Consider the following 57,671-nt stretch of genomic DNA (forward strand, 5'->3'; position numbering starts at 1 on the left):
TGGTTTAGATTCAAGCTGGGACCACCCTACAGTGAAGCGTAAAAACGTCGGAAAATGGGTCTTTACTGCTGTTATCGCTATCATTGCCATTATTGCTCTGCTAATCCTTGGCGTCATTCCATTCAATCCGGTAGCCGTAGCCAGCACAATGGTCTATGTGATCTCATCCTGTGTAATACTTTACTTTGCCTATTTGTTCCTGTTTGCCGGCTTAAGCAGTAGTGACCGCTCGCGCCTGCTGGTCTGTTTTATCCTGCTGATATCTGCTGCATTCTTCTGGTCTGCATACGAGCAAACGCCAACGTCATTCAACCTGTTCGCCAATGATTATACTAACCGTATAGTGATGGGGTTTGAGATCCCGACAGTATGGTTCCAATCAATTAATGCACTGTTTATTATCCTGCTAGCCCCCGTATTCAGTTGGTTCTGGCCCAGATTGGCAAAAAACAACATCAACCCGAGCAGTATCAGTAAATTCATTATTGGTATTCTGTTCGCTGCCGGTGGCTTTGGCGTGATGATTCTGGCTGCGCAAAATGTGCTGGCAACAGGTGAAACCGTTTCTCCTTTCTGGCTGGTATCAAGTTCTCTGTTTCTGACACTCGGCGAGCTGTGCCTTAGCCCAATTGGCCTTGCCACTGTGACGCTGCTGGCGCCATCCCGAATGCGTGGTCAGGTAATGGGCTTGTGGTTCTGCGCAAATGCACTGGGTAATCTGGCTGCTGGTCTGATTGGTGGGCATGTTCGAGCAGATCAACTGGACAGCCTGCCTGATCTGTTCTCCCGCGTCTCTCTGGCTCTGGTTATTTGTGCAGCAGTGCTGATGGTGTTAATTGTCCCCATTCGCCGCCTGCTTAATAATGCCGATAAATCAGAAGTGAAAACTCAATAATATCGATAGTCAGCATAAAGCCATCTTATGATTCAGATGGCTTTATGCTCTTAACAACAAATCCATCAGTGCACTGCCGTTATGATTGATGGCTTAACTATCTGTTTTACATTCAGTGATTCCGTCTGATATGCATGATTACGTACATCCCACAGTTCAACGGCATGCTGAATATTAAGCCAAAACTCAGCAGAATTCCCCAAGGCCGCAGCCAACTTAATTGCCATAGGAACAGTCAACGCGCCTTTATCATGCACAATTCTGCTTAACGTATTGCGATGAACGCCCATAGCTTCAGCCAATACATTAATTTCAATATTAAGAGGCTCCAGAAACTCACTCACCAATATGTCACCCACAGTTGCAGGACGACGTTTTGTATTTCTCATTATTTATTTCCCTCAGTTTAATAGTTATGAGGATCCAGATATGTATCAACTGCAATACCATCAATCCATTGAAAAATAAGCCTGTATTGCCTGTTTACTCTTATTGAGCACCATCCCCTTAAATAACCATTTAAATGTTCAAAATGGTTTCCCGGAGGGATTCTTAAATCGGCTTCTTTAACCGAAGCATCCAGAATTTGCAGTTTCCTGTATAAAGCGCTCTGTAGAGAAACAGGTATACATTTGTGTGGTAAATCTTGTTCATAAAACCTTTCTAACCACCTATCCCTGAATTCAATCGCCATAACATCCTCGTTGTCTGTATTTTACGCACAATATCGTTGTGCATCAAGTCATAAAATTCTGAAAATATCATTTTGTCTTACGCAGCCTGGCTGGTGTGCAGCCATAATGCTGACTAAATGCAAAGGTAAAAGCTGACTGGGAAGCATAGCCGGAAAGAAAAGCAATATCAGTCAAAGGTTTATAACTGTTAACCAATAAATTATAAGCAAGTTTCATCCGGCATGTTTTCAAATAAGCCATTGGGCTCATGCCAGTTGCAATAAAAAGTTTGCGGTGCAACGTGCTGGGAGATACCGCGCAAATATCGGCCATATCCACCACCGTCATTTTTTCATGCAAACGCCCGGCAAGCCCCTGATGTAATTTTGCTACCAGGGCTGAAGGCGAGCTGATTTGTGGTAACTGAGCCAGTAGTAAACGGGCAACATCGGCATGGCTAGCGGGTAGCTGTGGGTAATCGTGCAGCCATTTAATAAGAGCAAGGGCAGATGCAGGTAATGGTTGCCAGAAAGAATCACTATATAATTGCCCAAACAGTGCTGAAGGTAATTCCAACACTAATTGCTGATTTTCACCCTTAGCAGAAAAACTATGCTTCGCATCCGGTGGAATCATGGCAACATTTCCGAAATTAACAACACCTTGCTGCCCTTCTACATTTAATTCCAACTGCCCGTTATAGCCAAAAACAAACTGCCATAACCCCTGATGGCTATGGCTAATAGTTTCAGCTGAATACCGGCGTAAATGTAATGAAGGTAATTGATGAGACATATTTATTGTCGCTGATTAAAACACACTCCAATCATTCGACAACAAAATAGCGTTATTTACAACAACTTATGACCATTCGGGACAGGAAGAGTAAATTCTGCGATCACCACCGCACCATTTTCATCGACACTGCCGGTTAATAATACCTCTGATTTGACGCCCGCGATCCGCTTTGGTGGAAAATTACACACACAAAGAACCTGACGGCCGATTAATTGCTCAGGTGTGTAGTGTGCGGTTATCTGAGCGCTTGAATTTCTAACGCCCAGTTCACCGAGATCAATTTGTAATTTATAAGCAGGTTTGCTGGCTTTGGCATTCAATCCTGCCGAAATAATTGTGCCAACCCGCATGTCGACTTTTTCAAAATCAGCCCATTCGATCTGTTCCATGTCTTTCTCCACTCAGTATGAAATCATTATATTCACATGACCGTAGAGGAAATTCTTTCGAAAGGCTGTCAACAATTATCGACAAGCTGCTTTTTCCGGTAATTCATTCAATTTACTATTCAAATAGCGTTGAATAGTGATCATTTCCTATCAAAAAAGTTACCTCTGGTCATTCCCCCGTTCTGTTCAATTCGATTAGCTCGCTCAATATCCCGCAGGATTGAATCATTGAACCCATGGTTCAATCCTCCATTGACCCCATAATTAAATCGTTCATTATTCTGCCAATGTTCAGCATATCTTTTTGTTTCTTCAGCCTGTTTTCCCTGTTCCCATTTTTTCACCAGTTCATTATCCGCAGTAAGCTTATCCACATTCAAATGATTGGACTCAAGATTTTCTCTCTGCTTCATATATTCTGCCGATGGCTTATCGTCTGCCGGAATATCACTTTTATAATGGAAATTTAAAGCAAATGCCTGGAAAGAAATTGCAGATAAAATGACAAAAACGTAACGCGATCCTTTAATCATCATGTGATCCCTCATTAAAACCATAACTCCAAACAATTATTAAATAATTATTGTTAATAGGAATCAACAACATTTACGTATAAAAAGTCAGTTATCAATATCAGGTTTACATTTTATTTAAACTGGGATTTTTATACTAACCTGGTAGAAATTAACCCGCAGGTATCTGCGGGTTAATAATCATTAACATGTTCATCAGGAATACAAAATTATCATTTCACAATTAAATAGTGTTTCCTTGCCGATAAGCCAGAGCAACTGCCAAAGATTGCACTAAACACAACGTTGCAGACAGGGAACGAAATGCATCCACCTGCGCTTCTTTAACCACAAAACAGACATCACTGAAACTGGCAAGAGGGCTAATCTGACTATCAGTAATCACTATCTGTTTTGCCCCTGCCTTCGCCGCCCTCTCACTGATCATCAGCGTTTCTTCTGCATAAGGAGTAAAACTAATTGAAACGACAACATCTTCTTGCCCAATTAAGTTAATCTGCTCCCTGAACATCCCCCCCAAACCATTCACTAATAATGGACGGCATTCCAGATGACTCAATGCATAAGAAAGATAAACAGCCACACTGAAAGAACGGCGCAGCCCAATAATGTAGATATTCTTAGCCTGAGCCAATAAATCTACCGCGTTTTTTAAATCTTCAGGGGCTGTTCGGGTAGCCAGCTGTTGCATAGCCTGCACATTAGAACGGGCAAATTCCTGCAAAATATGTTGTGGATCTTCCAGCGGCTCCTGCTCACCATCCAATTCCCTGAATAATCTGGCTCTGTCTGTATAACTGGCAGTTTCTTCTACCATATGCACACGAAATAGCTGTTTCATTTCATTAAAGCCACTGAAATTAAACGCATTAGCGAAACGAATTAGTGTTGATGGAGGAACATCAGCTTCTCTGGCTATCACAGCAACAGTATCAAAAGCCACACTATTAGTATTATCCAGTACATATCGGGCTACTTGTTGCAAGCGTTTACTCAATTCACTATAGCGTGAACGAACTTGTTCTTGAAATTCACTCAAATTCAATGCTACAGACATAAATCCCCCATAAAATTTGTTGCCGGTAATTGTAATAGTTTTACCCTATAAGATGAATCATATTTCATTTTTATAGTTGGAAATGAAATAAATAATCTATTAATTACAATGATTTATTATTGTCATAATATTGATTAACAACTAATTAGTCACCTAATTACCTGTTATTCATAAACATTACTCCGATCACACTAATCGCTTATTGTTCCAGATGTGATTGAAAATGAAATAAATATTCCATATATCTATTACTAAGGTTTCTAATTCAGTACAAACATTAAAATCGGTAAGAGAGGCTCAGAATGGAACAAGTAAAGAATTATGTTAGCGGGCAACTCATCTCTAGTCACAGCCCTCGTTTTTCTCCTGTTTTCAATCCAGCAACGGGAAAACAGATACGTCAGGTAGCACTAAGCACAGCCGATGAAGTTGAACAGGCAATTGAAATTGCTCATCAGGCTTACCGCGGATGGTCTAAAATTTCACCGCTTAAACGCGCCCGTGTGATGTTCCAGTTCAAAACATTGCTGGAAGCCAATATAGACAAATTAGCGCGCTTGATTTCAGAAGAACATGGAAAAATCTACTCAGATGCCATCGGTGAACTAACCCGTGGCCTGGAAGTTGTTGAATTTGCCTGCGGCATTCCTCATTTGCAAAAAGGTGAACATTCCGCGAATACCGGAACAGGCGTCGATAGCCACTCATTGATGCAGCCTTTGGGTGTTTGCGCCGGTATTACCCCTTTCAACTTCCCGGCAATGGTTCCTATGTGGATGTTTCCCATCGCGCTGGCGACAGGGAACACTTTCGTATTGAAGCCTTCAGAAAAAGATCCGTCTGTTGCTGTTGAATTAGCTCTGCTGCTTAAACAAGCCGGTTTACCCGATGGTGTATTTAATGTTGTCAACGGTGATAAAGAGACAGTCGATGTCCTGCTGACTGATCCGAGAGTACAGGCCGTTAGCTTTGTAGGTTCTACCCCCATTGCCGAATACATCTATACGACCGCTTCTGCACATGGGAAACGCTGTCAGGCGCTGGGAGGGGCAAAAAACCACTGTATTCTTATGCCGGATGCTGATCTTGATATAACTTGTAACGCAATTATGGGCGCGGCTTTTGGAGCAGCAGGTGAACGTTGCATGGCACTGTCTGTTGTATTGGCGGTTGGGGATGAAACGGCTGATGCCCTGATTGCAAAACTGCATCAACAAATCAGCAAAATGTCTATCGGCCCCGGTATGATTGAAGGCAAAGAGAATGATATGGGCCCGGTTATCTCAGCCCAGCACAAAGACAAAATCTGTGACTATATCGCCAGTGGCGAAAAACAGGGGGCCAGCCTATTGATCGATGGCCGTCAACTCAACGTTCCCGGTTATGAAAATGGTTATTTTATCGGCCCGACGCTGTTTGATAACGTCACGCCAGAGATGAAAATATATCAGGAAGAGATTTTCGGCCCAGTCCTAGCCATTGTTCGTGTACCTGATTATGCCACCGCACTAACGTTAATTAATCACCATCAGTATGGTAACGGGACCGCCATATTCACCTGCGATGGAGAAACCGCCCGCCAATTCAGCGAAGATGTACAGGCCGGGATGGTCGGCATTAATGTCCCAATTCCGGTACCTATGGCATTCCACAGCTTTGGTGGCTGGAAACGTTCGATTTTTGGTCCACTTAACGTTCATGGCAATGATGGTGTTCGTTTCTACACTCGCATGAAAACAGTTACCAGCCGTTGGCCGGAAAGTATCAGGTTAGAACATCATTCCAGCAGTTTTATCATGCCAACGATGGAATAAAGTGGAGCTCGGTGAAATGAACAAATCAACAATGACAACCGCTCAGGCATTGGTGAAATTCCTGAATCAACAATATGTGGAAGTCGATGGTGAACAATACCCATTCATCAGAGGCGTTTTTACCATTTTCGGTCATGGTAATGTTGTCGGATTAGGGCAAGCACTGGAGCAAGATCCCGGTCACTTAATAGTTTACCAAGGATGCAATGAGCAAGGCATGGCTCATATCGCAACCGGCTTTGCTAAACAGAAAAAGCGCAAACAGATTTTCGCCGTGACCTCATCTGTCGGCCCTGGCTCCGCCAATATGGTAACGGCCGCCGCAACCGCCACAGCTAACCGGATCCCGTTGTTGCTATTACCCGGTGATCTATTCGCCTGCCGCCAGCCTGATCCGGTCTTACAGCAAGTTGAACAATTCCATGACTATACTATCAGCACAAATGACTGTTTCCGCCCTGTTTCCCGTTACTGGGATCGTATCTCCAGACCAGAACAACTTATGAGCGCGATGATTAATGCCATGCGGGTTCTGACCGATCCCGCTGATACAGGCGCTGTCACAATTTGTCTACCGCAAGATGTTCAAGGCGAAATTTGGGATTTTCCGGACTATTTCTTCCAAAAACGGCTTCATCGTATTGAACGCCGCCCGGCATCTGTCGCCATGATCAACGATGCGGCGACATTAATAAGCCGCAAGAAAAAACCCTTGTTAATCTGCGGCGGCGGCGTGCGCTATTCAGAAGCACATGAAGCTTTCCGTCAGTTCGCAGAAAACTTCAATATCCCTTTTGCTGAAACACAGGCAGGTAAAAGTGCTGTGGTTGCTGACCATCCACTTAATTGTGGTGGTTTAGGAGCAACAGGCTGTCTTGCAGCCAACCTGATAGCCAAAGAAGCCGATTTGATTATTGGTGTCGGCACCCGGTTTACTGATTTCACCACCGCATCCAAATCTCTGTTTCAGAATCCAGATGTTGAATTTCTCACTATCAACGTCGCGGAATTCGACGCCTGTAAACTGGATGCAGTGCCTGTCGTAGCAGATGTCCGAGCAGGATTAAATACTATTGCAGAGCAGCTTATTCAATCGGGTTATCGCAGTGGTTATCAGGATGAAATTTCTCAAGCACGGGAAATGTGGCGAAAAGAGTTAAATCGCCTGTTCGAAATTCAGTATCAGGCAGGTTTTACTCCAGAAATTCCCGGTCATCTTGATGATAAATTGGAAGAATACAGCCAGACATTACAAACCCGCCTGACACAAACCAGGGTATTGGGATTACTGGATAAACACCTTGAACCCGAAGCAATTATTGTTGGTGCGGCCGGTTCCCTACCCGGCGATTTACAGCGGATATGGCAACCTAAACAACCGGATACCTACCATCTTGAGTACGGCTATTCCTGTATGGGCTATGAGATAGCCGCAGCTATTGGCGCCAAACTCGCCTGCCCCGACCAACCCGTTTATGCCATAGCGGGTGATGGCTCTTATATGATGCTTCATTCGGAGTTGCAAACCGCGGTACAGGAAAATATCAAGATCACCGTATTGCTGTTTGATAACGCGGGATTCGGCTGTATCAACAACCTGCAAATGAACCAAGGGATGGGCAGCTTTGGCACAGAAAACCGTTACCGGAACCCAGAAAGTGGTTACATGGATGGAAAACTGATTAAAGTCGATTTTGCCAAAAATGCAGAAAGCTACGGCTGCAAAAGTTACAGCGCTCACGACGAACAGCAACTTTTTTACGCATTACAAGAAGCCAGAAAACAGACCGTACCCGTGTTGATAGATATTAAAGTGCTGCCTAAAACCATGACACATGGCTATGAATCATGGTGGCGAGTAGGAACGGCACAGGTAGCCGAGAATCCAGCTATAGAATCTGCATCAAAGAAAATGCAGGAGATGATTGCAACCAAAATACGTCAGTATTAAAAAAGTTGACGGCCTGCCGCCTGGCAGGCCACTTTTCCTAATGACTTCCGCTCCTATTTTTGAAATTTTTATTTCGAAAATGAATTGCTTTATCCTGTTATCCAATCTTTATGTTAAACGTAGCAATAACTTAATCAAATCGATAGTTTCATTTGTTTTTAAAGGAAAAATAGTTTATTCCGGCCAGTATGAATCTTACTTTACGTGATCTAATTAACACAAATTTAATATCGTAATTACAAAATGCTATCCGACACGCAAAAACATAATTTCCAAATATAGTTAAATTGAAATAAATGTTTTATTTGATATATTCCTGAATATCCCAACAGCAGTACCCAGGTATCAAGGAGCATCTATGTTTAACATTGCATTATTTGGCGCCGGGCGTATTGGTCAGGTACATGCGGAGAATATCGCGAATCATAAAGAAACCTGCCTTTATTCCGTTATCGATCCAAACCAAGAGAGTGCTGAATCTTTAGCACGGAAATACCAGACAAAAGTACAAGCCATTGAACAGGCAATATCTGATCCGGAAGTTCATGGTGTTCTTATTGCTTCAGCAACCGACACTCATGCAGATCTCATCGAACTCGCAGCAAAACATCACAAAAAAATCTTCTGTGAAAAACCGGTTCACCTTGATATTGAACGTGTTCATCACTGTCTTGAAACCGTTAAACAGTATCAAGTCCCCTTATTTATTGGCTTTAACCGTCGCTACGATCCGCAATTCCGCCGGTTAAAAACACTGTTTGACACCAGCGCGATAGGAAAAGCCGAATCTCTGTTGATTACTTCCCGTGATCCCTCTCCTCCCTCTGCTGAATACGCCAAAATCTCTGGTGGAATGTTCCGGGATATGACAATACATGACTTCGATATGGCACGTTTTATTATCGGTGAAGAGCCATGCTCAATATATGCCCAAGGCAGTAATCTGGTTGATCCAGCAATTGGGCAAGCGGGTGATATCGACACCGCTTTTATCATTATGAAATTCCCATCAGGGGCAATGGCAGCCATTACTAACAGCCGCCGCTCCGGTTATGGCTATGACCAGCGGATTGAACTACATGGTGAAAAAGGGTTGCTTAGTGCCGGCAACATCAAAGAAAACAGTGTTGAACTCTGGGAAAACACCGGCTGTTTAGCAGCTAAACCGGAGCACTTCTTCCTGCAACGTTACCGGGAAGCCTACATTGCTGAATGGGATCATTTCGTCAATGTCATGGCTGGCCGCGCCATACCAGAATGCAGTGGTTTTGACGGCGAACAGGCACTCTATCTGGCAGATAAAGCTCTTGAATCCCTGCACTCCGGTAAAGAAATGAAATTATAAAACAGGCCCACGCCTGAATAACTGACTCACAATTTATTTTCACAATAAAAACGGGAAAACACCCTTTCCCGTTAGCACATTGCTGCCTGAAAACCGTAAATCAGGCGTGGAGGATAGTATGCTCGCTTTTCTCTCATTTATTGGATTTACCTTATTAGTCGCTGGTTTTGCTTATTACAAAACACATAATGCCCGTCTGACAGAATCAACTGAAGGTTATTTTCTTGGTGGTCGTTCTCTCACCGGTATTTATATCGGTAGCTCTATGTTGCTGATGAACCTTTCTACAGAACATTTAGTCGGTTTGAATGGATTAGCATTCCGAACCGGATTTATCGTCATGGCCTGGGAAGTAATAGCCGCTATTACCATTGTTTTATTTGCTCTTTATTTCCTGCCTAAATATCTGAAACTTGGCATTTCAACCATTCCGGAATATCTTGAACGCCGGTTTGACCAAAATACCCTGCTTATCACCTCAATACTGTTCCTGGCTATGTATGTCATTTCACTGCTGCCAATTGTGCTGTATACCGGTGCGATCGCATTGGAAAGTCTATTCCAGATTTCAAATATATTCAGTGTCGATAAAACCACAGCATTATGGATTATGGTTTGGGGCGTCGGTGGATTAGGCGCTATTTACGCTATTTTTGGTGGTATTAAAGCGATTGCCGTCGCGGATACTATTAACGGAGTCGGCTTAATCGTTGGCGGATTAATGGTAACAATTTTTGCCCTGCTCTATGTCGGCAGTGGCAATGCCTGGCAAGGATTAATTGAAGTTTACCATGCTAACCCTGATAAATTTAACTCGATCGGCAGCGAGGATTCTCTGGTTCCTTTCTCCACATTATTTACTGGCTTAATTATTTCCAATATGTTTTTCTGGTGTACTAATCAATCAATCGTTCAAAAAGCCCTTGGTGCAAAAAATCTAGCCGAAGGGCAAAAAGGCGTCATGTTATGCGCCTTCTTTAAACTTATTATTCCATCCATTATTATTCTGCCAGGCATTATTGCATTCCATATTTTCAAAGGACAAATAGACAACCCAGATAATGCCTATCCACAATTGGTACATCTGGTTCTGCCTGAAATATTGGTGGGCTTTTTTGCGGCTGTCGTTGTCGGAGCCGTATTCTCCACATTCAGTGGCGGACTTAATTCATCTGTAACGCTTTTTATCGTTAATATCTACAGACAACGAATCAACCAAAAAGCAACCGAAGCTCAAACAGTCGCGGTCAGTAAATATCTGGGGCTTGGATTGGCTTTAACAACCATGATTGTTGCCCCATTAGTTGCTAATGCGCCGGATGGTCTGTTCTATCTTATTCAACAATTACAGGGAATTTTTAACGCGCCAATTCTTAGTGTGGTATTAGTTGGTTTGATGACTAAACGTGTGCCTCCTATTGCCGCTAAACTCGGCCTGTTATTCGGTATGTCCGCTTATATTATCTGTAACTTCATTTTAAAAATCGACCTGCATTTCTTTCATTTAGTCGGTATTTTATTTGCCCTCAATATTATTTTCATGCTGGCTATTGGCTACTTCTTCCCAGCCAAACCATTTGAAGATGTTTATACCGAGCAGGTAGATATTACGCCGTGGTCTATGGTGAAACCTATTGCATGGTTAATTGTTCTGGGATCGATCTCTATGTATGTATTTCTCGCACATAATATTCCCACAATAATAATGGTTATTTATTATCTGACGGCTGCATTAATACTGCTTTATGTATTTTATAAAATGGGTAGTGCTCTGTTTAAGAAACAATAGAAAAATCTCTTCCCTGCAATAAAGGGAAGAGGTAACTTAATTAAAACCACAAACACACTTTCTATATATACCCAATAGATTTCAAGTTGCAGCGCGGCGGCAAGTGAACGCATCCCCAGGAGCATAGATAACTATGCGACTGGGGTAAGTGAACGCAGCCAACAAAGCAGCAACTTGAAAGATGAAGGGTATATACCCGTAATCATTGCAGATGCTTGACTTTATTCGAAATGGAGATCATTATCCTCGCTATGAAAATATTTATTACATCAAAACAAAAAATCAAACTTGAACGTCTTCACGACACCACTCGTAAAGCTAATTGTGCTTAACATTTAGATTAAAAGATAAAATGTTATTCTTATTAATTATTACTGAAAGCAACTATTAATTATATTTGACCTTACAGAATAAATTTAAAAGTCATAAAAATCAATTCCAGTATCAAACAGTAACCTAATTACAAAAATATTATTCTTTAAACAAACTCATTGACAGTATAAGTAACTAATCTATTCACTGAAATTACATTTATTTTTAATGAGAAATAAATCAATAAAATATGAATATGAGTTATTCATTACCTTGAAATTCATCCGTTTTGAACTACACTTATTTCAACCACTCCTTAATTATGAAAAAATTTAATTTTATGAGGAATTAAAAATGAGCGCGGTTTTTAAATGGGACCCAAATAATTCTCAGGTATATACTAAAGACTATGTAACTCAAACTATTTTTCTCAAAAATAATGACACACGAGCTGAACCCTACCCATTCGATAAATTGGGAGGAGCTAATTTTATAATGAATGCTGAAGGAGAAACATTAACATTACAAAATGACACTGATAACATACCTATCTACTGGCCTGAATTTATTCGTCACGATGATGGAACAATAACTGACAGTGGAAAAGGATTAAAAATGAATATATCCGCAGGAAAGTTAATAGTTGACTATAAAAATTCCAGGGATCATACAGTTGCTTATTTGGGTTGTGCTGAGAGTGCTAATTTTACCCTTGAAAATACAGGATCATTAGAAATCATAGATCCAGGGACTGTATTTATGTTTATCAATTATGTCATTCAGGATGAAAATAAACCTCCTAAACTGCTTATGTCAGGAAACAGCGAATTCAAAATAACACAAGAAAAACCAATAAAGGAAGATGTTCCTGCTTTTATATTTTTAGCTAGTGAGATTCATCTTAGTGAATCATCCACAATCACTTTTGAAAGTAACAACCTCTATCTTGGAGACGGAGTTTTCAATTACTGTAATATAAGCATACAAGATAATTCAATAGCAACATTATGTAACGATGGAATAATTCCAAAAAATGATATAGAAAATAAAAAAACAAAATTCAATCTCATGTCCGGTATTCCTTCATTAAACATTCAATCTTTTAGCGGAACCTATTTCCCACTCTATATTTACGACGTAGAATATCCTAGTGGTTTATTCAATTTCATTACTGAAAAAAATAAAAAGAATCTAGGGAAGGTTATGATTGATGTCCAGATGGATTCAAAGAATAACTATGATACTTTCGTCGATGATATATTTAACAAAAAACTCATAACTTATAATACAGAGCCAGATAAAAAATATTTTAACGTTAAGTATGGTTCTGCATTCCGCAAAAGTCATCCAGTCGCAACTATAACAATATCACTCAAACCAGAATACCAATAACCCAAGAAAGTAAATGTAAATGTGTATCCGGTTAGAATTAATTCTTAATCTTTGGGGTACGATATCAGACAAGGTAACGTACCGCACTCAGCTTATAAAATTTCAAGACAAGAAAGCTTATCGTAATGCTTATTCTACCACACCAACACACTCACTATATAATAATAAGATTGGGGCTACCACTCCATAAAAATATAGCCCAAAATTAGCTATATTATAATATAATGACTTTTGAGAAAAACTAGAGCCTTTATGAAAGCTATTGAAAATAAAACAAGTGTGGTAATATCAGACTCACTTATTTCGAGAACTATACATCATCACTTCAGGTATCAGGAAATATGCAATAACATTAAATTAAGGCTACACTGAAGTATAGCCTTAAACAAAGAATTAAAAATCACCGAACTAATCAAGAAATCATACAGATTTTTACTTATGATTTTACGAAAAAATTATTCTAGCTTAATGGCTGTTTATAATGTACTAAAAAAATAGTTACTCCAATCTAAAAATTGACTTTTCCTCTGCTAATACATTCTTAATCTGATCTTATCCTTACTAGTAGGATCCAATGTACACATCAATGTCTTCTTACCACCACCTGTACTATTACCCGGAACGTCACTACATTTTGATATGTCAAATTTCTCATTAATCTTAGTAATACTATACTTAATGACGCCATCAGAACTTCTTGAGTCTTGGAACAACCAAATATGCCTATCATTATCACAATCATTATTCACTGAATAACTAGTGAGCAAAATTGGCTGAATAGTAGTACTATACAAACCTATCTTCGGAATCAACAAATTTGCATCAACCCATACATGCATGTCATCAATATGATGTGGTAGTTTATGAGAATTAAAGTGATCCGGAGGTGTTTGAGTCACGTTCATCATATTTTTGCCAAGGAAATTATGAACATTTCCAATAAGCGTATTGACTGATGAATCAAGAAGTTTTTGTAACTCTACAATATCATTCATTTTCTCTATCATTTCATTCACCTATATTATTAATAAATTAAAAGGTATAATAAGATTTTGAATAACACCAATCTTTGCATTCAAAAACACAATATAAATTCAAAATTAATTAAATCGATGAACTAATCTCTGAGCACCTCCTTTAATTTTATTTCTAGTAGTAAACTTTCTCTTCTATTCCAAGAAAGCGTTACCATTTTTATTTATCATGTTACGTTGCTAATTAAATATAGCCAAAGTTCTACGCCTTTCCACTAAACTTTAAAATTATTTCATGATACCGTATCCATCTTCACATTAAGACATTAAAAACCACAAAACAATTTACATTAAAAAACAAAATCAGTTAATTATTCCTCTGTGAATGCCAAAAAACAATATAAAACAGAATAATATCATGCTCATGCTTATTATTATTTCATAATAAAATTAACCATCCTAAAATCATTACACTCAGGTGTATTCGCAATTAATTTTGCGATTATTGTAATATTTACAATGTATTATAATATCCAGCATATGTTTCCCTAATAAAATTCCCTTCAGAGAATCACTTCATTTGACAATCTATAATAAGGCGCAAGGGAATCAGAGATTTTCTTTTTTGAGATCTAAATCACATATAGGCAAACCGATTAGTTCAATCAATTATCTTAATTGTCTATATGACAAGAAATAAGATAACAAAACAATATAAGCTTTCTATTCCCTATAGAACTTACACCTTTGTTCTGCAATTGAAAAATTATAAGGTTACTAATTTTTATAAAAAATCACACAACTTCATGATAATTCAAATATAGCGGAAAAACGCCACTCACAGAGAGTATAATTTTCATATTGAAATTAATATCGTCTTCATATTGTAACCAATTACACTAATACCCCTACAGACACATCCATCCTGACACAGGATTTTCACCTATCATTATTTTCTCAATTACAAAGAATTGTTTATCAACTTAAGTAACTTTCTTCACCGATTATGATCGAGCAAATATGCATTTACACAACATTATTCAGTTAGCAGGTAGTAATAACCACTCCATTATAATATTATGATTTATATAAAAATTTAAAAAATTTTATCAAAAACAGAGAAGAATGCTGATATCAAGTTTCATTCATCAGTAACAAAATCACAATAAAATAGGCTAAAAGTATCTTGAAACCCACCCATTTTGAACTATATTTACATTAATTCACGTTTATTTAATTACAAAATAACATCAATGACTAAAAGGGTAGAACAATGAGCGAAAAATTTATCTGGTTCCCTGATAAAAATCAATCATACAGTCATGAACACGGCAGTCAAATTATTACCCCATCAAGTTCTTTCAATAAAAATGTTGGTTTCACCTTTACAATGGACGCGGGAGAAAATACATTAATACTGGATACCACCACTGATGACACGAATAATACTAAAGTAAATCATATTTATTGGCCTTACAAATTATCAATTGAACTGAATGAAAGCTACAAAGCCTATAAGTCAGAAAATACAGATGAAACTTTAGGGGAAACAATAAATATATCCTCAGGAAATCTTATAATATCTGGAAAAAAAGAAAAACCTGTTAGTTTTTATCTGAATTCTCAAATTCTATTTAGATATAGAATTAAACTACAAAACTTGAGTACCTTTAAAATAGAAAATGCTGGTCTTGTAAGAATCAGCGGCCCCAAAAATACAGCACTAATACAAGAAAAACCAACAGTAGATATGTCAGGAAGCAGTTGTTTTAAGATCCAACAAGCCCCCCAAAATATAGGAAAAAATATAGAAAACCTTATCTCACTAAATTGTTATTTCTCTATCACTGAATCCGCTCAAGCTAGTCTTGAAAGTCATCTTGTCGCTATAGGTGGTGGCAGTATCATCTTACAAGATAATGCACAGATGTTAATAAGTTCCCAAGTATTAGATATAAGTAATAAATGGGATGAAGAAGATCCCTCTTTACCCAGCACAAATTTCACTCTCAAAGCAGGAGCCACTTCATTAAATCTCAATTCCCAAGATGGTATCAAATTCCCATTAGATATTTACAGAGAAGACTACCCTAAAGGTGTATTCAATTTCATGGCTAAAGGAGAAAAAAATACAGGAAAAGTCGTCATTGATGTTGCACCAAAAGATGCTAATGCTTATGGTCTGAATACAATGTTGCGTAAGAATTTCACAGCCATCAACGGAAAGGTAGTAGAAACCGTAGACCAGATGAAATATTTTGATTTTAATTATGGAAAAGATATCCGCAACGGTAATCATGTCGGAACTATAACTATTTCTCTTAGAAATCCTGACCTACAATTACCTTAGCAAATAGATTAAAGGTACGACATAAAATACCATATCGTACCTCTCAATATTACCAAATTATCCCGGCGCCATACACCTATAAGGCTAGAGTTAATCAAACCCATTAAAAGCCCTTCACACTTACCCATTTTCACCCTTGCTCCTGCTCAACAACTTATTGCCCACCGCGTGCGCTCGAACTACAAGACGGCGACGTTGTCAACCTTGGCATTGCCATGCTACTGACCATGGACGTTCACCTGATGCAGAATATGTGTTTAACATAGAGCTGTGCCTCGCCGGATTATAAATAAAAGAAAACCGCACAACAGTGAATAAATAAACAAAAACTCACTGAACTCTGATACAAAAAAAGGAATGTAATAAATGCAACCTTATGATAAAGGTATTGTTCTTAACCCGATACAGTATTCTTTCCAATATACAAACATCATACAAATAAGGAATAACAAATGAATAAACCAAATTCGCCTATAGTTAAACAGCAAAATTTAGAATTAAAAAAAGACGTTATCAATAATCACCTCAAGAAATTTAAAGATATTGGAATCACTATAATTAAAACAAATAAACTACCGAAATATCCAGAAAATGAAGTAATAATCCTTCAATATCCGAATAATCTAACAGATTTAGAAAATAGAGATCTTGATATGGTTAAACAAACAATTCTTCAAGATATCTGTAAGGAAATAGACGACAATGCAACAATACGTGTAGAAAACCTGGATGCAATCATCATCGAATTTTAATCCTATGAACTAAGAAGATGGTATCTACTACCCAGAGCTGTCTTTTTATTCCAGATGGAATATATACCCTATGGATTTCAAGATGCATCGCGGCGGCAAGGGAGCGAATCCCCGGGAGCATAGATAACTATGTGACCGGGGTGAGTGAGTGCAGCCAACAAAGAGGCAACTTGAAAGATAACGGGTATATAACGCTATGTTACCTCAAAAATCCTGATCAGATCACAAATTGAAATATTTATTTCAAATTTTATTGAATTAGAAATAAATATTTCATATAACACTCAAGAACCTACTACACACAACAAACGGGCTTATGCACAAACTCCAACTGTTTTCCCTCTGGCTGACAGACTCGTTCGTGAAATGGTGGCAAAAGTGACGACTGAACTTGCTGCTCATATCATCAATATGGCGCAATATCTGGTCGGTGAGATTCAAACTGTTTTCGGAGATATGGCAATCGTCGTTAAAAAACGCCCGGAAGAAACAGGTTCCGGCATCATGGTCGCGGTAGAAAACGAAGACCAAGCGCAGACGATGGTGCGGTTCAACAGCGGAGCACGCCATAGCAACACTTGATGTTGTACTCAATAAGGAGTTGTTCAATGGATCAGCAAAAAAAGTTTGATGTTATCTGTATGGGAAGAATAGCTGTTGACCTGTACGGTCAGCAAATCGGGGCTCGACTGGAAGACATGGGCAGTTTTGCAAAATATCTTGGTGGTTCTTCCGGTAACGTTGCTTATGGTACTGCCCGCCAGGGACTTAAATCTTCCATGTTGGCTAGAGTCGGTGATGAACATATGGGGCGTTTCCTCCGGGAAGAGTTACAACGTGTTGGCTGTGATACCAGCCATCTAATCACTGACAAAGAGCGTCTTACTGCGCTGGTACTGCTGGGGATCAAAGATAAAACAACCTTTCCGCTGATCTTCTATCGTGACAACTGCGCCGATATGGCAATTACCCGTGATGATTTCAGCGAAGAATACATTGCATCAGCCCGTTGCCTGGCAATTACCGGAACACACCTTTCTCATCCGAATACCCGCGATGCAGTCTTGACTGCCCTAAACTACGCCCGCCGTAATGGCGTGAAAACGGTTATCGACATCGATTATCGCCCTGTCCTTTGGGGGCTGACTTCTCTGGGAGATGGTGAAACCCGTTATATCGAATCAAAACAGGTAACAGCCCAGTTACAGGAAGTGTTATCGCTGTTCGACCTGATTGTTGGAACGGAAGAAGAGTTCCACATTGCGGGTGGTTCCACCGATACTATCGAAGCACTGCGCAATATCCGTAAGCAGACTTCGGCTGAACTGGTCTGCAAACGTGGAGCACTGGGATGTTCTGTTTTTACCGCTGAAATTCCTGATCATCTGGATGGTGGCATCACTGTACAGGGCGTTCAAATTGATGTTCTCAATGTGCTGGGTGCGGGGGATGCTTTTATGTCCGGCCTGTTGCGGGGCTATCTTAATGGCGAAGGCTGGGAAAAAGCCTGTACCTATGCGAATGCCTGTGGCGCATTAGTCGTTTCCCGTCATGGATGTGCTCCGGCCATGCCAGATAAAAAAGAACTTGATAACTATCTATCACGAACCAATCAAGTGCTACGCCCTGAGTTGGATGAAACACTGAATCACCTTCACCGTATTGGCGCCCGTAAAAATCAGTGGGATGAATTATGTGTGATGGCATTTGACCACCGTATCCAATTTATCGAAATGGCCCGTCAAGCAGATGCCAATATCAAACGACTTCCATTATTAAAACAACTTTTACTGCGCGCCAGCCGGGAAGTTGCCGCAGAAGCAGGATTACAAGGAAAAGCGGGCCTATTATGTGACAACACTTTCGGTCAGGATGTTTTAAATGAAATAACTGGTCAGGGTTGGTGGATAGGCCGGCCAATAGAACTACCTGGCTCCCGCCCGCTCTGTCTGGAACATGGCTGCATCGGCTCCCAACTTATCGATTGGCCATTGGAACACATCGTCAAATGTCTGGTGTTTTTTCACCCAGAAGATGCTCACCCTCTTCGCCTGGCACAAGAGAAAAAAATTCAGGAAATCTATGCTGCATGCGGTAAATCCGGCCATGAACTTTTGCTGGAAGTGATTTTACCTGCGGAAATGGAACATTCAGATGAATACTATATCCGTGCGCTCAAACGCTTTTATAACCTCGGCATTAAACCGGATTGGTGGAAACTTCCTCCTCTCAACGCCGATAGCTGGGACCAGATTAACCATTTAATCCAGCAACGGGACCCATATTGCCGCGGCGTAGTTATTCTTGGTCTTGATGCTTCACAGGAAGAGCTAAAAGCGGGTTTCAATGCCGCAGCCGGAAAATCTATCGTCAAAGGCTTTGTTGTCGGAAGAACCCTGTTCGGCCAGCCATCTCTACCGTGGCTAAAAAATGAAATTGATGATAACGAACTGATTCAACAGATAAAAATTAACTATCACAACCTGATTAGTTTGTGGCGTCAACGTGGATAGAAACACAATAAAATTATTTCATCTTTACAGGAGACTCATTATGACTGTGCAACTTGGTATCAACCCTCTGACCTGGACCAATGACGACTTACCCACTCTCGGCGCAGAAACGCCCCTGGAAACCTGTTTAACGGAAGGCCGTCAGGCAGGCTTTACCGGTTTTGAACTGGGCAATAAATTCCCTCGTCAAGCCAGCATATTAGGCCCGATTCTTGCCGCACACGATCTAAAACTGGTATCCGGTTGGTACTCCGGCGAATTACTTACCCGTTCGGTAGCAGAAGAGATTAAAGCGGCACAATCTCACCTGACGCTGTTACGCGAACTGGGGGCTAATGTGATGGTATTTGCTGAAGTGACAAATTGTATTCACGGCGATCAGAGCAAGCCGGTTCATCTTCGACCTCAATTTCCCGTTGATCGCTGGCAAGAATATGGTGAGAAACTGACTGAATTTGCTCGTTACACTCAAGAACAAGGGGTTCAGATTGCTTATCACCATCATATGGGAACCGTCATTGAAACTGCGGAAGATATTGATTATCTGATGGAAAATACCGGGGATGAAGTTGGATTGTTGCTGGACACCGGCCATCTGACATTTGCTGGCGCCGATCCATTAGTGATCGCAAAACGCTGGGCAGAACGAATCAACCATGTTCACTGTAAAGATATCCGCCTTGATGTACTCAAGGATGTGAAAAACCGCAAAACCAGTTTTCTTGATGCAGTGCTGAGTGGCGTATTTACCGTACCGGGAGACGGTTGTGTTGATTATCCCTCAATTTTTCAGGTACTAAAAAAACACCACTATCAAGGTTGGCTGATCGTTGAAGCAGAACAAGATCCTGCCGTTGCTCATCCACTCACCTACGCAACTATGGGTTATAACAATTTACGCAAATTTGCCAGAGATGCCGGATTGTTTTAATTAATCACAACCTGATTCAGGCAAAAATAGTACTGAGGGTAGATAATATGTCCAAATTATTATCAAAATATCATGCACCGGATCAAAACAAACGAACTCAACATATCACGCCGGAATCAGCAAACTGGCAGTATGTCCACTTCGATGTTTATGAATTAACCACAGGTGAAAAAATCACATTACCCACATCAGAAAATGAAACCTGTCTGGTGCTGATAGCAGGAAAAGCCACGGTCATCACGCCACATCAGAAATTTGAACATATTGGTGATCGCCTAGAGCCATTTGAACGCAAAAAGCCCTATGCCGTCTATATCACCGCAGGTGAATCTGCTGACATTATTGCCGATACGGCTGTCGAACTGGCGGTATGTCAGGCTCCGGGTAAAGGAAGCTACCCGACACGCCTGATTGCACCGCAGGACATTGACGCAGAAAAACGTGGGAGCGGCTGCAACCAGCGCTATGTTCACAATATCCTGCCGGATAACAAACCTGCTGATAGCTTATTAGTGGTCGAAGTCTTTACTGATGAAGGCTGCACCAGCTCCTATCCCAGCCATAAACACGATACGGACAATGAACCACAGGAAACCTATCTGGAGGAAACCTATTACCATCGCCTGAATCCATCACAGGGATTCTGTATGCAACGAGTCTATACCGATGATGGTTCACTGGATGAATCAATGGCGGTTTATAACAAGGATGTGGTAATGGTTCCCAAAGGTTATCACCCAGTGGCAACCATTGCTGGTTACAACAACTACTACCTCAATGTAATGGCTGGGCCAACCCGCAAATGGCTATTCACTTGGGAGAAAGACCATCAATGGGTTAACAGTGAAGAATATGCTCAAAAGAATAAGAAATAACCCATATCAAGCAAAATTAACTTTTTCTAGCGCGCTCAATTGGGCGCGCTTCTGCCTGTACGGCAGTGAACTGTTAGATATTAGCTTTAATCTATTGATTATTAAAGAGCATAATAACAAAAAGTAGAAAAAACCTTTTTATAAGCGCCTATGAATTTATCAATAAATCAATGAATTATAATTTCCCGCAAAAAAAGGGTCAAAAATAGGATCCTGTATCCGATTAACATAACAATATCGAACATTTCAGTACATGGCTAAATATTTTAAAACCAAAAAGCCAATGTCCCTTTCTATTACATATAGTTGCTATAAACTAGCAGGTAATTTTCAAATAAGGCTATCGGCATTCTTTTCATGCCTGACTCTGTTTATAAGGAATATAAATGACCTCACTACCCATCTATCAAGTTGATGCATTCACAGATCGTCAATTTTCTGGCAACCCTGCTGCTGTCGTTATATTAGATAATTGGCTTCCGGATGAAGCGCTATTATCCATTGCGATGGAAGTCAATCTCTCCGAAACTGCTTTTCTAGTTGGTAACCACTTGCGTTGGTTTACGCCTAAAGTTGAAGTAGATTTATGTGGACACGCAACACTGGCGACAGCTTTCGTTATGGCTGAACATCTATCCGTTACTGATAATCCTATTGTATTTCAAACTCGTGTCGGTATTATCACTGTCTCTCATGAGAATGGTGTCTATACACTTGATCTACCTAAAGCGACCTACAAAAAAGAACCCACTTTGCAAACAAATATTGAAAATGCATTGGGTCAAAAAATATCCGAACTTTTTGTCTCTCACAACCGCTATATTTGTTTACTCGAAACCGCAGAACAAATTCTGAATACAAACCCTGATTTTGACAAAATAGCCGCCTTACCTTTACCTGGAGTTGCCATAACAGCCTCCGGAGGAGAACAAATTGACTTTGTTTCCAGATATTTTGCACCCGCTAAAGGTGTGCCAGAAGATCCAGTAACTGGCTCATCACATTGTGTACTGGCGCCATTTTGGGGTAATCGTTTAAATAAGCAGCGATTGTATGCTCGCCAGTTATCAGAACGAGGTGGGGACATTGTGTGTGAATTACACGAAGATCGCGTTCATTTGTCAGGAAAAGCCAAATTATTTTCCTATGGGCATATCGTCCTTGATATCCCAGCGATCTCTTGAGATAAAGACCTCATAAGTATTATTGATGCAACATTAATAAGAGAAAAAGAGTTCTGCTGATAAAACAGGACTCTTTTTTCTGACTACATGTATGACAGCACACATTTGTTACATACTCACCTTAACCTGCTTTGCTCCTAAACATTTACCGTGCTGAAAAATACGGATAAATGTCCGTAGAATTTCAAAGTAGATAAAATACCTGAACAATGTAATTGAATATAACTACAATAAACTGAATAAAGATAATTAATCGAATACCGAATTCTCTAAGCCTGAAAATAACCTATTATTCCCCTCAAGATATTGTGAGATAATCGGGGCTCTGCGAAAAAAACAAGCTGAGCCCCAGTATTATCAAATGAGCTGAATCCGATAAGCCGTATTTTCAGCATTTAGCCCTGCAATTATTCCGTATCTTTTGATACTACATTTGATTTGCAACAGGCTCGTTTATATCTTCCTAAATACCAAATTTATGCTAAATCAGTATTCCCAATACAACTTACTTTTCAGTAATTCAATAAATCCTTCAATAGTTGGAAGAGAGGGATGACCCACCAACCGTTGCAGAGAGACATCATAGTTTCCATGCCATACAGGCTCAACAACTTCATATCCATCATTCCGTAGTTGTTGAATATTTCTACGAACGGCGGACTTTTCCCACATAATCGCACCCATAACCGGGAAAAAAAGTACCGGGAAATTTGCTGCTAAAATAACCGTTGTCAAGCGATTTGGGGCCGCCCCTTGGGCAACTGATGAAAGTGTATTGGCTGTTGCAGGTAACACAGCTAACAAATCATGGTCTGCCACAATACGAGAAGGCTTATCTGTTGACCAGCCCGCCGTTTTTTCTCCATAAATAACTCGATCAGCATACAACGCTAATGTTTCCGCAGGAAAAAAAAGCTCCGCATTCGGTGTCATTAAAACCGTTAATGTACAATTAATATTTTCTTTAATGGCCATTAAATATCTTGGAAGCAACATAATATCGACAGATCCTGTCACTCCAATCAAAATATTCTTTTTGCTTTCATTACTCATAATATTTTCCGGAAATCGTATCCAAACAAAAAATCGTTCCACTGAGTTTCTCGAAACCATCTTTAATGTGAAAATAAAAATATTATAATGTTCCAGGAGGCGCCTCTCCCCATCCCCATATCTTAATTACTTCACGTTTAGAAGAGGGGGCATTTCTTTGTGAATTTCTCTCAGCCCTACGAGCACCCCATTCTATATAGCTGGCAAAGGCCGATCGAAACTCCGGATCTGACGGCAAGTTAACCTCATCAGCACATTCCATCATTAATTTTACCCAGCGTTGACGCTGTTCAGGAGTAATATTTCTCCCTCGATGTTTTGATATCATTCCTTTGAATCCTCCTCGCTGCTGTGTATAAAGAGACTCACCACCTAAAACCTCTTCCAGCCACATGGCAACATGCTCAGGATGCTCTGAAGACATGTGTTTAAACATTGGTGCTAACAGATCATCCTTTTCAACCTTAATATAGAAGGCAGTCATCAATTTCATAATAACGTCACGCCCTCCCATCCATTCAAATAATGTTGGTACATGTTCAGTCATTATATTTCCCCCAGATTTCATTCAGTTAAAACTCATCAGAACATATATTATTGAAAAATTACCTACCCCAGCTCCAGCGATGCAATGGATTTAATAGACTTATCATTCTGTTGGGGTGGGACTCCACGGTACATTCTAAACGTATAAAATATTTCACAAAGACCATAACTTGTAGCAAGCTCAATAAAATCAGTGGCCATTTCAGGAATGTCAACGGTTATACGTGTTCCTACAGAAATTTCTGCTATCGCTGCATGAAACAAACTTTCCATTACACGTTCATTATCAGCATAAAAAGGACCTAATCGGTAGCCATCTGTAGACGCCCTAAGACCTAACACTCCATTGACTCCCTGAGAACCCATGCTAACAAACCCCTTTCGCCCATAATGGTAAAACCACCCCGAAAAGAGTCGAGAACGAACTATCCCAGTGCATTGAGTATCATATTGAATAACGTTGGATAATAAACTCTCATCCACCACGGTTATTTCCTCTGGACATGAGTATTTCCTTAAAATATTTCCTGAAAATCTTAATGTGCGATAATGAGTTTTGAACCCCCATTTTTCATAATTACTTTCTTGTGCAGGCATACCATCTAATCCTATGCACCGATTAGCCGCATGTTCAAATGCAGTGCTCCATACCTTTAGTCCTAATCCTAAACCCCGATATTCAGGGGAAACCAGATAGTGCCCTAAGTGTGCATAATTATCAGAATAATTTACAATCGACACTGCCGATATAGGTATGTCACCCAAATAACCCATAAAGAATCCGTTGGGATCGACATTAAAAAAATGCGTTACATCATTAACACCTATATCCCATTTTTCATTTCTCGCCCAATAAAGAACATTCTCCCATTGAGAAATATCGGCGCGATTAACTTTCCATTTTTCTCCGTAAGAACCAATCATATTAATTATCCAAAATAATTATTAATTAAATCTTCCCATTAGGTAAAATAATCGCCTACAAGCCCATTGATTTACCAATCAATTCTTTAAGCACTTCACTACTACCACCATAAATAGTTTGCACTCGGCTATTAGCCCACGTTTTTCCAACAAAAGAAGAATTCATGTATCCAGCAGCACCATGTAACTGAAGACAGCGATCAGCTACTTTAATTTGTAGTTCAGTCGTCCAGAGTTTTACTCGGGCTGCATCAACAATACTCAGTGCGTTATCATTAAATTTACTCACCGCATCCTCAAGGTAAAGTCGTGCAATTTTCACCTCAGTATCAAGTTCAGCCAGCGTAAATTTGTTGTATTGAAATGAACCAATTGATTGTCCAAAAGCTTTGCGTTTCTTAACCCAATTAATTGTTTTTTTCAGTAAAATTTCTGAGCTTGCCACAGCAACAGTGGCGATACTCAATCGCTCTCGTGGCATCCCTAACATAAAATAGAAGTTGCCCATGTTTTCCCGACCAATCAGATTCGAAGCTGGTACTTCACAATTAGAAAAACAGAGATCCGCCGTATCACTCGCGTGCCAACCAATTTTTCTAAGCAAAGGACCACGGGTAAAACCTACAGTATCGCGCTCAATGACTAACAGACTTGTTCCTTGCCCACTTTGCGCCTCAGCAGTTCTCACTGCAACAAGAACCAAATCAGCATTAATTCCGTTGGTAATATAGGCCTTTCGTCCATTAACAAGATAATGGTCACCACTTCGAACCGCAGTGGTCCCAAGTTCTGCAGAATTTGAACCACCACTGGGTTCTGTCACTGCAATAGCAGCAATTAATTTCCCACTACATAATCCCGGTAGCCAACGCTGACGCTGTTCCTCCGTACCATGAGCATCAATATAACTGGCAATAACATCATTATGAGAAATGATGACCGGAGCAGTCATACCTAGATCGATTAGCTCTTCTGTGAGAATCACTGCATATCGATAATCGCGACATCCCCGTGCATCAAACTCAGGACTAACGCCGATGCCAAGCAAACCAGCTTCACCTGCTTTACGCCAAAACGATCGCCCGACAATCCCTTGCTTCTCCCATTCCTCTAAATAAGGCACCGCTTCTAATTGCAAAAATTCACGGCAAGATTGACGAAACGTTAACAGTTCCTCGGTTCCATACATCATTTAAACACCTCAACAAGGTTGTTCTGGCTCACAGAATTGTATATTTCTCACACCACTTATTAACGCGTTATAGATAACATCAAAATGCTTATATACCGCAAAGTGGTCACCTTCAATAGAGATCATTTCCGTAGCTTTTGACGTATGTTTCTTCCAGGCATTCAGCTGTTCGGTCGTTGCATGATGATCATTATCAGCCGAAACTAAAATTAAAGGGTGATCTACTTTCATATTTCTGTGTTGTAAAAATTGGCGTCTAATCACATAATCAGCCCGTAGTTGAGCAATAATCCTTCGCACTAGGGTTGTTTCATTAAGAATAGCTTCAGAGGTCCCATTATCGTCCCTGGTTTTACTTAAGATTTTGTCATCTGTCCAAAGGTGCCGGTCATCACTGGCCTGAATACTGGGAGCAATTGAACCTGACACAACAGAAAATGCAGGAGCAATCTCATATTTTTTTGTCATAACGGAGGTCACTACCATACTCAACACTCCACCAAAACTGTGGCCAAAAGTTGCCCATTCTCGAATACCTTTATTACATTGTTGTTGGAAATCTGCATTGATTTCTGCCGCTATCCTTTCCGACAAAACAGCAAGATCATCAATGACATTTTCACGGCTCAGAACACCCCTTCCTGGAATTTCTATCGGCTTTATTCTCACAGATGATTCAGCCGGAATTTTGTTGACCCATGGCCGATAAACCATCGAATTAGCTCCTGCATGAGGAAATGCATAAACGATACGCGTTGGGTTATTAATCATTTTCTCTCTTCTCCAACAAGAAGTTTGAAATACGCTCGGCAGTCATCACCGTGGTCAAATTGGTGGGCAAAGACGGTATCGTTGGAAACAGAGAAGCATCAGCGACGGTCAGTCCTTCTAAGCCATGGACACTTCCTTGTTCATCCGCTGCGGTTTCCGGGTCTGAAACTACCCCCATGCGAATAGTTCCGGATGCGTGCCAACCAGGGCTTACAAGATTCTTAATTGCGTTACACATCACAGAATCGTTATAAATCATTGACTCTGACCAAAACTGAATGCCATCTAAATATTGTGCAACTTCAGAATTTTCCAGTATTTCCCATACTTTTCGGACGCCACCTACCAGACGAGCAATATCCGCCTCATCCCTATCTAAAGGAAGATCTATCAATGGAAGTACTCTAGGATCACGTGTATTGATAAATACCTTACCTTTCGCATTAGGCCTCATTAGCATCACTGAAGCCCCAACGAGCAAAGGGTAATCGGTACGATTCTGAAATCCAGGAACAGTACGGCTCGCAACGTTATTCATTAAACCAATCTGTACATCGACATGTTCATCGTAACCACTGCAAATACGTGCAGCAATTTGTCGCCATGGCGTATTTTTTTTACAGTTGGTTACCTTAGGCAAAGCCCAGAGGACAACTGAAGCATGGTCGGTCAGATTACTACCAATCGCCGGAATATCCGCAACTACAGGAATATCCAACGAATGCAATAAATTCGCGTCACCAATACCCGATCTTTGCAAAATAGCCACTGAACCAATTGCACCTGCACAAAGCACAACATTTGACGTATTGAAGGTACAAATATCCTCTTCTTTAATAACGTCAATACTCACGACTTTATTACCTATGAAATTAATTCTATCGACAGTGACATCAGTGAGTACGTGCAAATTGTTACGGTTAAGTACTGGCGCTAAATAAGCACGATAAAGATCAAATCTCTCAGCACCTTGGAAAATATTCGAAGGCACAAGACCCACCGCAGGATTTTCACCTGAGTTGAGATCATCGGTATAAGATATCCCCATCATTTGGCATACTGAGGAAAAAGCAAGATCAATAGGGGAAATATCTTCCTGCTTTGGCCTGCGTAAGTGCAAAAGTCCTTCTTCACCATGTTCATTAGAATCATTCAGATTGACATCATTCTCAATATGTTTGAACCATGGTAAAACATCATTCCAAGCCCACCTTGAGCACCCCATTGCCACCCATCGTTGAAAATCACTAGGTAATGCTCTAAGAGCAACAGCACCATTAATAGCTGATGATCCCCCCAACACCTTACCTAAACGATAAGCAAACGGTTTGCGCTTTTTCCGCTGTGACTCTATATTACATTTCTCATTAAAGTGAAGCACTTGAGAATATCGATCTTCACCATGGACATTGGCTTCATAACCCCAGTTATATCCCTCCAGAACCAAGCGGGAAGCATCACGTAGGGGACTTGAAGGGTTATGAACATCAGAGGCAGGCCCTGCCTCTATCAATAAAACCGAGCTTTTTCCATCTTCTGACAAGCGTGCGGCTGTGACACACCCCGAAGAACCACCACCTACGACAATATAGTCATAATAATTCAGGTTCATGCGCCAACGCCCTTCTCTGTTTGGAACATAGCCATAATAATTCTGGCAAAATCACGAATATTCACATTCATAAACAAACCTTCAATCATGTCTTGTTCCCCCTTTGCACTCACATTAAATTCTTCCCTGACCGCACTTAATAAACCTACGGCATGTAATGAATCTCCACCAATATCGAAGAACCCACTAGTAACATCAAAATCCTCATGCTGTAATTGTTTCGACCATAAAATAAATAGCCTTGCTTCAATATCATTTGCAGGAGTATTCTTTTCACAATCATTAGCAAAATCCGCCCAAGGGACAGGAAAGGAGTTACGATCAATCTTACCATTACTGGTGAGTGGCATAGCCGGAAGCACTACAAAGAATGTTGGCATCATATAAGATGGCAACTTTTCCTTTATGGTTTCTTTTAATTTTTCCTGAATTAGATTTTTATCGACAAACTCATACTTGCTATTTATAACAACGTAAGCCACGAGTTGTTTTTGTCCCGTTTTAGGATGAATAGGGGCATCAATGACAACATGGCTTGCCATCTCATTAGTAAGAAGACTAGCCTCGATTTCACCAGGTTCAATACGATAGCCATTAATTTTGACTTGGTTATCTTCACGACCCAATATCTCAATAAGACCATTGTCTATATATCTTCCCAAATCACCTGTCTTATACAACCGCTCTCCAGTTGCAGGATGAATAATAAATCGTTGCTCTGTCTTTTCTGGATCGGCCAAATATCCTTGAGCGACACCTTCACCCGCAATGTAGAGCTCACCAGTAACCCATTTAGGACTTGGTGAAAACCAATCATTCATTACATAAAACTTCTGATTAGCAAGAGGATTACCATAAGGAATACTTTTCCATAAGGAACTCACTTCTTTTATTGGGTAAAAGATTGACCAGATAGAACCTTCTGTTGCACCACCTAAACTAATGACTTCGACTTCTGGAATCAACGCCTTAATTTGATTGGGTAAATCTACTGGTATCCAGTCGCCGCTCATTAAAACAAGTCTTAACTTTGTTGCTGCTAAGAAATCACCGGAACACTCCACCAATGCTTTGACTGGAGCCGGAACACTGTTCCAGATCGTAACCTCATTTCTTACAATTTCTTCAGCCCAGATCTTTGGATCATTGGATGCTTCATTGGCATTGAAAACTAGGCAACCTCCCGCCCCAAGCACACCAAAGTAATCATAAACCGAAAGATCGAATCCCGCCGGTGCGACAGAGAAAACAACATCTGTTTCATTTACATTAAAACGCCGATTAATATCCAAAATAGTATTTGATGCGTTTCTATGCGTAATCATGACTCCCTTCGGCTCTCCAGTAGAACCTGAAGTAAAGATGACATATGCCAAATCATCCAACTTTTGCAATAAGACCTGTTCTACTTTGACAAAACCTTCCGAGGTTTCATTATCGATATTGATCCGTGGTAGAGAGCCAAATTCATCGACATCAGAAAATATTGCGATAGAAGTCACAACAGCCTTACACATGCATCTTTCCAGTAAGCGATTCCTGCGTTGTGGAGGCAGAGCCGGATCAATTGAAACATAGGCTGCCCCGGCAATCAGTGCGCCAAGAATGCCGACTATCAGTTCTGAACCTTGCGGGAATGAAATGGCAACAATGTCACCGGGAGCAATGTTGGTTTTATTTCTGATATGGTGTGCAATCAGCTGTGCTTTTGCGACTAACTCACCAAAACGGAGATGCCTATCTCCCTGGACAATTGCTACTTTATCTGGATACTGCTGTGCAGCGTTTAGGATCATCTCATGCAATAAACAGGGATTAAGTTCGACTGCCGTATCATTCGCTCTTTCTCGTTCAGCAAGGTCGGCTTCGGGTAAATTCACCACGATTCCAGTCATATCCCAGATTTCTGGATTATAGGCACATTCCTCAATAATATGTATACATGCATCCAGCATATTATCCAGCATGTTATTAGGGAACAGCTCATCGACGTAATTCCAATTAATTGTAATGATATCATTAACTCGGACAATCTGATTTTCTAACCAAACTTGCGGCGTTTGGGTACTGTTGTAAATGTGCTTTGCTGTACCATCCCAACTATAATCCGTAACGATATCACGGAGATCTGCATTTAATGTATTACTGAACACAATCGGCATTGAAAAAGGACGCCCATTACCCGCACGCCGGGTCATTTCACGTAACACTCGTATACCATTGAAACATGAGTGACAACGATTAAGTAATAGCTCTGTCTGTAATTCAATCAACCGTTCAGTGAAATTACTTCTAACTGAACTAGTTACAGAGAATAAACTAGACTGGAGGAAATTACCGACAACGTTTTCTACTTTATCAAAATGAGCACGACGTGAATGTTGAGTCAGTGTCAGAGTAAAATCCTGACGTTTTGACCATTGTCTTAATGTTTCAATATAAGCACCGAGAAAAAGAGTTTCTAGCATAATGCCTTTCTCACCTACAATCATTCTCAGTTTATTAACTACCGCTGTTGATATTTCGCGAGTTAACTTTTTAATTTTGTGTGTTGAAATTAATTCTGGTGATTTGCTAAGTGGTAATTCAGGAAATGGAGGCATATTTTCAATTTTATCATGCCAAAAATCTCTGTCTCTCAGCCCTTGAGGTTTTTGATCTAATAGTCTTTCAACCTCTATATAATCCTCAAAACCAAATTCAGGCAAAAATTTATAGCTTACCGGTGATTGATAATATCTCCACCAGTCTCTCAATACAATCTGTACACTATGGAAATCTAAAAACATCAACTCAAATGATAAATGTAGCCTTAGAGTACATTTATCAATATATGTCGCACGGATATCGAAAGGCGGAGCCTTGTCCAATTCTCTCAATTCTGACTGCATATTATAACGAGTATCTGTAAGAAATTTTTCCTTTTCCTTTATTTCCCAGTCACTGCAATCAGTCGTGTTAATTGAATAAAATGGTAACTCTGATAGAATTTTCTGTCTGCCACCTTCCGCTAAAGTTGCTCGTAACATCGGGTGGAGTTTTATAGTATTGTTTAGAGCAATATTTAGCCTTTCAAGATCAGGTTTAAAAACCTCCATCTCCAAATAGTAATTAGTTGCAATACCACCCAACACAATTCCTGGATTACGACCAATTAAATATGCATACTGAATATCAGTAAGTGAAAATGACTCGGCGTTATTTAGTGCACCTAAACTCTCAGTTAACCGCTCATCTACAGGTAGTTTACCATTCAATATGGCATTAATCATTATAGCTTGCCGTGACAGCTGTACTTCAGATATCCAATTAATGCCTTCAAGATCATATTTATCTGTTGGTAAAGTATTTAATCCAACTCTTTTTGCCACTTCAAATATAACTTGCATACGTCACCTAAAAAATATTTTATCAAATCCATAACCATAACTTAGCCATACATTATGCCATGACTTCCCAATAATTATTCCATTCGGGAGACAGAGGTTATATTTTGCAAATAAAAATCCATACGGTAAATATTACTTATCGTGTATAGGTAAGCTATCTTACTTACTCAATAATAAAATGTAATACTTATAATCTCGAAAACGAATAGTTAATTATTAAGATAATTTAAAATTATAACTATTTAATCTTGTAGCTTTCCGTGTTGTTGTACCGAACTGACTCACCTAATAGCAAACAACAGTCTAAGGAAAGTTACTGATGCCAATGTTTCCATGAAAAACCATTAACCTGAAAAGACTGAAAGATAAGTTGCATTTAACTTCTTGACATAATCATTCTTTCAATGCCTAATCATTCAATTATTAAATTTAATGATTAGGCATTATATGAACGATACTTCTAAACAAACCCTTAATGTCGCAATTGCCCAAGTTGTTAACCACGATGACGTAATCTCTTGCAAAGATTCAGTATCATCACCAAAAACATCCATTGCTTTTGCCACTTTGGCAATAATTCAAGCGACGCTGATCTTTACCATTGTTATGGTCGGTGTTCCGTTACCTCAAATTGCAACCGAATTTGGTCTCAATCAAGCTGATTTGGTTTTAATTAACGCCGCATATGGCTTACCATTCAGTGGGTTACTTTTATTTGGCGGACGACTTACCGATAGATATAGCGGCCGAAAAATGTTTTCCTTTGGTCTGATTCTCTTTGGATTGTCGTCTTTACTGGGCGCATTTTCACCCTCTTATGAAATATTGGTATTAACCCGATTTTTGCAGGGTATAGGTGCGGCAATGACCGCACCAGCGTCTTTGGCACTGCTTAAAGAATTATTTACTGAACCGACCACATTTGGCAAAGCGATGGCTACTTGGGGGGGTGTATCTGTTCTAGGAGGTGCAGTAGGCTTTTTGGCATCAGGAATCGTCACAACATGGCTATCGTGGCGATGGATGTTCATTGTACCGATTGTGGTCGCTTTTTTAGGGGTAATACTTGTCCATAAACTTATCCCTGCCGGCAAGTTCGTAATACAGGAGACTCGTCCCGGCCTAGATCTCATTGGAGCCATACTGGCTACATTAGGTATTTCCATCGGGAGCTATGGATTAATTATGAGTATTGAACATCCGTGGAGTTCATTACTTGTCATGGCGCCACTGATTATTGGCGGACTAGCCATCATCGTATTCTTCTTCGTGGAAAAATACGTAATGCATCCACTTTTACCACCAAGATTTATTTTAAACCCTGAAAGATTGGTCGGTCTAGTCGGCATGCTTCTTGCAGCAGCAGGAATGGGGTTAATTACTTTTTTACTGTCACTTTATCTACAACAAATCAGGGGCTGGTCAACATTCGAGACCTCTGCTGCGTTCATACCCTACACTCTTGCATTGTTGACACTTAACCGTGCAGCGGGTCCTTTGGTGAACAGATTTGGTGCATTACGTGTAATGACTGCCGGTTTACTGCTTGGCAGTGTTGGTTTAGCCATGCTTGCAACACTTGATCATAGCGTTTCCTATGTATTTGGCCTATTACCCGGTTTGTTAATATTACCTGCCGGGGCCTCCCTTGTTTTTTCTGGCTGTGCCGTTTTATCCACAAGTAACGTACCGTTGCACCAGGCTGGTTTAGCAGGTGGTGTGATGAATACATCAATGGAACTAGGCCCGACATTAGGCCTTGCAATCCTTATGTCTGTAGCTTCAACACAGCAAGATGTGGTAGACGGTTATGCATGGGCTTTTGCTGTAGCTGGTATTGTTTACCTGCTAACCGCACTGGGAGCCATTATCGTATATCGTCACTCTGTTAATTGACAATAAAACACAAGCCTGTTCAACCCAAGTTGTACAGGCTACTCGCTCTGCATTTTAGTATTTATCTGGCGCAATCACCGTTTATCTTTTGTTTCTATCTGCAAGCCAGCCGCTTTCCAATCTGGAAATCCATCTTCTAACCTTCTGGCAGTAAATCCTTTCGACTGTAGTGCTGAAACCGCGCTAACAGAAAGTGCGCAGTAGGGCCCGCGACAATAGGCAACAATATCTTGATCTTTAGATAATTCTGATAAGCGGTGCTCAAGTTCATCCAGCGGGATATTGATCGCACCAGGAAGATGGCCCAAAACGAACTCTTCCATCGGACGTACATCAAGCAGCGTAACCCTTTCCTCAGAAAGCCGGATGAGCAGCTCTTCACGAGAAATAGACTCCAAACGCTCACGCTGACTCAGTGCGTCAACGACAAATTTACGCATTTCATTATGATTGTATTCAACTAATTGCCGGATAGCCGCCAACAAGTTTTCCACTGGCCCATTGCCCAAACGGTAAAATACTCTCTTTCCATCTCTTCGCGTCTGAACAAAATTCGTGCGCTTTAGATGTTGTAGATGTTGAGAAGTGTTAGCGATACTCAATCCTGTCAGTTCAGCCAAACGCTCTACCGGGCGTTCTCCTTGAGCAATGTGCTCAAGCAACATTAGCCGGTGGGGATTACCCAATGAGCGGGCCACCTCCGCAAGCTCCGAAAAAATCTCACCTTGCGCGTTTTGATTTGACATGATATTTACATTACCTCATCATTAAATATAATAATTGAATTAAATATTATCAGACTTCGACAAGTGCTTCGAGTTAAGCCTCTCCAGACAGAAGTACAGAAACGGTTTTAGTTTTATCATATTATCTATACTTATTTCAATTTAAGGATAAAAATCAAATGGATAGCGAATTTGAATTGATATATCGTACTATTTTTATTGGAATTGGCGCAACATTATTCATGGACCTTTGGGCTCTTTTCCAAAAGGTTTTTTTCAAAATACCCTCCCTCAACTACCGTCTGGTTGGTCGCTGGATTGGACATCTGTCTAAAGGGAGAATAAGTCATAACACTATCACACAATCTCCTCCTATTACTGGCGAACAGATACTTGGTTGGACAGCACATTACCTGATTGGGATTATTTTTACCTGGTTGTTTATTGTCATTATGGGAATAAGCTGGATAGACTCACCGACTATTTTGGCCTCGATTATAATGGGCGCGATTTCAACCGTTGCCCCCTTCTTTATTATGCAACCCTGTTTCGGTTTCGGATTTGCAGCCTCGAAGACACCTAAACCTCATATCGCAAGACTACGTAGCCTTGTCGCACATGTCTCTTTTGGTATCGGTTTATATCTGTCAGCCTTACTTTTAACTATTTAACACCGAAAACTGTAGTGACGTAATGAACATCCTTCCCCGATGAATAATGTACCAAATTAATGTGAACTAACTACGTTCTCGGGGAACCGCATCATGGAAACGATAAAAGTTGTGGGTATAGATCTAACCCAGCTTTCTAAGCTGCCTGTACGGCAGTGAACTGTTAAATACTAGCTTTAACCTACTGATTATTAAAGAGCATAGTTAAAAAAAGCGGAAAAACCCTTTTTATAAGCAGCGGCTAATCTCTTAAATAAATCAAAAGGTTATAATTAACCGCTAAAAAAGGGTCAAAACCAGGGGATGGTAGCTGATGCACTTAATCCATAAGAACTAAAAACGCCTGGTGTTGGTCTGTCTTCTATTGGTCCCTGTTCGACAAACAATGGAAAGCTTTGCCCTGATGATAAACTCTTAAGGCTCAGAAACGGTAAATCAGTACGTTGTTCTTTGCTTATTGGGATGCATTGCCGGGCTTGTTCCTCAGTTAACCACCTCTTTTTGATCGAACGACGACGAAGCCGCTCTACGTTACTTTTAACCTGTACCCGGCTAACACAACGATATTGAGTGTCTTGAGGTACTGGCTGGCTATCAGTCACCTCAGTATAATCCCTGAGCCCTTTTAACCAAGGTAACGCCTGTAAATCCTGCAACGCTTCGCTTGAACCGTGAATCCTCAACGTGTTCCCCAACGTTTTTCCCGCACGCGGAAAGCTGACGCCAATCCGCCCATTGCCCGCCTGCCCCAAGGCTCGATGCAGCTTAGCAAACAGCGCATCCATAAGCGTTTGCGGGCTGAACTCAAGATCAGGAAGGACGCGGATTTCAAGGTAATAATCCATCGTATCCCCTTATTCACCTTTTTCACCAAAAACACCACCACGAATCAGAATCGCCATAACGTAGTGTTGTTGCTCTACTTCTGGCGCTTTTCCTTTGACAACCCAGTTATCCAGCAGAGTATAGAAATCCTTTTTTACTTTAGGCTGACGATAAGCTTTACCCCGGCTGGTTACTGAACCATAGGGTTCAACAGCAATTGGGCCAAGAGCCAACTCAGATGCATCAGGATACCAAGTATCAATAGTGCGCAACGCATTACCTACTTTCTGTGAGTGCAACGCAGCAATTTCGTTGACCTGATACAACACTTTGCTTTTTTTACTGTTGCTGTCGAGAACTAACTCTTGAGAAGGGAAAACTTCCTGACCACAGCCCAAGCGAACAAACGCTTCAACGTTGAAGAATGTTGATCCACTACCCGCCAACCCTTCCTCAATTTCGGCAGCAAGTTTAGCCAAGTTACCTTCTGCTTTACCGAATGCACGTAAACTAAAATCTTCGCTGTTAAAGATCCACCATTCGCCACTTTTACCCTTCACACGAACCTTAATTTCTTCTGCGCCAACCCGGTTACGCCACAAAAACCGTCCATTAGCCAGATTCTCTGCATAACGGGCAGCAAGTGTTTTAAAACCGTGTTCAGCAATATAGCCGTTAATCACGTTTGCCAGTTCAGCCTGATAATCCTGATCGTTACATACCGATGGCGTTGAAAGATTTCCTAAAACCCGTAATGTGAAGCTCACTTTCAATGTATCGGCATCAAAAGGCAATGCGGCAACATCGACACGTTGCAGGTTTGCTTTTTGAATTTCCGCATCCAGTTTAGCGGGATCACTCGTCAACGCATTTTTCAAGCGGTTAGAAATCGTACCTCTGACTGCTTTTTCCTGAATAGCAATAGGCTTCCATTCGCTACTGATCTGTTCCCAATTTCCAGCAAACATTATCGCATCAGAATTAGAAAGTTTACGTTCAAACGCCAGTACAGAAGCCGTTTTAATGGTTGATTTAGACATATGAATATCCTTTTTTAAATTAATCAGTCGATTCTTACTTTTTTATTGGGTTTAGATTGACGGACGACAGCCTGCTGATTGCAGCATCGGTAGATACCCTCTTGGTAATGATGACACCAAAGTAACTGGCGAATATCATTAATACGGTGCGGACTTCTCCACTCGCCTACCCCATAAATTGCTTCAACAAAACAAAATGGCGTATTAGGATCACGGGTTTTTTCTACTTTCCCTGCGGGATATAACGGCGATATAGCCTGATAACCTGTCATCAAAGGGACTAAATATCCAGAACCGGGTTTGGGAACATATTCCCAATGTGCCGGGTCGCCAATTTCAGGTTGCTTATCTTCCTGCTTAGGAATAGCCCGCATTTTAATAGCGGAAAAATCAAGCCAGGCGTCGATCATTTCTGCCTGTGGGTTACTTTGCTTTAATGCATCGTAGTGATTGGCTAATAATTCTGAACGATCCAACAAAACAAACCCCGGCAACAGGCGACGCATTAATTTACGGGTTTCCTGTTCTCGCTGCGGAAAAGCAATAACATTTACTTTAGCAATTTCAGTGATTGTACCACCAGCTAATCTCTGAGTTTGGCAAATCTCCCATAAATACTTTTCTAAATTTCTAGCGCCTTCGTCACCATTTTCAATTTCACCAAGGCATTCAATTAATAAAGAAACCGTCATATGCATACGGCCTTCTTCATTAAATGCCGCCGTTTTTGCTTCTTTAGTTAACGGGTTTCGGGTTAATGCAAAAACTTTATCCCTAATCGGATCAGATTGATAAGCATGTAATTGGTGGTTATGACAAATAACGCCGCAATTTTCTAGTCTTAAATCATGGCTCTGCTGTAATTTACGTGAAAGTGCATGAGTAAACCCAAGAAAATGGGTGATTGCTGGAAAACCATAGGTTAAACCTGCAATTGCATTCGCGTTTTCCACTTTAATATGGCGCAAAACAATTAGATAACTCATGGCATCACCTCCGGTAATTCATCCTCAAATTCACGTAACCGTTCTTTAAACACAGAGGCCCACTCACGACGTTCAGGTAATTCCATTTCTAATCGTTCATGCTTCAAACTCTGGTTCAACCAGTAACTAAAATCTGCGGCTATTTCTTTTTTCCAGTCGCCACCTTCACGTTCAAATCGGAATTCTTTATCCAGTTGGCAACGATAAGGATCAAGCCAAAGCTGTTGAGCACGTTTTAACTCACAATCATCACTGGCACTCCAGCCTTTAAGCTCAACCTGATTCTGTACACTAGCAACATAGTTAAATAAAATATCAATAATTTCTTCAACATATGCCTGACGACTTCGCCGAGTTTCTTCCGTACATTTCTGTGCACTAAATAGAAATTGCCGCATCAACCTGACAGTGGCATAGGACAACAGAGCGAACTGACTACGCTGTTCAAAAATAGATCCGTGCCGTTTCGGAAGCTTAGTGCTACTTTGCCAGTTGGGGGCAGAGCAAGATAAAAGCCAAGTTCGTCCACCTCGTATGCTATTAAGATAAGAGATATTTTGTGGTTTAGTTCCACCTATATTCTGTATAGCAGTATTAGGATAGATAACTCTGGCTTCAGGATGCCAGTATTCTTCTTTCTTCGCCTTATTAATATCTTTAGATGACTCACCAAAACGGGCTTCGATAATATGCTGATGTATTGCATTCGCCAACGATGAAGAAAAAAGCGGGCTTAATACATGATATTCACCGGGGCTGACGGGGAAATAGAGTTGTTTTGCCAGTTTATGTGAAGAAAGTGTTTCATCTGACAAAACTTGTCGGAATCCGTTAATCCACCTCTCAAGTTGTTGCTCGTCTTCCGCCAGTTCAGCCAGTGCCGTATAATCCTTCCGATTCAGACACTCTATCAATGAATCTTTCTGGTATTCTGTTTGCAATAATTTTGCAACATCAAGAGCCGCAGCATTTCCTACAGCATCTATTGCAGGTTTATTCAAAGTGGTAATAGAAAGATACTCAATATTTTCTTTTCCGCTTACTGATGTTGCAAAAATACTACTGCCTTTTGCATCGCTATGAGTAAATTTCAAAGCATGCGTTACCAAGCTAATTTGTTTTGCCCGATTTGCGGCATCATCCAGCCAATTTCTAACTTCATAGTGCTTTTCCAATTCCTTGCGCTGTTCAGCTAGCTCTTGTTTAACCAGCGTAATATCCTCCACAGAAATTAGTTTTGCCAGTTTCTTTTCAGCCTCTTTATCAAAGGCCTCCAGCTTTGACTGCTTACGACTTTCGATATAATCGATAATAAATCGACTCAATCCATTTTCATTCATAGGCTTTTACCTACCTTATCAAAATGATTACCCAAGTGCCCGTTAAATTTAGCGCAAAAAAATGCATTGGTACATCATCAACCAATAAATATCTTCAACCCTGACTATCATCCCATGAGAAGCAAAGTATCAAGACATCCAATCATCAATGGTTATTTATAAGATAGTTTATTTCTTTAAGAGTTCAACTTATTGTTAAAAGAATGCAATACCATCCTTCCACTGAATCTTTGTATTGACTCCCAACTTCGGTGAAAAATAACATTTAATATAAATATTTTCGAAGGAAAATATATTATGTCCTTCTGGAGTTACCCTACGAATTTCAGTGTCAATTTTAGTGGTCATTTGATATTTCTCCGTTGCTGGATAACTACGTTGTATCGTACTTAACAACATATCACCAAATTGGGTTTTAGGTGTTTAGTCCCAACATTTAATTGTCAGGTTACTAAAAAAACCATTTAAAAAAAGAGTTGAATGAGTATTTAGGCATTAAAAGATCGCGAAAATGGTTTGAAAAGTAACGATTGATTAAAATAGTGTAAAATCAAGTTTAATCTGGCGTATTGAAAGTATTGTATTCTATAAATTCATTTGAAAACTTTCTTATAATAGATTATTTAACTGATTTATGAAAAAATTTATTGCCAGTTGAAAACGTTATTAAAACCGGTCCTTTTTGTAAAATAGATTGTCTGATTAAACTATTCATATTCTTATTATTCTTATTTATCCTTCTTTCAAAGGGATATGAGCCTGGATAAAACCAATTTTTATTTATCATTTTTTGCTGATGGTTTTATAACAAACAAGCAAGTTTTAAACTGTTATTAAAAGTCATTTTCTTAACCTCTGGTTTTAATCGGTATAAGGTTTTAACCTTTCTTTTACCACTTTTAATCCCTATTTTTTATTAAGTTTAATCATCATGGGACATCGTGTTTTATGTTTAACCCTCGTTAATCATATCTGCTTTTTATCTTTACTGACGCTATTTTACTGGCAATCATGAGCGGTTTTAACAAGTCATTATCCTCTGTTTTCTCTTCATAAATCAGCCGGTAAATAGCCTGATGATATTAAAGAGACTCCTTTATGTTTTTTCAGATAATCACCCCGTTCTTTCCGAGTCTAAATCCTGCCAAATTAACCGTTTTACTATTTTTTTATTACATTGTTTTTATGGCTTGTTTCATAAAATAACAGCGAGAAAAAACTTTAATATTAACCCTTTCTCTTCGTGCCAATTTCTTTTCAACTTTCTTTTAATATTTAATTGGATTAGATTAAACACAATTTACTACCCATCTGAAAAGTTTATTTATTAAGTTAAATCCGCCTGTTATATAAAAGCGTTGATTTCTTTATATTCACGATTTTAAATGATCAAGCTAGTATAAATAAACGTAGAATAACATCGCCGATAAATTAATTAAACGTAAAAGAAAGTAAGCTGTTTTCAGTCACGTCGTCTTTTTTTAAAATCGGGTATTAATGGGGATCTATTTCTTTACTCTTATTTAACAGATATCTGAGTTAATCACCGATAAAAAGGTGATTACAATCGCCAAAAACGAAGGGTTTCTATTGAACAGTTTTTTAAATCTAATCATTTTTCGGTTTCCTGCCTCGTATTTAAACTTTACTATTCTCATTAAACCGATATTTAGGTTTTCTCTTTTTCCGGCATTTTATTTTTAGGTTTAAAACCAGAGAGGTTAAAAAGATATATCCATAGAATTAAAATCAAAACCCATTGTTTTAATCGTTTTTAATACGGTTAAACGTTATTTTTTCACTATGCGATTAACCCCATTAAATGTTTTAATATAATCTCATATTTTTGTTATTAGGTTAACTTTGCCTCCTGGTTAATCGATTTAAAACTCGTTTTAAAAAAACCTTAATCACGGTTTTTACCTTTGATGATTAAAGTTTTTACCTGTTTCTTTCATAATACACTTATCCTTCTTTACCAGATTTTAAAAATACCGCATATTGTTCAGCCAATTTCACCAAACACCCCTAAAAACGGATGATAACACCATGCTTCTCCGTCATCTTTTTCCCTAAGACAGATCTCACCAAAACGTAAACTAACATCCTTTAACTCTATCTCATAAGTATCAGCCAAATGTTGATAAATCGTCTCCGTATCAAGTTCAATCCAGCTACTCACCCCCGGCGCAAACGATAATTCCGATACATAATCAAAAACTCCATTTGCTTTTATTCCTGCCGGGCCGCTGTCCAGAGCCATAAACTTCGCTTTTTCACCCTCTTCTTCAAGCCATAGATAATGCAACTCATCGGGCTCAGACTGACGAAACGGTTTATGACACTGTAATTCCGCACACCATGAAGCCTGTTCACGCCACCAGAAAGCAGCACAGTAACGATAATCATCATTAGGATCACCTTGAAGTTCTTCCCACAAACGTTGATGTTCAAGATCGACCAAATTTTCAAAAGGTGAACGCTCTCCAGCATTATCGCGTTTCTTTATTCTTGGTAATGCACTGATTAGCTCATATTGGTCATGTTCTAATAACTCGCCTAAATCATGGCTGGCAAGGAGGTAATCTTTCGACTCAAATCCTGGCCGGCAATACACTGGATGTTCTAAATCAGTCGCTTTAAGTGCCTTATAGTTTTTCATCAGAATATGCAGATTGGGTATCTTTGGCTCTTTTTGCCGATGGCGTTGAATACGTCCGGCAAGTTGTATCAGCGAGCGCATTGAACTCGGTTCAGCAATACTCCAGTCATAATCATGGTCTCTACCAACCTCTGCTACAGCAGTCGCCAATACCACAAAAATATGATGCTTTTCCGGCATCTCCTCCAATGCCTTACGGATTTCTGCCACCTGCCACAACGCCTTTTCATCGTAACGCGTTAATGTGGAATCCAACCGATGTTCAAGATGGGAACGTATCGCCAGTGGATGCTGACTGTGATAGACACAGTAATGGATATGTACATTTTTAGAAGACGGTATCTGCAATAACCGCTGTGTTACGGCAACGAGTGGATCGATGTTTGCCATGCGAATCAAACCGATAGAAACGGTTTTACCCGATGGGTGGATTTGATGGTGTTCCTTACGTAATCTCAACATGGAGTGATGCATCACCTTTGCCATGGCTTGGATCACAACCTCGTCTTTATGCTTTTCAGCCGTTATCGGCACTAATTCAGCTTTACGTAATGGCACCTTTTTTTCTAAACAGCCAACGCGCTTAACGACAAAAGCTTCATGCTGATCTTTAAACTGTTGCGCATTGGCAACATCCCGTTGCGCCACATTATATTCATCAAACCAAGCACAACAGATATTCACCGGTGCGCCTGGACGACCACATGCTAATTGGTAATCCTGACGTCCAGCCCGATAAGCGTTGAATAACGCCTGAATTAACGCCGGCGGCAATGTGGCCGATGAAAGCAATACCCGCGAACCCAAGAGTCCTGCCCAGTTCACTAATCGGCATAAAGCCGGTAAGTCGTTGATATCAAAATCATCCGGTTCATCCAACACCAGATCAGAAGTGAGTAATCTCAACATAGGTGCAATTTGCTTCCCGCCACGAATGCCTTCAGTAACCGGAATTAAATGATCGATGGTCGCCACCAGCACAGGGGCACTGAGCAGTTTATTCAGTTTATTATCTTTACTCAGCCAGTGGCTTAGGCGACCATCATCCAAGCTACCGTCATAGCTGACATACTGGTGTTCAGCAAATAGTGCTTCAGCAGATACACTGCCGGTATCAAGCTCAGGCCCTTTATGACGAAGCTGATGTAACTCTTTTACTGCCTGCGAACCAATCAGTACCGCCAAGTCATCTTCTTCCAGATGCAGTTTCTTACGTAACGCATCACCGGTTTGCAGCGTTAGCGTCCGTAACCCTAAAGCGACAGAAAAACGGCATCCCTGTTTTTCATCAGCTAGCCCATACATAATCCGTGCATTGGCAAAGGTTTTACCGCAACCCGTGGAAGCCATGTTAACACCAAAAAAGCCCTGTTCTGCTGAACGTTCGCGTAAGGCACATGCGGCATCGAACGCCTGATCCTGCCAGCGGTATTTTTCATCTTTGCTGCGTTGCTTAAATCCTTCATGACGGGTAATCGCGGGTAACGTTTTACGAAGATGCGGCAAGCTTCGCCCCAGTAGCAAAGCATTCTGCCCAACACCAATATTGTGTTCGTCTAACCGTTGTTTACACTTTCCGGTGGTTCTATCGGTATTGGCAAATGCGCCATAGTTAATATCTTGCCAACCAAGGGTTGCAGGTAATGATGAATAATGATGATCGGCCAGCATTAAGACTAATCGGGACATATGGCTGGTGAAACGCTGGTTCAAATCGCCATATTGCAATAATGATGTTGATTGCAGCGCTCTGTTCGCAAATTTCTGTGCTTTCTGGCGCCAAGTCTGACTGCGGATAGGTGTACCATTTAGGAATGTCCAGACATCACGTTTATCCTGATGACTCCAATTTTTAGCCGTCATGTTGACTGAGTTCCATGATGACTCCAACTGTTTGGTCAGCCAACTCTTAATACTTTCTAACTGTGGTTCACTGGTGTATCGCTTATTATAACGAGGATAAACGGGAAGACGATGATGCGAGAGGATCAGCCAGGCGACAGTGGTTGCTAATGGCGGTAAGTTAATAAAAGGGTTTACATAGGGATCAATACCATCCTTAATCAAGCGGGAGAGAACGTTATCCTCATCACCAGCATCTATCTGACTTAACGAGGTTAGCCACTCCCTATCATTTTGTTCCGCAACACATGCCTGAAACAGCCGCAAAGATACCCACTCATGTCGGTACGGTTGAAACTGCCCATCTCCCTGTAAACCTTGCTGGAACAACGCATTAGCTTTACCAAAATCATGAAATAGCCCGGCGATAGCGGCCAATAAGCTGATGGCTTCAACACTGTGCCAATGATTTTCATCCTGACTTTTCAGCACATCACGTTGTGTCGTATTAGTAGGTACAATTCCTCGCGGGTTAAAGCGCCGTAAATTTCCGATGATCCATAACAATTCAGTTTGGTTTCCACTCTTTATCCAATGACAGGCAACTGCGGTATTACGGCGCGCTGTTTTACGCAATAACTTACGTAAAGTATTTAAACCTTCTAATGTAATTGCCGTCTGCCAGGTTCGATCACCTTTTCGTTCAGCAAATTGATCCAATATTCGGCGGGTTTCAGTTAACGCTCGTTTATTGCATTGGGATATTAAAAGAATATTCATCGTGCTACCTGGCTCAGTTGCTGGGCGGTTGTTTGCAGTGCATCAATCATCGTGTCCAATGCATCAGATTTTTGAAATCCACTGATGCAACGTTGACGAAACTCCTGTTCATCTTCTCCAGCCATTGCCGCGATAAATGCTTGCGGCAATACCAACGCATCTTTAATCAGATCAGCCACATCGAAAACCAAACCACCACGACGGGTTTTTCCATGCAACACAGCCAGACCGTGCGGTAAACCAATTACCCAAGTCGCCACAGCCGCTAATCCGTAAGCCAGATAATTACCGTGATCGAGAAAACGGTTTGCTAAATCTACACCACCACCCCGTTTTGCCCGGAGAAAATCGCCATAGCTTACTGCCTCCGCTGCCAGCTTATATAATGCCTTAGTCATCACAGCTTCTTGCGCCATTAACTCCTGATTATTGCGACAATTTTCAAGGTTCTGCTCATAACGGGTGAGTAATGACAATAGACGCTCACGATTAAGCATAAAAGAGCTGTCCCGAAGCATTCGACTACTCAGCCAATGTTCACGGATTTGTGCAATGCGAACTTTCTGAAAAGCAATCGCTGCTGCTAATCGTTTTTCATCATCAAACCAGAAACTCACCCAAGCTTGTAAATACTCAGTAGGGCGATATTCACTTTGTGGCGTTAGCCAGGACACATCAACCTCAACATCGTTAGCCGCGAACAGCGGTGTTCCGCCGCCGCCACAAAAACCGACTAAAACACCCGCTCTGGCGAATTCACGCATTGCTGCCTGAGTAATAGAGGTCCCCGTTCCCAACATAATAACGGTGGTATTGGCGATTGGGATATTCCAATACAGTGATTGCTTTCCCTCATCAGTGACATATTCAACACGGCCACCATTCACTAATACCCGACAATATTGCAGATAATAAATATTCGAGCGTTTGGAATGCAAAATCGTTTTAAGATCACTCGGAGAGAAGTTGTTATCCATCATTGTAAGAATCACCTAATCCGATTTTTTCTCATTTGGATATCCTAGATCAAATTACTTATCTAGGACAACCCCAAAAGTTATATGAAAATGTCTCGCAACTACAGGTGAATTACCCTCACCTATTGCAGAATATGAAGAGGAATCTTACCGCCAAGACCAAAAAGTTATTCAGACTATGCAACGAGTCACTTCAATGGAAACTCACTCATTTGGAGAACGTAAAGTTAAACAAATTTATCTCTGTGATAAATATCCACTTTGTGATGAAAATAGCAATTGTTATTGGGATCACTTTTCATATGTACAAACCTCAAAACTTTGCTTCTTCCCCTGATATTCCACATCGACAGCCAGACGGCCGAGAAGCACTACAGGGATAGGATCTGACATATTGCGTTTAAGCGATGGTGTAGATTCAATATGATGAATTGAACTGGCGCTTAGGCAATAATAACCGATAACGTCTTTTGTGCCTTCCTTGCAAATAACAAATGTGCGGCTCGCGCCGAGCTTACATTATCATGTAGGCAATAGAATGGGTGTCGCTTATCTGACTCAGATATCACAGCCTTAACTGAGAACTTGTAACAGGGGACAGAGCTTCTTCTTTTTGATTTCCATTGTTATTTTCCCGATGAAGTTTCAACCACTCTATGAATGATTCTCCGCCCTCCTTTTCATCAGCATGCCTTTCTTTTTTACTCTACTCAGTGTTGCTTGCGCTACTTAGTTGCTTGACCTTTATAGCAATTTCTATTTTCCTTCTTTTCAACGTTAAACAGCTAAACTGGCTGCCCAAACTTAAGTAAATTTCCACTTGGATCAATTAGGTGGAACTCCAACATGCCCCATGGAGTTTCCGCAAGCGGAGAGACTTCAGTCTGCGCTTGTAGTTCTTGAAACACACTTTGGATATCTTTCACGAAAATATAGCAAGAAGTGTTCTCTGCAATGTACTTATCGTTACATGCCCAAAAATGGATTTCAGCTTCCCCTCTGCTAATTATCGCATATTCATTAGGAACAAAATTGTCGCAATGGAACCCAAGTTTACTTGTGTAAAAGTCAACTAATTCATCTAGATCCAATGCAGCCAATACAGGGACAGCCTCCCAATCGCTCATACATTTTCCCTTTTATTTATATATAATTTTTAAACGCTCATACAGTCATACATACCATTCACTGACCGGTAATTGGCTCACAATCACCGGGCTGCGTTGTTCGTATCTGGAGAGCATAAAAATCTGTGGGGCATGTGTCTGGTGAAAACTGAATGAAATAGTTCGACAACTCGGGTTTCTGAGAAGAGTGGCAATTGGCTAACTTACGCAACCCTCTGATAAGCACGTTTAACTGCTCATTCTATCGCTAACTGAGCAGAGTGCCCCACAGATTTTTATGTTCTCGTAGACTTCTATCGTAAACTTTGCAATCACTGGAACGAGGAAATAATGCACTAGCCCACGACGATAAAGATGAGTACACATACGAATGAATTCTCCAGCACCGTTGGAACGATGTGGTACACTCATGTGTGACAGTAAGGTGTGAATCTTAGAAAAATTGTTTATAAACATAAAGTTAGAAAGAAGTGGCGGAGGAGGAGAGATTCGAACTCTCGGATGGTTTCCCATCGGCGGTTTTCAAGACCGCTGCCTTAAGCCGCTCGGCCACCCCTCCGCAATGGCGTGCACTATAAACAGCACTAAGACAGATGTAAAGCCCTCTCTTGTTCGATTGCCGTAAATTTACTCTTTTTCACTGTTATTGGCTTATTTTCTCCGCATATATAGACTATCCTTGGGTATAAAAGTGTTTTTTGCTAAATTACTATCATCTTTTTTTGATGGTTAAACGATTATGTTGGTATTCGAAGGTCGTGAGATCGAAACCGATGCACAAGGTTATCTGAAAAATAGCAGTGATTGGCAGGAAGCAATGGCTTCATTACTCGCCGAACAAGAAAATATTGATTTAAGTGAGCAACATTGGGAAGTCATTCGTTTTGTCCGGGGATTTTATGAAGAATTTAATACATCCCCAGCTATCCGCATGCTGGTAAAAGCAATTGCACAAAAGTATGGAGAAGAAAAAGGCAACAGCCGCTATCTTTATCGCCTGTTTCCCAAAGGGCCAGCAAAACAGGCAACTAAAATTGCCGGGCTACCAAAACCGGTAAAATGTATCTGATAACAATCTGGCTCAGTGGCGGACGTTAAAGTCTGCCACATTCTCCACTACGCAGGACTGAGACGAAAAACTATCGATCCGCGCCCCCGGTGGCCCACCCTGTTCCAACCAACGAGTTAATTTATCCAGTTGCTCACTTTCACCATAAGCGACAATTTCGACACTACCATCATGCAAATTACAGACGTAGCCTGTCAGCTTATTGGATTTAGCCCAACGAAAAGTTTGATAACGAAATCCAACCCCTTGGACCCGACCATAAACATAAATGGTTAACCCATATTTCATCATAATGACCCCCTATCTATCCAGTCACCTTGCGGTATCGCTCACATATATAGTTAAGCACGCCATTCTCGGTTGTGTTTTATATTTACTACAGCTAACCTGAAATTAGGTGAAGTCGCTCTCGCAATTATTAAAGCAAGAAAATGACTTCAACTACCGGGTATGCTCTTGTAATTCACCTTATTGCCCTCATATTCGTATCAATGCAAGGTTTTTTGGGAGGTGGCTATGATTATTGCCAGCAAATTCGGTCTCGGCCAACAAGTACGTCACAAGCTTCTGGGTTATTTGGGCGTTATCGTAGATATTGATGTGGAATATTCTCTGGAACAACCCCAAGAAGATGACATTGCATCCAATGCAGCCTTGCGTTCTGCTCCCTGGTATCATGTTGTGATGGAAGATGACGACGGCCAGCCTGTACATACTTATTTAGCCGAAGCACAATTATCCTATGAAGCATCCGATGACCATCCAGAACAACCTTCCCTAGATGAGTTAGCAGAATCCATCCGTAATCAGTTACTGGCCCCACGACTGCGCAATTAATCTATATTATATTCCTCGAAAGGCAGTTACTGGGTTTTTAAACTGCCTGTACGGCAGTGCACAAAAGAGATGAGTTAACTCTTGAGTCACTTAATTTCTAAGCTGCCTGTACGGCAGTGCACATTGTAGGCTATGCAGAAGAAGCAACGGTCCATTTCTAAGCTGCCTGTACGGCAGTGCACATGTCGCTCCGGCGGGCTCTACTCCCCCTGTATTTCTAAGCTGCCTGTACGGCAGTGCACTGTGGCAATTTTGGCTATCTCAATCTCCATACTTTCTAAGCTGCCTGTACGGCAGTGCACTTGTAGAGGATTAATTATGTTTGGCAATTGGTCTTTCTAAGCTGCCTGTACGGCAGTGCACATCTAACCCCCTTTATTTATTCTAATAGCTCATTTTCTAAGCTGCCTGTACGGCAGTGCACTAATTAAAATAAGTAGAGGTGAGTTTTAATTGTTTCTAAGCTGCCTGTACGGCAGTGCACGCCTTTTATCCCAATCATCTTTCTCTGCTGTATTTCTAAGCTGCCTGTACGGCAGTGCACGCCGAAGTGACATTCACATTTATTAATTCCAATTTCTAAGCTGCCTGTACGGCAGTGCACTGTTGCATATTACCTCTAACCTGCTGACTATCAAAGAGTATAGTTATAAAAAATGAAAAAACCCTTTTTATAAGGGCTAATTTATTTTACTTTAAAATCAAAATGTTATTGATTGGCGATAAAAAAGGGTCAACATTAGGGTCCGTAGAAATACGGTATCTTATAGCAATATTTGGAACCCAAGCGCCATTTTGCCATCTAGCGCCTTAAATTCGTGCAACTTAGACATCAGCGCCAAATTCCTTTCACTCATTGATGAACAACCGAACAGAGGTAAACCGAAAAGATATTACTTTTCTAACCCTAATCTTGGGATTTCAATTTTCGGACAGTGATCCATAACAACTTCCAGACCTGCTTCCTCCGCCAACTTTTTCGCTTGTTCGTTAATAACACCAAGTTGCAGCCAGAGCACTTTTGCTTTGATATCTATAGCTTCTTGAGCGATTCCATATGCAGCTTCAGCATTGCGGAATACATCTATCATATCAACAAGCTGAGGAATATCAGCTAATTGCCCATAAACGTGTTGCCCAAGCAATGTTTGTCCGGCAAGTTTCAAGTTGACAGGAATAACCTGATAGTCTTGTTCCAATAAATAAGCCATAACTTTATAACTTGGACGATCAATTTTCTCACTGGCCCCTACCAACGCAATAGTTTTCACTCGTCTCAATATGTCCGCAATTTGCTGATCACTCATTTATTACTCCTTAACAAAATCCAGTATTTTCATTTTGTTTATTCAGCCAAAGCAATACTTTAAGGCTTACGCTGAACAGGTACATTTAATCGTTCTAGTTGATGCACAAATATAGATGGATTTTTCTTGTCCTGCATCAACCAAACCTGCTTTTTCGCCCGGGTTAATGCAACATACAAAAGACGGCGTTCTTCCGCATCAGGAAATTCCTCCGGTTGTGGCAATAAAACCAGCTCCATCACTGATTCCCTTGCCGGTGCAGGAAAACCATCTTTCCCCTGATGCAATCCAAGAATAATCACATAATCCGCTTGTTGTCCTTTCGAAGCATGGATAGTCATAAACTCTATTTTAAGCTTAGGCCAGCGAGTCGCTGCTTTTCTTAGTAGTTCAGGTTGCAAGTGGTGATAACGTGCCAGCAATAAAATTGTTTCCTGTTCGGTGACATAACCACTCATTTTATTCAATAAAGGTTCAAGCTGATCTTCTGGCAGGATGACAACAGACTTTTTGTTACCTTTAGTCAAACTGTTTAGTTGCTTCCTCAATTGATTTGGGTTTTGTTGCACAAATACATTAGCAACTTCACCAATCCGATCATTAAATCGATAAGAGGTATCCAGTACACATTCAGTGCCTTTGCCAAAATAATCAGCAAATGCAGTAGTCAACATTAACTCCGCGCCACTGAAACGATAAATTGCCTGCCAGTCGTCCCCTACAGCAAACAAGCAACTTTGGCTGTTTTGCGCCCGCAATGCAGCGAGCAATTTAGCCCTTAATGGTGAAATATCCTGAAATTCATCGACCAGAATATGCTTCCACGGGCTGATAAATCGCCCTTTCTCCAGAATATTCACTGCCTGATGAATCAACCCTGAGTAATCAACAGCGCCTTCTGTTTTCAATTCAGATTTCCACGCTTTTAGTAAAGGCCCCATCAAGCGAATGCATTTTTGAAACTGATCCAGATACTCTTCCTGAGCCTGCTCTGTCATAGCCTTCTGGCTGCCACCGTGCATGCGCATTAAACTCAGCCAGCACTCAAGCCGGCCTGACAAACGGTTAGCAAGCTGTTCATCACACCAAAATTCACCTTCCGGCACTTGCCATTTCAGCTCCTCGGTCAGCCATTCCCTCCACCCCTTAGCTTGTGCTTTTTTCTCACTGCATTGCTGTTGCCAGTGTTTAATCAGAAAATCTCTTCTTTTTTGTTCGTCAGTTTCTAATATGCTGATTTTAAGCGCTTTATTACTTTCTTGTTGAATGATATACAGCGCCAGAGCATGAAACGTTTTCGCTTTGATATCTTTCACACCAAGACGAATCTGAATCCGTTCGTTCATTTCATCGGCTGCCTGATTACCAAACGCTAACAGTAATATTTGTTCAGAAATTGCCTGTTGACGAAGCAACAACCACCCCGCTCTCGCCACCAGCACAGATGTTTTTCCACTACCCGCACCAGCAAGAACCAGCACTGAACTTTCACTATTCACAACCGCCAGGCTCTGAGAAAGGTTGAAAGGAGATGTTTCTATCCGCTGAAAAAAGTCACAGTGTTGTTCCAATATACGTTCTGTCCATTGCAGATTGATCTTTTCAACAGCCTTTTCACCATTCTCAAGCCAGCGCAAACAAATTCGATACCCGTCCCGGCAATTATCAAATTGCTCCAGACGCTGTAATGGCAACGGTAAAGCCTGAAATGCTGCCTGAATCCGCTGCTGTAACTGAAATAAATCCGCTTTTTTAAACCAGTGATCCTGCTGCTCAATCTTATTGATTTCATTAACCTGAGCCGCCAGTACATCAGCACTGACATCACTCATTTCCTGGCTCCATTTCTGCCATTCATCAAGCAGATAATGGTAAAAACGCTGAGTTTGCCGCCATTCAGTGCCATGAAGGCGAATAGCTTGCCCGCCGGGCAGTTCAAACTCCAACTCACCCCAGACAATGCCCCGCCTACACTGAATATCAATTAGCTGGTTAAATGGGATAAGGTATCGATGCTTCTCACCACTGACTTCGATACCCGCATTCAGCAGACGCACCCGGTTATAAGGATGTTGAGCAAGGCGTTGGCCAATTCGTGTTGCTTTAAGTTCCATTATCGTAGCGCCATACCTGAAAAATAGTTTAACTCTGTCTTATAAAGGTTTTTTATCACTAATAAACCTTTTATTATAATGGTTATTTATGGCCGTTATCATTACCTCAGAGGTATTTTGTGCTAACTGTTTCCCCCGGTCCGCGCCGTTTTCTTTATAACAGTCATCTTCTGTATTATGTCCGCATCCTGATCGCCCTGACTGGAACAACATTAGTGCCTTGGTTTCTGGATAAAGAACCTAAAATAACCATACCATTGACCTTGGGCGTTGTCGCCGCAGCACTGGCTGATCTTGATGACCGTCTGATTGGCCGTTTACGTAATCTGGTGATCACGCTGATTTCTTTCTTTGTCGCATCAGCTTCTATTGAGTTACTGTTCCCTTATCCCTGGCTTTTCACCATCGGGCTGGCGTTATCCACCTGTAGCTTTATCTTACTGGGTGCCCTTGGGCAGCGCTATGCAACTATTGCGTTTGGCGCGTTACTGATTGCGATTTATACCATGCTGGGCGCGTCTATTTTCCCACTATGGTATCAGCAACCGCTATTATTGCTGACAGGGGCAATCTGGTATAACCTGCTCACCCTCACCGGCCATTTACTGTTCCCTATCCGCCCGTTACAGGACAATCTAGCGCGTTGCTATCAGCAACTTTCAGCTTATCTTGATGCCAAAGCTAACCTGTTTGATCCTGATATAGAAGAAGAATACCAGCAATCTGTCGTTAATGCGGCAATGGCAAACGGTAATTTAGTGAACACACTAAATCAAGCCAAAACCTCCTTGCTAACCCGTCTGAAAGGCGATCGCGGCCAGCGTGGAACCCGCCAAACTCTGCATTATTACTTTATTGCACAAGATATTCATGAACGGGCAAGTTCATCTCATGTGCAATACCAAAGACTGCGGAATAGTTTCCGCTATAGCGATGTTCTGTTCCGGTTTCAACGTCTTCTCGCCATGCAAGCCCGTGCTTGTAAACAAGTTGCTCAGTCGATACTTTGGCACAAGCAATATCAGCACAACCCACGCATTGAACGGGCATTTAATTATTTGGAAAGTTCCCTGCAACAACTCAATGAACAACAGAAACATAATCTCAAAATTACTGCATTATATAACCTGCTGAAAAACCTGCGAGCGATTGATGCGCAATTATCAGGCATTAGTTCTGGGCAGTACAATCTTTCCAAAGAAAGAAAAGATGAGACCCAATTATCTGATGAACATTTAACTGGCTGGCGAGATATCCGTCTAAGGATCAGTCGTCATCTGACACCACAATCCGCTTTATTCCGCCATGCGATCCGTATGTCTGTTCTGTTGTGCAGTGGCTACGCCATGATCCAATTGCTGGATCTACAACGCGGGTACTGGATTTTACTCACCAGTCTGTTCGTTTGCCAACCCAACTACAGCGCTACCCGCCGCCGTTTGGCACTGAGAATAATAGGTACCGTTGCCGGAGTATTAATCGGCCTGCCAATCCTCTACTTTGTGCCATCTATTGAGGGACAATTGGTACTGATTGTTATCTCTGGGGTATTGTTTTTCGCTTTCCGTAATATTCAGTATGCGCACGCGACCCTGTTTATCACACTATTGGTATTACTATGCTTCAATTTGCTGGGTGAAGGCTTTGAAGTCGTATTACCTAGGATTGTTGACACATTAGTTGGCTGTGGTATCGCCTGGTTAGCAGTAAATTTCATTTGGCCAGACTGGAAATTTCACCAGTTACCACAAGTGATAAGCCGGACGATGGACACCAATTGCCGCTACCTCGATGCCATTTTAGTTCAATATTATCAGGGAAAAGATAATGGCCTGAGCTACCGAATTGCCCGCCGTGATGCTCACAATAGTGACGCGGAGCTGGCATCGGTTATTTCAAACATGTCTGCCGAGCCGAAAAGTTATCAAACTTCCCAAGAAGAAGCATTCCGACTACTGTGCCTGAATCACACCATGCTGAGTTACATCTCTGCGCTGGGGGCACACCGGGATAAATTGGATAACAAAGTTATTCTGGATATTATGAATGATGCGATTTGTTATGTCGATGCAACATTAAAACCGGCATTAATAGATGATGATAGAATTGAGCAAATATCTGTCAATATAGCGAAAAGAATTGAGCAAACCCCAGCAAAAAGAGATAGTAAAGAACAGCTGGTATTGCAACAAACAGGTTTATTAATAGGGTTGTTGCCTGAAATTGTCATTCTTATTAAACAAATTAATCAATCATAACCAGATTGATATACTGGGGCAGTCAACTGCCCCTTTTATTTAGCTATTCACGATAAAGATCTAACAAGCCAGCTCCTTATGCCAGCGTAATAAGTCATTACGAATCTGTACCGGTAAAACGGCTGAATGGCATCCTTCAATTGCACCAGCCAAAGCAAGTAATAAACTAACATTAGATTTTCTTTTATATTGATGCAGTTTTAAATAACTGGCTTTCGCACCTAACAGCCGTAAATCTTCAACTTTACATATTCCTACCTTCCATAACTGGCGTTCAAGAGACATTCCAAGATTAGGCAAATCTTTCAAACGTGTTGGCATCTTCTTTTTACCCGTCATTTCAATTAATGAATAGTGATAAGCCAAATACGCATATTGAGATAGTAACTCTTGATCTTGCCAAAGTGATTCAACAACCTGGTAATAACGCAAAGTTACCGGCACTCCCTTTTTCGAGTAAATATAGTTTTTCATCCCTCTGGCTTTAAATAATACTTCTGCATGGCCATTTCCCCGTAAATATAGTTCCCCATCAGCAATAATCGCAAACATAATCCCGTTAGCCAGCAGGCTGTAACCGCCGAACTGTGGCTTCCTTGTCAATCTTCCAAATGAAGAAAAACCACTTTTGAGTTGAGTAAAACGCACCTCAGACAACAACATACAGATCACTCCATGAGTTTTGTACAAATAAATCTTTTATCCATAGATTTACCCCAGCTATTAGAAAAATAAATAACAGGAACAAACAATTGAAAACATACGCAATTCAATTTTCCCTGCCAATGGTTAAATGAGTTTCAAGCCATTTATCGTAAATATTTGCGAAGCTCTTTGAAAAAATAGACTTGATCTTAGCCTGACATGAAGATACTGTATATTAATACAGTTACTTGTGGCGGGGTTCATTATGGGCATTCAATCATCCTGGGTTTACCTTCCTAAACATCAGTTAACAGAAAAGCGACTATCACTCTCTTCACCTGCGCAAGATAATTCAGCCGGACGTGGTATCGTGAGTGAATTGATTTATAGTGATAACCAAGCTGTCATTAATCATATATTGCTACCTTTGTTACGCCAGTCAGGAAATGAAGCCCGCTGGTTGCTATGGGTTAGCCCTCATAAAAAACTGAGCCGCCAATGGCTAATTCGCTCCGGATTACCTTTAGATAAGATTGTGCAATTAAATCGTATCAAGTCCATTACAACGGTAGACGCAATGGAAAGAGCGTTAGCAAGTGGTAATTACAGCGTGGTTCTTGGCTGGTTGCCAACGTTATTAGCAAGAGATACGGTAAGATTACAGTCTGCGGCACAAAAAGGTCATGCATTGGCCTTTATTATACGCCCACAAGATGTAAATAAAGGAGCCAATGGCACTGAATCGCAATCAAATTTACTAAAAATTCATTCCATTTACTATCATTGACCAAAATTAGGAATTATCTCGATATTCATGACACAAAATAACCAATTTAGGCTCAAAATCACTAATCACATCTAAAATCAATTAATTAAGATGGGATTAGTTGTAAAGAATAGTAAATTTTTTTTAAAAATCATACATTATCTTTTAAATTTTTTGCGCTATTAATCAAGGGCCACTTGTAACTTTTTAACTTCGTTGTAGACTTTACACCATTAAAGATTACTGCCCTTGGTTCCTTATGTATTGTTTGGTCCATTTGATTTGATGAAAGTGCAGTATTCTTAACTGAGTTTTTTAATCAATATGGCTAATAGCCTATCTCAGTAGATATAATTTAGTGCAGGCCATTCTTATGGATAAATAGTGAACACAGATAGCGTACAAAATTCAAAACGTACATGCAGTAACAGTACATGAAGAATTTGAACCCTGCTCAGTGAGCGCTATTATTACTAAAGCATGGCAAATGAAATAACCTAATGGGATAGGCAGTAAGTAAAAAGGCTCCCGAAGCCAATTGCCTATTGGGTGATGATAATAACGAGGCGTTAAAATGAAAAAGACAGCTATCGCGGTAGCAGTAGCAGTGGCCGCTTTCACAACCGCAGCACAAGCAGCTCCAAAAGACAACACATGGTATACCGGTGGTAAATTGGGTTGGTCCCAATACCATGACGTAAACTTCTACGGCAACGGTTATACCAATGAAATCGGTAATGGTCCTACTCACAAAAACCAACTGGGTGCTGGTGCTTTCTTAGGCTACCAAGCCAACCCATATCTTGGTTTTGAAATAGGTTATGACTGGTTAGGCCGTATGCCTTATAAAGGTAATGTAAACACCGGCGCCTTCAAAGCTCATGGTTTCCAACTGGCGACTAAATTGAGTTATCCAATCATGGATGATCTGGACATCTATACTCGTCTGGGTGGTATGGTTTGGCGTGCAGATTCCAAAGCGAATTACGGCGCCACCAACACCCATCTGAAAAATCATGATACAGGCGTTTCCCCACTGGCCGCGATTGGCGTTGAGTATGCTCTGACTAAAGATTGGGCTACCCGTCTGGATTACCAATGGGTTAACAATATCGGTGACGCAGGCACAGTAGGCGCACGTCCTGATAACGGCCTGTTGAGCGTAGGTGTTTCTTATCGCTTCGGTCAAGATGAAGCAGCCGCTCCGGTTGTTGCCCCAGCTCCAGTTGTCGCTCCAGCGCCAGTCGTTGAGAACAAACGTTTTACTCTGCGTTCTGACGTTCTGTTCGCATTCGCCAGCGCTGAGCTGAAAGCAGAAGGCCAGCATACTCTGGATCAACTGTATACTGAATTGGCAAACATTGACCCAACTCAGGGTAAAGTGCTGGTTCTGGGCTACACTGACCGTATCGGTAAAAATGAATACAACCAGCCATTGTCTCAAAAACGCGCTCAAAGCGTAGTTGACTATCTGATCTCTAGAGGCATCCCTGCCGGTAGCATCAGCGCAGAAGGCCGTGGTAAAACAAATCCAGTAACTGGTTCTACTTGCGACAAAATCAAAAAGCCGAGCCTAATCAACTGCCTGGCTCCAGATCGTCGTGTAGAGATCGAAATCCAAGGTATTAAAGAAGTTGTTACTCAAGCGCAAAAAGCTGTTCATTAATCGTCTTTATTGATTACATTAGTCATTAAAAGCGCAGAAAACCCCATTTTCAGCTGGGGTTTTCTTTTAGCTGTTTATTAAAATCTTATCTCAACTTGCCAAGAATCTCATTGTAATACCAAC

The 57,671-nt window shown here is 40.8% G+C and carries 45 protein-coding genes, 1 tRNA gene, 2 pseudogenes and 1 CRISPR repeat array (1 of these 49 only partly in view); of the genes and pseudogenes, 20 read left to right on the top strand and 28 right to left on the bottom strand.

Annotation, left to right across the window (positions count from 1 at the left end; genetic code table 11):
* Positions 1 to 895 carry the 3' portion of a peptide MFS transporter gene (locus ABR397_RS03020; RefSeq protein WP_350304412.1) on the top strand. The gene continues 644 nt to the left of window position 1, outside the view, so 895 of the gene's 1,539 nt are visible here — the last part of the coding sequence; its start codon lies off the left edge, out of view; it ends in the stop codon at positions 893 to 895.
* Positions 896 to 960: 65 nt separating this feature from the next.
* Here ABR397_RS03020 and ABR397_RS03025 read toward each other — a convergent pair whose 3' ends face one another.
* The 6 genes from ABR397_RS03025 to ABR397_RS03050 all read right to left on the bottom strand — a co-directional run bounded on the left by ABR397_RS03025 (position 961) and on the right by ABR397_RS03050 (position 4,346).
* Positions 961 to 1,284 carry a HigA family addiction module antitoxin gene (locus ABR397_RS03025; RefSeq protein ID WP_350304413.1) on the bottom strand — a complete coding sequence of 108 codons (324 nt, stop codon included), beginning with the start codon at positions 1,282 to 1,284 and terminating at the stop codon, positions 961 to 963.
* A 17-nt stretch (positions 1,285 to 1,301) separates the two neighbouring features.
* Positions 1,302 to 1,589 (bottom strand): type II toxin-antitoxin system RelE/ParE family toxin, encoded by a 288-nt coding sequence (locus tag ABR397_RS03030; protein ID WP_350304414.1) that lies wholly within the window; start codon positions 1,587 to 1,589, stop codon positions 1,302 to 1,304.
* A 67-nt stretch (positions 1,590 to 1,656) separates the two neighbouring features.
* Positions 1,657 to 2,364, bottom strand: coding sequence for a helix-turn-helix domain-containing protein (locus ABR397_RS03035; protein ID WP_350304415.1), 708 nt, complete (start codon positions 2,362 to 2,364; stop codon positions 1,657 to 1,659).
* A 56-nt stretch (positions 2,365 to 2,420) separates the two neighbouring features.
* Positions 2,421 to 2,756: a tRNA-binding protein gene (locus ABR397_RS03040; protein WP_350304416.1), complete on the bottom strand. Its 336-nt coding sequence runs from the start codon at positions 2,754 to 2,756 to the stop codon at positions 2,421 to 2,423.
* Positions 2,757 to 2,896: 140 nt separating this feature from the next.
* Positions 2,897 to 3,292, bottom strand: coding sequence for a hypothetical protein (locus ABR397_RS03045; protein WP_350304417.1), 396 nt, complete (start codon positions 3,290 to 3,292; stop codon positions 2,897 to 2,899).
* Between the two features lie 220 nt (positions 3,293 to 3,512).
* Positions 3,513 to 4,346, bottom strand: a complete 834-nt coding sequence (locus ABR397_RS03050) for a MurR/RpiR family transcriptional regulator (protein WP_350304418.1) — start codon at positions 4,344 to 4,346, stop codon at positions 3,513 to 3,515.
* Between the two features lie 302 nt (positions 4,347 to 4,648).
* On the opposite strand from ABR397_RS03050, the gene ABR397_RS03055 reads away from it, so the two are divergent.
* The 5 genes from ABR397_RS03055 to ABR397_RS03075 all read left to right on the top strand — a co-directional run bounded on the left by ABR397_RS03055 (position 4,649) and on the right by ABR397_RS03075 (position 12,949).
* A complete protein-coding gene (locus ABR397_RS03055; RefSeq protein ID WP_350304419.1) occupies positions 4,649 to 6,160 on the top strand; it encodes a CoA-acylating methylmalonate-semialdehyde dehydrogenase in 1,512 nt (503 codons plus the stop codon).
* A 16-nt stretch (positions 6,161 to 6,176) separates the two neighbouring features.
* A complete protein-coding gene (gene iolD / locus ABR397_RS03060) occupies positions 6,177 to 8,111 on the top strand; it encodes a 3D-(3,5/4)-trihydroxycyclohexane-1,2-dione acylhydrolase (decyclizing) (protein WP_350304420.1) in 1,935 nt (644 codons plus the stop codon).
* Between the two features lie 358 nt (positions 8,112 to 8,469).
* Positions 8,470 to 9,456 (top strand): inositol 2-dehydrogenase, encoded by a 987-nt coding sequence (iolG, locus tag ABR397_RS03065; protein ID WP_350304421.1) that lies wholly within the window; start codon positions 8,470 to 8,472, stop codon positions 9,454 to 9,456.
* Between the two features lie 118 nt (positions 9,457 to 9,574).
* Positions 9,575 to 11,245, top strand: coding sequence for a solute:sodium symporter family transporter (locus ABR397_RS03070; RefSeq protein WP_350304422.1), 1,671 nt, complete (start codon positions 9,575 to 9,577; stop codon positions 11,243 to 11,245).
* A gap of 666 nt (positions 11,246 to 11,911) precedes the next feature.
* Positions 11,912 to 12,949: a hypothetical protein gene (locus ABR397_RS03075; protein ID WP_350304423.1), complete on the top strand. Its 1,038-nt coding sequence runs from the start codon at positions 11,912 to 11,914 to the stop codon at positions 12,947 to 12,949.
* Between the two features lie 530 nt (positions 12,950 to 13,479).
* Here ABR397_RS03075 and ABR397_RS03080 read toward each other — a convergent pair.
* Positions 13,480 to 13,956: a hypothetical protein gene (locus tag ABR397_RS03080; RefSeq protein WP_350304424.1), complete on the bottom strand. Its 477-nt coding sequence runs from the start codon at positions 13,954 to 13,956 to the stop codon at positions 13,480 to 13,482.
* Between the two features lie 1,240 nt (positions 13,957 to 15,196).
* Here ABR397_RS03080 and ABR397_RS03085 point away from each other — a divergent pair.
* The 7 genes and pseudogenes from ABR397_RS03085 (at position 15,197) to ABR397_RS03115 (ending at position 22,528) form a co-directional block, all read left to right on the top strand.
* Positions 15,197 to 16,273: a hypothetical protein gene (locus ABR397_RS03085; protein WP_350304425.1), complete on the top strand. Its 1,077-nt coding sequence runs from the start codon at positions 15,197 to 15,199 to the stop codon at positions 16,271 to 16,273.
* A gap of 452 nt (positions 16,274 to 16,725) precedes the next feature.
* Complete coding sequence (locus ABR397_RS03090) at positions 16,726 to 17,025, top strand: hypothetical protein (RefSeq protein ID WP_350304426.1); 300 nt, start codon at positions 16,726 to 16,728, stop codon at positions 17,023 to 17,025.
* 342 nt (positions 17,026 to 17,367) lie between these two features.
* Positions 17,368 to 17,592 (top strand): annotated as a pseudogene (locus ABR397_RS03095) (Gfo/Idh/MocA family protein); the annotation flags it as partial.
* A 41-nt stretch (positions 17,593 to 17,633) separates the two neighbouring features.
* Positions 17,634 to 19,538, top strand: a complete 1,905-nt coding sequence (locus ABR397_RS03100; RefSeq protein WP_350304427.1) for a bifunctional 5-dehydro-2-deoxygluconokinase/5-dehydro-2-deoxyphosphogluconate aldolase — start codon at positions 17,634 to 17,636, stop codon at positions 19,536 to 19,538.
* Between the two features lie 40 nt (positions 19,539 to 19,578).
* On the top strand, positions 19,579 to 20,469 hold the full coding sequence (iolE, locus tag ABR397_RS03105; protein ID WP_350304428.1) for a myo-inosose-2 dehydratase: 891 nt from the start codon (positions 19,579 to 19,581) through the stop codon (positions 20,467 to 20,469).
* 47 nt (positions 20,470 to 20,516) lie between these two features.
* The gene (iolB, locus tag ABR397_RS03110; RefSeq protein WP_350304429.1) at positions 20,517 to 21,344 is read left to right on the top strand and encodes a 5-deoxy-glucuronate isomerase; all 828 of its coding nucleotides are present in this window, start codon (positions 20,517 to 20,519) and stop codon (positions 21,342 to 21,344) included.
* Positions 21,345 to 21,730: 386 nt separating this feature from the next.
* Positions 21,731 to 22,528 (top strand): PhzF family phenazine biosynthesis protein, encoded by a 798-nt coding sequence (locus tag ABR397_RS03115; protein ID WP_350304430.1) that lies wholly within the window; start codon positions 21,731 to 21,733, stop codon positions 22,526 to 22,528.
* Positions 22,529 to 23,014: 486 nt separating this feature from the next.
* Here the strand turns inward: ABR397_RS03115 and ABR397_RS03120 are convergent, their stop codons facing one another.
* The 7 genes from ABR397_RS03120 to ABR397_RS03150 all read right to left on the bottom strand — a co-directional run bounded on the left by ABR397_RS03120 (position 23,015) and on the right by ABR397_RS03150 (position 32,015).
* Entirely contained in the window at positions 23,015 to 23,581 is a 567-nt protein-coding gene (locus ABR397_RS03120; RefSeq protein WP_350304431.1) for a flavoprotein, read from the bottom strand.
* Between the two features lie 82 nt (positions 23,582 to 23,663).
* Entirely contained in the window at positions 23,664 to 24,128 is a 465-nt protein-coding gene (locus tag ABR397_RS03125; RefSeq protein ID WP_021325949.1) for a group II truncated hemoglobin, read from the bottom strand.
* 62 nt (positions 24,129 to 24,190) lie between these two features.
* The gene (locus tag ABR397_RS03130; RefSeq protein WP_350304432.1) at positions 24,191 to 25,051 is read right to left on the bottom strand and encodes a GNAT family N-acetyltransferase; all 861 of its coding nucleotides are present in this window, start codon (positions 25,049 to 25,051) and stop codon (positions 24,191 to 24,193) included.
* Between the two features lie 55 nt (positions 25,052 to 25,106).
* Positions 25,107 to 26,243 carry an acyl-CoA dehydrogenase family protein gene (locus tag ABR397_RS03135; RefSeq protein WP_350304433.1) on the bottom strand — a complete coding sequence of 379 codons (1,137 nt, stop codon included), beginning with the start codon at positions 26,241 to 26,243 and terminating at the stop codon, positions 25,107 to 25,109.
* A 9-nt stretch (positions 26,244 to 26,252) separates the two neighbouring features.
* On the bottom strand, positions 26,253 to 27,014 hold the full coding sequence (locus tag ABR397_RS03140) for a thioesterase II family protein (RefSeq protein WP_350304434.1): 762 nt from the start codon (positions 27,012 to 27,014) through the stop codon (positions 26,253 to 26,255).
* Positions 27,007 to 28,626, bottom strand: coding sequence for a GMC family oxidoreductase (locus tag ABR397_RS03145; protein WP_350304435.1), 1,620 nt, complete (start codon positions 28,624 to 28,626; stop codon positions 27,007 to 27,009). Before ABR397_RS03145 ends, ABR397_RS03140 begins: the two co-directional genes overlap by 8 nt.
* The gene (locus ABR397_RS03150) at positions 28,623 to 32,015 is read right to left on the bottom strand and encodes a non-ribosomal peptide synthetase (protein WP_350304436.1); all 3,393 of its coding nucleotides are present in this window, start codon (positions 32,013 to 32,015) and stop codon (positions 28,623 to 28,625) included. Before ABR397_RS03150 ends, ABR397_RS03145 begins: the two co-directional genes overlap by 4 nt.
* 447 nt (positions 32,016 to 32,462) lie before the next feature.
* On the opposite strand from ABR397_RS03150, the gene ABR397_RS03155 reads away from it, so the two are divergent.
* On the top strand, positions 32,463 to 33,911 hold the full coding sequence (locus ABR397_RS03155) for an MFS transporter (RefSeq protein WP_350304437.1): 1,449 nt from the start codon (positions 32,463 to 32,465) through the stop codon (positions 33,909 to 33,911).
* A 74-nt stretch (positions 33,912 to 33,985) separates the two neighbouring features.
* Here the strand turns inward: ABR397_RS03155 and ABR397_RS03160 are convergent, their stop codons facing one another.
* A complete protein-coding gene (locus ABR397_RS03160) occupies positions 33,986 to 34,657 on the bottom strand; it encodes an ArsR/SmtB family transcription factor (protein ID WP_350304438.1) in 672 nt (223 codons plus the stop codon).
* A 158-nt stretch (positions 34,658 to 34,815) separates the two neighbouring features.
* On the opposite strand from ABR397_RS03160, the gene ABR397_RS03165 reads away from it, so the two are divergent.
* On the top strand, positions 34,816 to 35,307 hold the full coding sequence (locus tag ABR397_RS03165) for a DUF2938 domain-containing protein (RefSeq protein WP_350304439.1): 492 nt from the start codon (positions 34,816 to 34,818) through the stop codon (positions 35,305 to 35,307).
* 290 nt (positions 35,308 to 35,597) lie between these two features.
* Here ABR397_RS03165 and cas6f read toward each other — a convergent pair whose 3' ends face one another.
* From cas6f to ABR397_RS03210, 9 genes and pseudogenes are all read right to left on the bottom strand, one after another.
* Complete coding sequence (gene cas6f, locus ABR397_RS03170; protein ID WP_350304440.1) at positions 35,598 to 36,152, bottom strand: type I-F CRISPR-associated endoribonuclease Cas6/Csy4; 555 nt, start codon at positions 36,150 to 36,152, stop codon at positions 35,598 to 35,600.
* A 9-nt stretch (positions 36,153 to 36,161) separates the two neighbouring features.
* Positions 36,162 to 37,172, bottom strand: a complete 1,011-nt coding sequence (csy3, locus tag ABR397_RS03175; RefSeq protein WP_350304441.1) for a type I-F CRISPR-associated protein Csy3 — start codon at positions 37,170 to 37,172, stop codon at positions 36,162 to 36,164.
* A 23-nt stretch (positions 37,173 to 37,195) separates the two neighbouring features.
* Complete coding sequence (csy2, locus tag ABR397_RS03180) at positions 37,196 to 38,158, bottom strand: type I-F CRISPR-associated protein Csy2 (protein WP_350304442.1); 963 nt, start codon at positions 38,156 to 38,158, stop codon at positions 37,196 to 37,198.
* Positions 38,155 to 39,498 (bottom strand): type I-F CRISPR-associated protein Csy1, encoded by a 1,344-nt coding sequence (gene csy1 / locus ABR397_RS03185; protein ID WP_350304443.1) that lies wholly within the window; start codon positions 39,496 to 39,498, stop codon positions 38,155 to 38,157. The genes csy2 and csy1 overlap by 4 nt, the downstream gene beginning before the upstream one ends.
* A 2,005-nt stretch (positions 39,499 to 41,503) precedes the next feature.
* Positions 41,504 to 44,782 (bottom strand): type I-F CRISPR-associated helicase Cas3f, encoded by a 3,279-nt coding sequence (cas3f, locus tag ABR397_RS03190; RefSeq protein WP_350304444.1) that lies wholly within the window; start codon positions 44,780 to 44,782, stop codon positions 41,504 to 41,506.
* A complete protein-coding gene (gene cas1f, locus ABR397_RS03195; protein WP_350304464.1) occupies positions 44,779 to 45,759 on the bottom strand; it encodes a type I-F CRISPR-associated endonuclease Cas1f in 981 nt (326 codons plus the stop codon). Before cas1f ends, cas3f begins: the two co-directional genes overlap by 4 nt.
* 327 nt (positions 45,760 to 46,086) lie before the next feature.
* Positions 46,087 to 46,272, bottom strand: a pseudogene (locus tag ABR397_RS03200) (GNAT family N-acetyltransferase); the annotation flags it as partial.
* A 272-nt stretch (positions 46,273 to 46,544) separates the two neighbouring features.
* Positions 46,545 to 46,886, bottom strand: a complete 342-nt coding sequence (locus ABR397_RS03205; protein WP_021323994.1) for a bleomycin resistance protein — start codon at positions 46,884 to 46,886, stop codon at positions 46,545 to 46,547.
* A gap of 471 nt (positions 46,887 to 47,357) precedes the next feature.
* A tRNA-Ser gene (locus ABR397_RS03210) sits at positions 47,358 to 47,445 on the bottom strand.
* Between the two features lie 180 nt (positions 47,446 to 47,625).
* Here ABR397_RS03210 and tusE point away from each other — a divergent pair.
* The gene (gene tusE, locus ABR397_RS03215) at positions 47,626 to 47,955 is read left to right on the top strand and encodes a sulfurtransferase TusE (protein WP_021326537.1); all 330 of its coding nucleotides are present in this window, start codon (positions 47,626 to 47,628) and stop codon (positions 47,953 to 47,955) included.
* 12 nt (positions 47,956 to 47,967) lie between these two features.
* Here tusE and yccX read toward each other — a convergent pair whose 3' ends face one another.
* On the bottom strand, positions 47,968 to 48,246 hold the full coding sequence (gene yccX, locus ABR397_RS03220; RefSeq protein WP_350304445.1) for an acylphosphatase: 279 nt from the start codon (positions 48,244 to 48,246) through the stop codon (positions 47,968 to 47,970).
* Positions 48,247 to 48,471: 225 nt separating this feature from the next.
* Between yccX and hspQ the strand changes: the two genes are divergently transcribed.
* Positions 48,472 to 48,792: a heat shock protein HspQ gene (hspQ, locus tag ABR397_RS03225; RefSeq protein ID WP_021326539.1), complete on the top strand. Its 321-nt coding sequence runs from the start codon at positions 48,472 to 48,474 to the stop codon at positions 48,790 to 48,792.
* Positions 48,793 to 48,826: 34 nt separating this feature from the next.
* Positions 48,827 to 49,396: direct repeats of the CRISPR family, unit length 28 nt; unit sequence TTTCTAAGCTGCCTGTACGGCAGTGCAC.
* 289 nt (positions 49,397 to 49,685) lie between these two features.
* Here the strand turns inward: hspQ and ABR397_RS03230 are convergent.
* Together ABR397_RS03230 and helD are read right to left on the bottom strand one after the other, a co-directional pair.
* On the bottom strand, positions 49,686 to 50,099 hold the full coding sequence (locus ABR397_RS03230) for a CoA-binding protein (RefSeq protein WP_350304446.1): 414 nt from the start codon (positions 50,097 to 50,099) through the stop codon (positions 49,686 to 49,688).
* A gap of 59 nt (positions 50,100 to 50,158) precedes the next feature.
* Positions 50,159 to 52,213 (bottom strand): DNA helicase IV, encoded by a 2,055-nt coding sequence (gene helD, locus ABR397_RS03235; protein ID WP_350304447.1) that lies wholly within the window; start codon positions 52,211 to 52,213, stop codon positions 50,159 to 50,161.
* A 119-nt stretch (positions 52,214 to 52,332) separates the two neighbouring features.
* Here helD and yccS point away from each other — a divergent pair, with 119 nt between their 5' ends.
* On the top strand, positions 52,333 to 54,471 hold the full coding sequence (yccS, locus tag ABR397_RS03240) for a YccS family putative transporter (protein ID WP_350304448.1): 2,139 nt from the start codon (positions 52,333 to 52,335) through the stop codon (positions 54,469 to 54,471).
* Positions 54,472 to 54,531: 60 nt separating this feature from the next.
* Here yccS and ABR397_RS03245 read toward each other — a convergent pair whose 3' ends face one another.
* Positions 54,532 to 55,134, bottom strand: a complete 603-nt coding sequence (locus ABR397_RS03245; protein WP_350304449.1) for a TfoX/Sxy family DNA transformation protein — start codon at positions 55,132 to 55,134, stop codon at positions 54,532 to 54,534.
* A 247-nt stretch (positions 55,135 to 55,381) separates the two neighbouring features.
* On the opposite strand from ABR397_RS03245, the gene sulA reads away from it, so the two are divergent.
* Both sulA and ompA read left to right on the top strand, forming a co-directional pair.
* Entirely contained in the window at positions 55,382 to 55,903 is a 522-nt protein-coding gene (gene sulA / locus ABR397_RS03250; protein ID WP_350304450.1) for an SOS-induced cell division inhibitor SulA, read from the top strand.
* Positions 55,904 to 56,456: 553 nt separating this feature from the next.
* Complete coding sequence (gene ompA / locus ABR397_RS03255) at positions 56,457 to 57,548, top strand: porin OmpA (protein WP_350304451.1); 1,092 nt, start codon at positions 56,457 to 56,459, stop codon at positions 57,546 to 57,548.
* Positions 57,549 to 57,671 lie beyond the last annotated feature (123 nt).

Source organism: Photorhabdus viridis, from assembly GCF_040256935.1.
Lineage (GTDB): Bacteria > Pseudomonadota > Gammaproteobacteria > Enterobacterales > Enterobacteriaceae > Photorhabdus > Photorhabdus viridis.

What these genes read in the sequence shown, in the direction of transcription:
- ABR397_RS03025 (WP_350304413.1), bottom strand. Translation starts at nt 1,284, where the DNA reads ATGAGAAATACAAAACGTCGTCCTGCAACTGTGGGTGACATATTGGTG.
- ABR397_RS03030 (WP_350304414.1), bottom strand. Translation starts at nt 1,589, where the DNA reads ATGGCGATTGAATTCAGGGATAGGTGGTTAGAAAGGTTTTATGAACAA.
- ABR397_RS03035 (WP_350304415.1), bottom strand. Translation starts at nt 2,364, where the DNA reads ATGTCTCATCAATTACCTTCATTACATTTACGCCGGTATTCAGCTGAA.
- ABR397_RS03040 (WP_350304416.1), bottom strand. Translation starts at nt 2,756, where the DNA reads ATGGAACAGATCGAATGGGCTGATTTTGAAAAAGTCGACATGCGGGTT.
- ABR397_RS03045 (WP_350304417.1), bottom strand. Translation starts at nt 3,292, where the DNA reads ATGATGATTAAAGGATCGCGTTACGTTTTTGTCATTTTATCTGCAATT.
- ABR397_RS03050 (WP_350304418.1), bottom strand. Translation starts at nt 4,346, where the DNA reads ATGTCTGTAGCATTGAATTTGAGTGAATTTCAAGAACAAGTTCGTTCA.
- ABR397_RS03055 (WP_350304419.1), top strand. Translation starts at nt 4,649, where the DNA reads ATGGAACAAGTAAAGAATTATGTTAGCGGGCAACTCATCTCTAGTCAC.
- iolD (WP_350304420.1), top strand. Translation starts at nt 6,177, where the DNA reads ATGAACAAATCAACAATGACAACCGCTCAGGCATTGGTGAAATTCCTG.
- iolG (WP_350304421.1), top strand. Translation starts at nt 8,470, where the DNA reads ATGTTTAACATTGCATTATTTGGCGCCGGGCGTATTGGTCAGGTACAT.
- ABR397_RS03070 (WP_350304422.1), top strand. Translation starts at nt 9,575, where the DNA reads ATGCTCGCTTTTCTCTCATTTATTGGATTTACCTTATTAGTCGCTGGT.
- ABR397_RS03075 (WP_350304423.1), top strand. Translation starts at nt 11,912, where the DNA reads ATGAGCGCGGTTTTTAAATGGGACCCAAATAATTCTCAGGTATATACT.
- ABR397_RS03080 (WP_350304424.1), bottom strand. Translation starts at nt 13,956, where the DNA reads ATGATAGAGAAAATGAATGATATTGTAGAGTTACAAAAACTTCTTGAT.
- ABR397_RS03085 (WP_350304425.1), top strand. Translation starts at nt 15,197, where the DNA reads ATGAGCGAAAAATTTATCTGGTTCCCTGATAAAAATCAATCATACAGT.
- ABR397_RS03090 (WP_350304426.1), top strand. Translation starts at nt 16,726, where the DNA reads ATGAATAAACCAAATTCGCCTATAGTTAAACAGCAAAATTTAGAATTA.
- ABR397_RS03100 (WP_350304427.1), top strand. Translation starts at nt 17,634, where the DNA reads ATGGATCAGCAAAAAAAGTTTGATGTTATCTGTATGGGAAGAATAGCT.
- iolE (WP_350304428.1), top strand. Translation starts at nt 19,579, where the DNA reads ATGACTGTGCAACTTGGTATCAACCCTCTGACCTGGACCAATGACGAC.
- iolB (WP_350304429.1), top strand. Translation starts at nt 20,517, where the DNA reads ATGTCCAAATTATTATCAAAATATCATGCACCGGATCAAAACAAACGA.
- ABR397_RS03115 (WP_350304430.1), top strand. Translation starts at nt 21,731, where the DNA reads ATGACCTCACTACCCATCTATCAAGTTGATGCATTCACAGATCGTCAA.
- ABR397_RS03120 (WP_350304431.1), bottom strand. Translation starts at nt 23,581, where the DNA reads ATGAGTAATGAAAGCAAAAAGAATATTTTGATTGGAGTGACAGGATCT.
- ABR397_RS03125 (WP_021325949.1), bottom strand. Translation starts at nt 24,128, where the DNA reads ATGACTGAACATGTACCAACATTATTTGAATGGATGGGAGGGCGTGAC.
- ABR397_RS03130 (WP_350304432.1), bottom strand. Translation starts at nt 25,051, where the DNA reads ATGATTGGTTCTTACGGAGAAAAATGGAAAGTTAATCGCGCCGATATT.
- ABR397_RS03135 (WP_350304433.1), bottom strand. Translation starts at nt 26,243, where the DNA reads ATGATGTATGGAACCGAGGAACTGTTAACGTTTCGTCAATCTTGCCGT.
- ABR397_RS03140 (WP_350304434.1), bottom strand. Translation starts at nt 27,014, where the DNA reads ATGATTAATAACCCAACGCGTATCGTTTATGCATTTCCTCATGCAGGA.
- ABR397_RS03145 (WP_350304435.1), bottom strand. Translation starts at nt 28,626, where the DNA reads ATGAACCTGAATTATTATGACTATATTGTCGTAGGTGGTGGTTCTTCG.
- ABR397_RS03150 (WP_350304436.1), bottom strand. Translation starts at nt 32,015, where the DNA reads ATGCAAGTTATATTTGAAGTGGCAAAAAGAGTTGGATTAAATACTTTA.
- ABR397_RS03155 (WP_350304437.1), top strand. Translation starts at nt 32,463, where the DNA reads ATGAACGATACTTCTAAACAAACCCTTAATGTCGCAATTGCCCAAGTT.
- ABR397_RS03160 (WP_350304438.1), bottom strand. Translation starts at nt 34,657, where the DNA reads ATGTCAAATCAAAACGCGCAAGGTGAGATTTTTTCGGAGCTTGCGGAG.
- ABR397_RS03165 (WP_350304439.1), top strand. Translation starts at nt 34,816, where the DNA reads ATGGATAGCGAATTTGAATTGATATATCGTACTATTTTTATTGGAATT.
- cas6f (WP_350304440.1), bottom strand. Translation starts at nt 36,152, where the DNA reads ATGGATTATTACCTTGAAATCCGCGTCCTTCCTGATCTTGAGTTCAGC.
- csy3 (WP_350304441.1), bottom strand. Translation starts at nt 37,172, where the DNA reads ATGTCTAAATCAACCATTAAAACGGCTTCTGTACTGGCGTTTGAACGT.
- csy2 (WP_350304442.1), bottom strand. Translation starts at nt 38,158, where the DNA reads ATGAGTTATCTAATTGTTTTGCGCCATATTAAAGTGGAAAACGCGAAT.
- csy1 (WP_350304443.1), bottom strand. Translation starts at nt 39,498, where the DNA reads ATGAATGAAAATGGATTGAGTCGATTTATTATCGATTATATCGAAAGT.
- cas3f (WP_350304444.1), bottom strand. Translation starts at nt 44,782, where the DNA reads ATGAATATTCTTTTAATATCCCAATGCAATAAACGAGCGTTAACTGAA.
- cas1f (WP_350304464.1), bottom strand. Translation starts at nt 45,759, where the DNA reads ATGGATAACAACTTCTCTCCGAGTGATCTTAAAACGATTTTGCATTCC.
- ABR397_RS03205 (WP_021323994.1), bottom strand. Translation starts at nt 46,886, where the DNA reads ATGAGCGATTGGGAGGCTGTCCCTGTATTGGCTGCATTGGATCTAGAT.
- tusE (WP_021326537.1), top strand. Translation starts at nt 47,626, where the DNA reads ATGTTGGTATTCGAAGGTCGTGAGATCGAAACCGATGCACAAGGTTAT.
- yccX (WP_350304445.1), bottom strand. Translation starts at nt 48,246, where the DNA reads ATGATGAAATATGGGTTAACCATTTATGTTTATGGTCGGGTCCAAGGG.
- hspQ (WP_021326539.1), top strand. Translation starts at nt 48,472, where the DNA reads ATGATTATTGCCAGCAAATTCGGTCTCGGCCAACAAGTACGTCACAAG.
- ABR397_RS03230 (WP_350304446.1), bottom strand. Translation starts at nt 50,099, where the DNA reads ATGAGTGATCAGCAAATTGCGGACATATTGAGACGAGTGAAAACTATT.
- helD (WP_350304447.1), bottom strand. Translation starts at nt 52,213, where the DNA reads ATGGAACTTAAAGCAACACGAATTGGCCAACGCCTTGCTCAACATCCT.
- ABR397_RS03245 (WP_350304449.1), bottom strand. Translation starts at nt 55,134, where the DNA reads ATGTTGTTGTCTGAGGTGCGTTTTACTCAACTCAAAAGTGGTTTTTCT.
- sulA (WP_350304450.1), top strand. Translation starts at nt 55,382, where the DNA reads ATGGGCATTCAATCATCCTGGGTTTACCTTCCTAAACATCAGTTAACA.
- ompA (WP_350304451.1), top strand. Translation starts at nt 56,457, where the DNA reads ATGAAAAAGACAGCTATCGCGGTAGCAGTAGCAGTGGCCGCTTTCACA.